57 protein-coding genes (2 of these 57 only partly in view) are annotated in these 56050 nt (G+C 61.6%); 31 read left to right on the forward strand and 26 right to left on the reverse strand.

The window, feature by feature from the left end; all coding sequences use genetic code 11:
- From G7025_RS00200 to G7025_RS00215, 4 genes are all read left to right on the forward strand, one after another.
- On the forward strand, positions 1–962 hold the 3' portion of the coding sequence (locus G7025_RS00200; RefSeq protein WP_181075676.1) for an N-acetylglutaminylglutamine amidotransferase. The gene continues 811 nt to the left of window position 1, outside the view; only the last 962 of its 1773 coding nucleotides appear in the window; its start codon lies off the left edge, out of view; its stop codon occupies positions 960–962.
- Positions 963–965: 3 nt separating this feature from the next.
- Entirely contained in the window at positions 966–2699 is a 1734-nt protein-coding gene (gene ngg, locus G7025_RS00205) for an N-acetylglutaminylglutamine synthetase (RefSeq protein ID WP_181075678.1), read from the forward strand.
- A gap of 113 nt (positions 2700–2812) precedes the next feature.
- Complete coding sequence (locus G7025_RS00210; protein WP_181075680.1) at positions 2813–3997, forward strand: osmoprotectant NAGGN system M42 family peptidase; 1185 nt, start codon at positions 2813–2815, stop codon at positions 3995–3997.
- 59 nt (positions 3998–4056) lie between these two features.
- The gene (locus G7025_RS00215) at positions 4057–4284 is read left to right on the forward strand and encodes a YheU family protein (protein WP_003192759.1); all 228 of its coding nucleotides are present in this window, start codon (positions 4057–4059) and stop codon (positions 4282–4284) included.
- 9 nt (positions 4285–4293) lie between these two features.
- Here G7025_RS00215 and csrA read toward each other — a convergent pair whose 3' ends face one another.
- The gene (gene csrA / locus G7025_RS00220; RefSeq protein WP_181075682.1) at positions 4294–4497 is read right to left on the reverse strand and encodes a carbon storage regulator CsrA; all 204 of its coding nucleotides are present in this window, start codon (positions 4495–4497) and stop codon (positions 4294–4296) included.
- Between the two features lie 222 nt (positions 4498–4719).
- Positions 4720–5535: an SDR family oxidoreductase gene (locus tag G7025_RS00225; RefSeq protein ID WP_181075684.1), complete on the reverse strand. Its 816-nt coding sequence runs from the start codon at positions 5533–5535 to the stop codon at positions 4720–4722.
- Between the two features lie 330 nt (positions 5536–5865).
- Between G7025_RS00225 and G7025_RS00230 the strand changes: the two genes are divergently transcribed.
- Positions 5866–6018: a DUF3309 family protein gene (locus G7025_RS00230; RefSeq protein WP_003192767.1), complete on the forward strand. Its 153-nt coding sequence runs from the start codon at positions 5866–5868 to the stop codon at positions 6016–6018.
- A 56-nt stretch (positions 6019–6074) separates the two neighbouring features.
- Here G7025_RS00230 and G7025_RS00235 read toward each other — a convergent pair whose 3' ends face one another.
- The 5 genes from G7025_RS00235 to G7025_RS00255 form a co-directional block, all read right to left on the reverse strand.
- On the reverse strand, positions 6075–8162 hold the full coding sequence (locus tag G7025_RS00235) for an LTA synthase family protein (protein ID WP_181075686.1): 2088 nt from the start codon (positions 8160–8162) through the stop codon (positions 6075–6077).
- A 291-nt stretch (positions 8163–8453) separates the two neighbouring features.
- The gene (locus G7025_RS00240) at positions 8454–8645 is read right to left on the reverse strand and encodes a PLDc N-terminal domain-containing protein (RefSeq protein ID WP_003172956.1); all 192 of its coding nucleotides are present in this window, start codon (positions 8643–8645) and stop codon (positions 8454–8456) included.
- Between the two features lie 67 nt (positions 8646–8712).
- The gene (locus tag G7025_RS00245; RefSeq protein ID WP_181075688.1) at positions 8713–9243 is read right to left on the reverse strand and encodes a hypothetical protein; all 531 of its coding nucleotides are present in this window, start codon (positions 9241–9243) and stop codon (positions 8713–8715) included.
- Positions 9244–9284: 41 nt separating this feature from the next.
- Positions 9285–9797 carry an ankyrin repeat domain-containing protein gene (locus G7025_RS00250; RefSeq protein ID WP_181075689.1) on the reverse strand — a complete coding sequence of 171 codons (513 nt, stop codon included), beginning with the start codon at positions 9795–9797 and terminating at the stop codon, positions 9285–9287.
- Between the two features lie 107 nt (positions 9798–9904).
- The gene (locus tag G7025_RS00255) at positions 9905–11728 is read right to left on the reverse strand and encodes a long-chain-acyl-CoA synthetase (RefSeq protein WP_181075691.1); all 1824 of its coding nucleotides are present in this window, start codon (positions 11726–11728) and stop codon (positions 9905–9907) included.
- A gap of 394 nt (positions 11729–12122) precedes the next feature.
- On the opposite strand from G7025_RS00255, the gene G7025_RS00260 reads away from it, so the two are divergent.
- Positions 12123–12401, forward strand: a complete 279-nt coding sequence (locus G7025_RS00260) for a DUF3509 domain-containing protein (RefSeq protein WP_003172952.1) — start codon at positions 12123–12125, stop codon at positions 12399–12401.
- A gap of 60 nt (positions 12402–12461) precedes the next feature.
- Here the strand turns inward: G7025_RS00260 and G7025_RS00265 are convergent, their stop codons facing one another.
- From G7025_RS00265 to aroC, 4 genes are all read right to left on the reverse strand, one after another.
- Positions 12462–12731 (reverse strand): response regulator transcription factor, encoded by a 270-nt coding sequence (locus G7025_RS00265; RefSeq protein WP_181075693.1) that lies wholly within the window; start codon positions 12729–12731, stop codon positions 12462–12464.
- Between the two features lie 209 nt (positions 12732–12940).
- Positions 12941–13447, reverse strand: a complete 507-nt coding sequence (locus tag G7025_RS00270; RefSeq protein ID WP_181075695.1) for an acireductone dioxygenase — start codon at positions 13445–13447, stop codon at positions 12941–12943.
- Entirely contained in the window at positions 13444–14610 is a 1167-nt protein-coding gene (locus G7025_RS00275) for an MFS transporter (protein ID WP_181076163.1), read from the reverse strand. Before G7025_RS00275 ends, G7025_RS00270 begins: the two co-directional genes overlap by 4 nt.
- Before the next feature lie 4 nt (positions 14611–14614).
- Positions 14615–15706, reverse strand: a complete 1092-nt coding sequence (gene aroC / locus G7025_RS00280) for a chorismate synthase (RefSeq protein WP_181075697.1) — start codon at positions 15704–15706, stop codon at positions 14615–14617.
- Positions 15707–15848: 142 nt separating this feature from the next.
- On the opposite strand from aroC, the gene G7025_RS00285 reads away from it, so the two are divergent.
- Both G7025_RS00285 and G7025_RS00290 read left to right on the forward strand, forming a co-directional pair.
- Positions 15849–16811 (forward strand): alpha/beta hydrolase, encoded by a 963-nt coding sequence (locus G7025_RS00285; protein ID WP_181075699.1) that lies wholly within the window; start codon positions 15849–15851, stop codon positions 16809–16811.
- Positions 16812–16910: 99 nt separating this feature from the next.
- Entirely contained in the window at positions 16911–17717 is an 807-nt protein-coding gene (locus G7025_RS00290) for a hypothetical protein (RefSeq protein ID WP_181075701.1), read from the forward strand.
- 68 nt (positions 17718–17785) lie between these two features.
- On the opposite strand, the gene prmB is transcribed toward G7025_RS00290, so the two are convergent.
- The gene (prmB, locus tag G7025_RS00295) at positions 17786–18694 is read right to left on the reverse strand and encodes a 50S ribosomal protein L3 N(5)-glutamine methyltransferase (protein WP_181075703.1); all 909 of its coding nucleotides are present in this window, start codon (positions 18692–18694) and stop codon (positions 17786–17788) included.
- Between the two features lie 241 nt (positions 18695–18935).
- Between prmB and G7025_RS00300 the strand changes: the two genes are divergently transcribed.
- The 3 genes from G7025_RS00300 (at position 18936) to G7025_RS00310 (ending at position 20617) form a co-directional block, all read left to right on the forward strand.
- Complete coding sequence (locus G7025_RS00300; protein ID WP_181075704.1) at positions 18936–19526, forward strand: cysteine hydrolase family protein; 591 nt, start codon at positions 18936–18938, stop codon at positions 19524–19526.
- Positions 19527–19664: 138 nt separating this feature from the next.
- The gene (locus G7025_RS00305) at positions 19665–19985 is read left to right on the forward strand and encodes a hypothetical protein (RefSeq protein WP_034099345.1); all 321 of its coding nucleotides are present in this window, start codon (positions 19665–19667) and stop codon (positions 19983–19985) included.
- Between the two features lie 74 nt (positions 19986–20059).
- Positions 20060–20617: a Smr/MutS family protein gene (locus G7025_RS00310; protein WP_181075706.1), complete on the forward strand. Its 558-nt coding sequence runs from the start codon at positions 20060–20062 to the stop codon at positions 20615–20617.
- Positions 20618–20674: 57 nt separating this feature from the next.
- On the opposite strand, the gene G7025_RS00315 is transcribed toward G7025_RS00310, so the two are convergent.
- Together G7025_RS00315 and G7025_RS00320 are read right to left on the reverse strand one after the other, a co-directional pair.
- The gene (locus G7025_RS00315) at positions 20675–20860 is read right to left on the reverse strand and encodes a hypothetical protein (RefSeq protein ID WP_181075708.1); all 186 of its coding nucleotides are present in this window, start codon (positions 20858–20860) and stop codon (positions 20675–20677) included.
- On the reverse strand, positions 20857–21588 hold the full coding sequence (locus tag G7025_RS00320; protein ID WP_181075710.1) for a zeta toxin family protein: 732 nt from the start codon (positions 21586–21588) through the stop codon (positions 20857–20859). The genes G7025_RS00315 and G7025_RS00320 overlap by 4 nt, the downstream gene beginning before the upstream one ends.
- Before the next feature lie 179 nt (positions 21589–21767).
- On the opposite strand from G7025_RS00320, the gene folE reads away from it, so the two are divergent.
- Both folE and G7025_RS00330 read left to right on the forward strand, forming a co-directional pair.
- On the forward strand, positions 21768–22313 hold the full coding sequence (gene folE / locus G7025_RS00325) for a GTP cyclohydrolase I FolE (RefSeq protein WP_003175229.1): 546 nt from the start codon (positions 21768–21770) through the stop codon (positions 22311–22313).
- 101 nt (positions 22314–22414) lie between these two features.
- On the forward strand, positions 22415–22786 hold the full coding sequence (locus tag G7025_RS00330; RefSeq protein ID WP_181075712.1) for a glutathione S-transferase N-terminal domain-containing protein: 372 nt from the start codon (positions 22415–22417) through the stop codon (positions 22784–22786).
- Between the two features lie 22 nt (positions 22787–22808).
- On the opposite strand, the gene G7025_RS00335 is transcribed toward G7025_RS00330, so the two are convergent.
- Genes G7025_RS00335 through G7025_RS00345 form a run of 3 tightly spaced genes read right to left on the reverse strand, consistent with a single transcriptional unit; the run spans position 22809 to position 25745 of the window.
- A complete protein-coding gene (locus G7025_RS00335; protein ID WP_181075714.1) occupies positions 22809–23129 on the reverse strand; it encodes an AtuA-related protein in 321 nt (106 codons plus the stop codon).
- On the reverse strand, positions 23126–24451 hold the full coding sequence (locus tag G7025_RS00340) for an acyclic terpene utilization AtuA family protein (RefSeq protein WP_181075716.1): 1326 nt from the start codon (positions 24449–24451) through the stop codon (positions 23126–23128). Before G7025_RS00340 ends, G7025_RS00335 begins: the two co-directional genes overlap by 4 nt.
- Position 24452: 1 nt before the next feature.
- A complete protein-coding gene (locus tag G7025_RS00345; RefSeq protein ID WP_181075718.1) occupies positions 24453–25745 on the reverse strand; it encodes a CitMHS family transporter in 1293 nt (430 codons plus the stop codon).
- A gap of 114 nt (positions 25746–25859) precedes the next feature.
- Here G7025_RS00345 and G7025_RS00350 point away from each other — a divergent pair, with 114 nt between their 5' ends.
- Entirely contained in the window at positions 25860–26756 is an 897-nt protein-coding gene (locus G7025_RS00350; RefSeq protein WP_181075720.1) for a LysR family transcriptional regulator, read from the forward strand.
- A 9-nt stretch (positions 26757–26765) separates the two neighbouring features.
- Here the strand turns inward: G7025_RS00350 and G7025_RS00355 are convergent, their stop codons facing one another.
- Complete coding sequence (locus tag G7025_RS00355) at positions 26766–27368, reverse strand: glutathione S-transferase family protein (protein WP_181075722.1); 603 nt, start codon at positions 27366–27368, stop codon at positions 26766–26768.
- 10 nt (positions 27369–27378) lie between these two features.
- Entirely contained in the window at positions 27379–28545 is a 1167-nt protein-coding gene (locus G7025_RS00360) for an aminotransferase-like domain-containing protein (RefSeq protein ID WP_181075724.1), read from the reverse strand.
- An 81-nt stretch (positions 28546–28626) separates the two neighbouring features.
- On the opposite strand from G7025_RS00360, the gene G7025_RS00365 reads away from it, so the two are divergent.
- The 3 genes from G7025_RS00365 (at position 28627) to G7025_RS00375 (ending at position 31289) form a co-directional block, all read left to right on the forward strand.
- Complete coding sequence (locus G7025_RS00365) at positions 28627–29061, forward strand: MarR family winged helix-turn-helix transcriptional regulator (protein WP_181075726.1); 435 nt, start codon at positions 28627–28629, stop codon at positions 29059–29061.
- Between the two features lie 263 nt (positions 29062–29324).
- Positions 29325–30587: an NCS2 family permease gene (locus G7025_RS00370; protein WP_375139319.1), complete on the forward strand. Its 1263-nt coding sequence runs from the start codon at positions 29325–29327 to the stop codon at positions 30585–30587.
- Between the two features lie 60 nt (positions 30588–30647).
- On the forward strand, positions 30648–31289 hold the full coding sequence (locus G7025_RS00375) for a LysE family translocator (RefSeq protein ID WP_181075730.1): 642 nt from the start codon (positions 30648–30650) through the stop codon (positions 31287–31289).
- Here the strand turns inward: G7025_RS00375 and G7025_RS00380 are convergent.
- Positions 31270–36540, reverse strand: a complete 5271-nt coding sequence (locus tag G7025_RS00380) for a dermonecrotic toxin domain-containing protein (RefSeq protein WP_219855119.1) — start codon at positions 36538–36540, stop codon at positions 31270–31272. The genes G7025_RS00375 and G7025_RS00380 overlap by 20 nt on opposite strands.
- Positions 36541–36693: 153 nt before the next feature.
- Positions 36694–37047 (reverse strand): hydroxyisourate hydrolase, encoded by a 354-nt coding sequence (gene uraH / locus G7025_RS00385; protein WP_181075732.1) that lies wholly within the window; start codon positions 37045–37047, stop codon positions 36694–36696.
- 379 nt (positions 37048–37426) lie between these two features.
- Here uraH and puuE point away from each other — a divergent pair, with 379 nt between their 5' ends.
- The 7 genes from puuE to G7025_RS00420 all read left to right on the forward strand — a co-directional run bounded on the left by puuE (position 37427) and on the right by G7025_RS00420 (position 44343).
- On the forward strand, positions 37427–38353 hold the full coding sequence (puuE, locus tag G7025_RS00390; RefSeq protein ID WP_181075734.1) for an allantoinase PuuE: 927 nt from the start codon (positions 37427–37429) through the stop codon (positions 38351–38353).
- Positions 38350–38865 (forward strand): 2-oxo-4-hydroxy-4-carboxy-5-ureidoimidazoline decarboxylase, encoded by a 516-nt coding sequence (gene uraD, locus G7025_RS00395; RefSeq protein ID WP_181075736.1) that lies wholly within the window; start codon positions 38350–38352, stop codon positions 38863–38865. The genes puuE and uraD overlap by 4 nt, the downstream gene beginning before the upstream one ends.
- Positions 38866–38905: 40 nt before the next feature.
- Positions 38906–39901: an allantoicase gene (gene alc / locus G7025_RS00400; RefSeq protein WP_181075738.1), complete on the forward strand. Its 996-nt coding sequence runs from the start codon at positions 38906–38908 to the stop codon at positions 39899–39901.
- 120 nt (positions 39902–40021) lie between these two features.
- The gene (locus G7025_RS00405) at positions 40022–40525 is read left to right on the forward strand and encodes an ureidoglycolate lyase (protein WP_181075740.1); all 504 of its coding nucleotides are present in this window, start codon (positions 40022–40024) and stop codon (positions 40523–40525) included.
- A gap of 51 nt (positions 40526–40576) precedes the next feature.
- Positions 40577–41863, forward strand: coding sequence for a urate hydroxylase PuuD (locus G7025_RS00410; RefSeq protein WP_181075742.1), 1287 nt, complete (start codon positions 40577–40579; stop codon positions 41861–41863).
- A 118-nt stretch (positions 41864–41981) separates the two neighbouring features.
- The gene (locus tag G7025_RS00415; RefSeq protein ID WP_181075744.1) at positions 41982–43328 is read left to right on the forward strand and encodes a nucleobase:cation symporter-2 family protein; all 1347 of its coding nucleotides are present in this window, start codon (positions 41982–41984) and stop codon (positions 43326–43328) included.
- A gap of 229 nt (positions 43329–43557) precedes the next feature.
- On the forward strand, positions 43558–44343 hold the full coding sequence (locus G7025_RS00420) for an outer membrane protein OmpK (protein WP_181075746.1): 786 nt from the start codon (positions 43558–43560) through the stop codon (positions 44341–44343).
- Positions 44344–44390: 47 nt separating this feature from the next.
- Here G7025_RS00420 and G7025_RS00425 read toward each other — a convergent pair whose 3' ends face one another.
- Entirely contained in the window at positions 44391–45539 is a 1149-nt protein-coding gene (locus tag G7025_RS00425) for a patatin-like phospholipase family protein (protein ID WP_181075748.1), read from the reverse strand.
- A gap of 30 nt (positions 45540–45569) precedes the next feature.
- Positions 45570–46505 carry a lipid A biosynthesis lauroyl acyltransferase gene (locus G7025_RS00430; RefSeq protein WP_181075750.1) on the reverse strand — a complete coding sequence of 312 codons (936 nt, stop codon included), beginning with the start codon at positions 46503–46505 and terminating at the stop codon, positions 45570–45572.
- A 120-nt stretch (positions 46506–46625) separates the two neighbouring features.
- Between G7025_RS00430 and minC the strand changes: the two genes are divergently transcribed.
- The 7 genes from minC (at position 46626) to G7025_RS00465 (ending at position 53378) form a co-directional block, all read left to right on the forward strand.
- A complete protein-coding gene (gene minC, locus G7025_RS00435; protein ID WP_181076166.1) occupies positions 46626–47363 on the forward strand; it encodes a septum site-determining protein MinC in 738 nt (245 codons plus the stop codon).
- A gap of 200 nt (positions 47364–47563) precedes the next feature.
- Entirely contained in the window at positions 47564–48376 is an 813-nt protein-coding gene (gene minD, locus G7025_RS00440; protein WP_034099397.1) for a septum site-determining protein MinD, read from the forward strand.
- Positions 48377–48379: 3 nt separating this feature from the next.
- Positions 48380–48634, forward strand: a complete 255-nt coding sequence (minE, locus tag G7025_RS00445; RefSeq protein WP_003175252.1) for a cell division topological specificity factor MinE — start codon at positions 48380–48382, stop codon at positions 48632–48634.
- Between the two features lie 96 nt (positions 48635–48730).
- On the forward strand, positions 48731–49366 hold the full coding sequence (locus G7025_RS00450) for an RluA family pseudouridine synthase (RefSeq protein WP_181075752.1): 636 nt from the start codon (positions 48731–48733) through the stop codon (positions 49364–49366).
- A 170-nt stretch (positions 49367–49536) separates the two neighbouring features.
- Positions 49537–50826, forward strand: a complete 1290-nt coding sequence (locus G7025_RS00455; RefSeq protein WP_181075753.1) for a M18 family aminopeptidase — start codon at positions 49537–49539, stop codon at positions 50824–50826.
- A 137-nt stretch (positions 50827–50963) separates the two neighbouring features.
- Positions 50964–51140: a hypothetical protein gene (locus G7025_RS00460; protein WP_181075755.1), complete on the forward strand. Its 177-nt coding sequence runs from the start codon at positions 50964–50966 to the stop codon at positions 51138–51140.
- A gap of 72 nt (positions 51141–51212) precedes the next feature.
- A complete protein-coding gene (locus G7025_RS00465; RefSeq protein ID WP_181075757.1) occupies positions 51213–53378 on the forward strand; it encodes a mechanosensitive ion channel family protein in 2166 nt (721 codons plus the stop codon).
- A 36-nt stretch (positions 53379–53414) separates the two neighbouring features.
- Here G7025_RS00465 and G7025_RS00470 read toward each other — a convergent pair whose 3' ends face one another.
- The 3 genes from G7025_RS00470 to G7025_RS00480 form a co-directional block, all read right to left on the reverse strand.
- Positions 53415–53639: an MbtH family protein gene (locus G7025_RS00470; protein WP_181075759.1), complete on the reverse strand. Its 225-nt coding sequence runs from the start codon at positions 53637–53639 to the stop codon at positions 53415–53417.
- 82 nt (positions 53640–53721) lie between these two features.
- Entirely contained in the window at positions 53722–55116 is a 1395-nt protein-coding gene (locus tag G7025_RS00475; RefSeq protein ID WP_181075761.1) for an aspartate aminotransferase family protein, read from the reverse strand.
- 231 nt (positions 55117–55347) lie between these two features.
- On the reverse strand, positions 55348–56050 hold the 3' portion of the coding sequence (locus tag G7025_RS00480; protein WP_181075763.1) for an N-acetylmuramoyl-L-alanine amidase. It continues 65 nt past the right edge of the window; 703 of the gene's 768 nt are visible here — the last part of the coding sequence; the start codon falls outside the window, past its right edge; the stop codon is at positions 55348–55350.

Raw genomic sequence — 56050 nt, forward strand, 5'->3', positions numbered from 1 at the left:
TCGATTCGAGCATGCTCGTGGGCCTGTTGCGGGAAGTCGGCGTGCAGGACCTGTCGACCTTCTCCATCGGTTTTGAAGATGCCGGCGGCGAGCGTGGTGACGAGTTCCAGTATTCGGACTTGATCGCCAGGCACTACGGCACGCGCCATCACCAGTTGCGCATTGCTGAAAGCGAAATCATCGAGCAACTGCCGGCGGCCTTCCGGGCCATGAGCGAGCCGATGGTCAGCCACGACTGCATCGCCTTCTACCTGCTGTCGCGGGAAGTGGCCAAGCATTGCAAGGTGGTACAGAGCGGCCAGGGCGCCGACGAATTGTTCGCCGGTTACCACTGGTACCCGCAAGTGGACGGCGCGAGCGACCCGTACGCGGCCTATCGCGAGGCGTTTTTCGACCGCAGCTACGACGACTACGCGGCCACCGTCGCGCCCAAGTGGTTGACCGCCAACGACGCCGCCGGTGACTTCGTACGCGAGCATTTTGCGATGCCGGGCGCCGATGCCGCCGTGGACAAGGCTCTGCGCCTGGACAGCACGGTGATGCTGGTGGACGACCCGGTCAAGCGCGTCGACAACATGACCATGGCCTGGGGCCTGGAAGCGCGCACGCCCTTCCTCGACTATCGCCTGGTGGAACTCTCGGCCCGTGTGCCAGGTAAGTTCAAACTGCCCGATGGCGGCAAGCAGGTGCTTAAAGAGGCCGCACGCCGAGTGATCCCCAGCGAGGTCATCGACCGCAAGAAAGGCTACTTCCCGGTGCCGGGTCTCAAGCATTTGCAGGGCGATACCCTTAACTGGGTGCGTGAATTGCTGCTGGATCCGAGCCAGGATCGCGGCCTGTTCAACCCAACGATGCTCGATCGTCTGCTGACCGACCCCCAAGGCCAGCTGACCCCGCTGCGCGGCTCCAAGCTGTGGCAACTGGCAGCGCTGAACCTGTGGCTCAGCGAACAAGGAATCTGATTGATGAAACCTCACGCCGCGGCTTACAGCCAACGTTTGTTGAAGGGCCAGGCGCCGACCTATGAGCGCCTGCAGGCCCGCCTGGCCGAGGATGGCAGCCCCCTGGCCGCCGAGCCGATTGCGGTGCATTGCGGCTGGGGTCGCCTGTTGATCGGTCACACCTTTCCCGACCCGACCAGCCTGGCTAAAGAGTTGCTCAAAGAGCAGCCGGGGGAGCGCGATATCGCACTGTACGTGGCCGCGCCCCAGCAGATTCTGGGGATCGACCCGCAGCAATTGTTCCTCGACCCGTCCGACACCCTGCGTTTGTGGTTCAGCGACTATCGCCCGGCCACGCGAGTATTTCGCGGGTTCCGCATTCGCCGTGTGCAAAGCGAGGCGGATTGGCACGCGGTTAACCTGCTGTATCAAGGCCGGGGCATGTTGCCGGTGGACGCCGAGCGCCTCACTCCACGTCATCAGGGCGGCCCGGTGTACTGGCTGGCCGAGGATGAAGACAGCGGCGCGGTAATCGGCAGCGTCATGGGCCTGAACCATCAAAAAGCCTTTCACGACCCGGAAAACGGCTGCAGCCTATGGTGCCTGGCGGTCGACCCGCAGTGCACCCGCCCCGGTGTGGGCGAAGTGCTGGTGCGCCATTTGGTCGAACACTTTATGAGCCGTGGCCTGAGCTACCTCGACCTGTCGGTGCTGCACGATAACCGCCAGGCCAAGAACCTCTATGCCAAGCTGGGTTTTCGCGCGCTGACGACCTTTGCGATCAAGCACAAGAACGGCATCAACCAACCGCTGTTTCTCGGTCCCGGCCCTGAGGCGGGGTTCAACCCGTATGCGCGGATCATCGTCGAAGAAGCCCATCGGCGCGGCATCGATGTGCAAGTCGATGACGCCGATGCCGGGCTGTTCACCCTCAGTCATGGCGGGCGCCGGGTGCGCTGCCGCGAATCGTTGAGCGACCTGACCAGCGCCATCAGCATGACCCTGTGCCAGGACAAGAGCCTGACCCACAAGGCCTTCGAGGCGGCCGGGTTGAACGTGCCGTCGCAGCAGTTGGCGGGCAGCCCCGACGACAACCTGGAGTTCCTCGATCGACACCAGCGCATCGTGGTCAAGCCGCTCGATGGCGAACAGGGCCAGGGGGTGGCGGTGGATCTGCGCACCATTGAAGAGGTCCAGCAGGCCATCGAAGCGGCGCGCCAGTTCGACAGCCGCGTGCTGTTGGAGAGCTTCCACGAGGGCCTGGACCTGCGCATCCTGGTGATCGGTTTCGACGTGGTCGCCGCCGCGATCCGGCGTCCCGCCGAAGTCACCGGCGATGGTCAGCATTCCATCCGTGCGCTGATCGAAGCCCAGAGCCGACGTCGCCAGGCCGCCACCGACGGCGAGAGCAAGATCCCACTCGACGCCGAGACCGAACGCACCCTCGCCGCCGCCGGTTATGACTACAGCAGCATCCTGCCACGCGGCAAAACCCTGGCGGTGCGGCGTACCGCCAACCTGCACACCGGCGGTTGCCTGGAGGACGTCACCGCAATCCTGCACCCCACGCTGGTGGACGCCGCCGTGCGCGCCGCCCGTGCCCTGGACATCCCCATGGTGGGCCTGGACCTGATGGTGCCCGCCGCCGATCAACCCGAGTACGTGTTTATCGAAGCCAACGAACGGGCCGGCCTGGCCAACCACGAGCCGCAGCCGACGGCCGAGCGATTTGTGGACCTTCTATTTCCACACAGTTAGAAGCCTCGAGTTACAAGCTGCAAGCTTCAAGAGTAGAGCATTGCCGGCAAGCCTCAGATACCGCTTTTAACTTGAAGCTTGCAGCTCAACGCTTGCAACTAAAGGAAACCTTTATGACCCGAACCATCCCAGAACCGGATCTCAACTACCTGCAAAAAGTCCTGCTGGAAATGCTCGCCATTCCCAGCCCTACCGGCTTCACCGACACCATCGTGCGCTATGTGGCCGAGCGCCTGGAAGAACTGGGCATTCCGTTTGAAATGACCCGGCGCGGCACTATTCGCGCCACGCTCAAGGGTCAGAAAAACAGCCCGGACCGCGCGGTGTCGGCGCACTTGGACACCATCGGCGCCGCCGTGCGCGCGATCAAGGACAACGGCCGCCTGACGCTGGCGCCGGTCGGTTGCTGGTCGAGCCGCTTTGCCGAAGGCAGCCGGGTCAGCCTGTTCACCGACAACGGTGTGATCCGTGGCAGCGTGTTGCCACTGATGGCCTCCGGGCATGCGTTCAACACCGCCGTGGATGAAATGCCGGTGAGCTGGGACCATGTCGAGCTGCGCCTGGACGCCTACTGCGCGACCCGCGCCGACTGCGATTCCCTGGGGATCAGCGTGGGTGATTACGTGGCGTTCGACCCATTGCCCGAGTTCACCGAAAGCGGGCATATCAGTGCCCGCCACCTGGACGACAAAGCCGGCGTCGCCGCCCTGCTCGCGGCGCTCAAGGCAATTGTCGACAGTGGCGAACCGTTGCTGATCGACTGTCATCCGCTGTTTACCATCACCGAAGAAACCGGCAGTGGTGCGGCGGCAGCGCTGCCTTGGGATGTGAGTGAATTTGTCGGCATCGACATCGCCCCGGTTGCGCCCGGCCAGCATTCCAGCGAGCATGCGGTGAGTGTGGCAATGCAGGATTCCGGCGGGCCGTACGACTATCACCTGTCCCGGCACCTGCTGCGCCTGGCGGCGGATAACGAACTGCCGGTGCGCCGTGATCTGTTCCGCTACTACTTCAGCGACGCCCATTCGGCGGTGACCGCCGGCCACGATATCCGCACCGCCCTGCTGGCATTCGGCTGCGATGCAACCCACGGCTATGAACGCACGCACATCGACAGCCTGGCCGCGCTGAGCCGCTTGCTGGGCGCGTATATTCTCAGCCCGCCGGTGTTCGCCAGCGACGCGCAACCGGCCCAAGGCTCACTGGACCGCTTCAGTCATCAGATCGAGCACGAAACGCAGATGGAGAGCGACACGCGAGTGCCATCAGTGGACAGCCTGATCGGTCAAAAGTCCTGACGCTGGCAACCGGAGTCCCGGCGCAGTAGGATCGCCGGGATCCAACATCCGAGGCTTGTATGCTGATTCCCTACGATGCACTTGAAGTCGACACCCTGACCCGCCTCATCGAAGACTTCGTCACCCGCGACGGCACCGACAACGGCGACGACACGCCGCTGGAAACCCGCGTGCTGCGCGTGCGCCAGGCGCTGACCAAGGGCCAGGCCCTGATTGTGTTCGACCCTGAAAGCGAGCAATGCCAACTGATGCTCAAGCACGACGTGCCCAAGCATCTGTTCGACTGAGCGGATCTTTCAGGGGTTGGGCACTACCACCGGATGAGTGGCGGGCCCCTGGCGCTTGAGGATTTTCTGGTACACCTCGGCGCGATGAACATTCACCCCGGCCGGGGCCTGGATGCCGAACTTCACGTGGTTCCCGTTCAATTCGACGATGTGCAAGGCGATGTCATCGCCGATGGAAATGCTTTCGCCTACGGCGCGGCTTAAGACCAGCATGGCGGTTGTCCTTTTAGAGTGACAGGACCCCGACCATGCGCGCCGGATGTAAAAGCATCAATGCCCTGCCCCTAAAACAGGCAGGCCCTACATCGACCGGTAATTTAACTGACAGACTGGGTGAAAGATGCGAAGGGGTTTTCCACTCTCTCACCTATGGTTTTCTACATAAATTCATCAACCTCGGGGGCAAGCCTGAGAAATTGAGGTTCTTGTGATGTTTCAGCCTTTGGTCGCCTGCGCCTTGGCGCGCATTTTGTCGGCCATGCTGGCCATTTCGTCATAAAGCAGTTGCGGGTTCTTTTGCTTCAATGCCCAGGCCATCCGCCCCTGTTCATGGGGCAGAATCATGAACTCGCCCTCGGCGACACGCTGGTAGATGTAATCGGCGATATCCGCCGCCGAGATCGGCGAACTCTCGAGCAACTTGCCTACCTGCGCTTTCATGGCCGGCGTGGGGCCTCGGAACGAGTCCAACAGGTTGGTCTGGAAAAACGATGGGCAGACCACGTGTACCCCGACTTCCTGTTGCCTGAGCTCCACCAGCAGGCTCTCCGACAGCGCCACCACGCCGGCCTTGGCCACGTTGTAGTTGCTCATGGCCGGGCCCTGCATCAGCGCCGCCATGGACGCGATGTTGATGATGCGACCCTTGCTCTTTTCCAGCAGCGGCAGGAACGCTTTGCAGCCCTTGACCACGCCCATCAGGTTAATTGCGATCTGCCAGTCCCAGTCTTCCAGCGACAGCTCCGCAAAGAACCCGCCGGAAGCCACCCCGGCGTTGTTGACGATCACATCGATCCCCCCCAACTTGACCTCGCAGGCCTGGGCAAACGCGGTGAGCTGGCTGTAGTCGCGGACATCGCAGCGCTGTACAAAGCCTTCGCCGCCGACTTCGCGTACCTGTTTGAGGGTTTCCTGCAGGCCGGGCTCACTCACATCCGACAAGGCCAACTGCCAGCCCTCGCGCGCCCAGCGCAGCGCGATTTCGCGACCCAGGCCGGAGCCGGCACCAGTGATCATCATGCGATTTTGCATAAGAAGTAGCCTTGTGGTTCACAGAAGAAGTGATCGGCAGTGTAGCGAAGGTTGTTGGGCGGCCCACTCACCATCAGAGTGATGAATGCCCCGGGCAAACCGGCGGCCAGGTCGGATGCCTGCGCTCGGCCTAAGTTCAATCTTTTTTCAACTAAGGCTTAGTCCGAGGCAGTATTTAAAGGAAATAAGCTAGTTATCGAAATGGATTAAAAAAACAGGGAATTTTCTGTACGGCACTACAGTCGGAGTTGTTAAGGCGCCGGTAATTAACATTACGGTCCTACCGTTAAATAACCTGTCCTTGCATAAGGCCTATAAGGAAATAAAACCATGAGCCTCATTTTAATCATCATTCTGATTCTGCTGCTGGTCGGCGGTCTGCCGGTGTTCCCGCACTCGCGTAACTGGGGCTATGGCCCGTCGGGTATTCTGGGCGTGGTACTGGTCGTGCTGCTGGTGCTGTTGTTGCTCGGCAAGATATAAAAGCGCAGTCAAAAAAAAGAGGCCTTCAAGAAGGCCTCTTTTTTATTGCCGGTCAATCAGTCCGGCTTGCCGTCTACCACGCCGGCGGTATTGTCCAGCAGGCTCTTGGTGGCCGTTTGCAGGAACGACTCAAGTTTCTGCTTGAGCGCCGCCTCGTCCGAGGACTCGGGAATTAATTTACCGGTCGGGTTGGCGCCCAATTCGTACTGCCACAACTTTGGTGGCATTTCCTTGGGCAGTACCAGGATGCGGTCCGCCGTCACCAACGCCACGGTCTGATCGCTGCCCGAAGGCTTGATCACGCCGAAGCCCTTGTCGCCCTCCGGCAGGTTCAGCAGGTCGCGCCCCCAGCACTGATGCAGGGTTTCGCCACCGAGGCGTCCCATGATGGTCGGCACGATGTCGATCTGCGTACCCACCGTGTGATCGCGCTCGCCGAACTTTTCCTGCATGCCCGGCGCGATCATCAGCATGGGCACGTTGAAGCGGCCCAGGTCCATCTCGGTGATCTGCTGTTCGTTGCCGAAACCGTGATCGCCGACGATCACGAACAGGGTTTCCTTGAAGTACGGCTCTTTACGCGCCTTTTCAAAGAACTGGCCCAGGGCCCAGTCGGAGTAACGCATGGCGGTCAAGTGTTCGTTGAGACTGCCACGGTCGGTGACTTTCTCTACCGGCAATGGCGTGGGCAACGCGTACGGCGTGTGGTTGGACAGGGTTTGCAGCAGCGCGTAGAACGGCTTTCCGCCTTCACGAGCCTTCAGCTCTTGCAGGCCACGGTTGAACATGTCCTGGTCGGACACGCCCCAGGTCGGATCGGAGAACACCGGGTCGACGAAGTCGTTACGGCCGATGAAGTTGGTCATGCCCTGGTTGCTGAAGAAACCCGACTGGTTGTCCCAGGCGAAGTCGCCGTTGTAGACATACACGTCGTCGAACTTGCGCGCGCTGAGCAGCTGCGGCAGACCCGACAGTTTGTGGCTGCCTTCGGGGGTCTGCATCAGGTATTCGAAGCCCGGCAGGTTCGGGAAGCAGGCCATGGTGGCGAACATACCCTGGTGGGTGTGGGTACCGTTGGAGAAAAAGCGGTCGAACAGCAGGCCTTCCTTGGACAATTTGTCGAAGTATGGCGTGATGTCGCCCGGACGGCCCAGCGCACCCACCGAGTGGCCGGCGAAGCTTTCCATCAGGATCACGACAACGTTTTTGATCGGCAGGGTCTTCTCGGCCGGCGGCAGGTAGTCACGGCGTACGGCGGCAGTGTCGGTGTCTACCAGTTTTTCCGCCGGCAGTACCAGCATGTCGCGCACGGTCTGGGTCGCCAGCGGCTGTTCCAACGTGGCTTTCCAGATGTTGGAGCGGTCCTCGGAGAAGCGCGCCTTGGCCGCTGCAATCAGTGACAGTGTGCCGTTGAGGCCCAACTGGTTGGCGAAGTTGGACTCGGTGGTGTACACGTCGCCCCAGCGCAGCGGCGGGCCCTGGCGCAGGGTGCCACGGGCGGCGACCACGGCCACCAGCAGGCACACCACAAATACGGCGATGCGCGAATACCACGGCGCTACCTGGCGCGTACCGATGCTGCCGCCGCTGAACGGGCCGCGCGGGCGCGTGGCGCGGTCGGCGCCTTTGAATGCCATGCTCAGGATCAATGTACCCACGGCCCACGCCAGCAGGTAACGCACCACCGGGAAACCGTACCAGAGCATGCTCATCACGGTTTTGGGGTCTTCTTTCACATACTGGAACACCAGGCCGTTGAGACGCTGGTGGAACTCGCGATAGAAGTCCATTTCCATCAGGCCCAGGAACAGGGCAATGCTGGACGCGACGGTCAACCAGAAACGGAAGAACCCCCGCGCAGCCATCGCGCGCACGCTGAACAGCGCCAGCAACAGCGGGATGCTCAGGTACACCACCAGGCGCAGGTCCAGGCGCAGGCCGTTGCCGAACGCTTCGAGGAACGTCGAGGCCGGCGTGTCGAGGATCATCTCGCGGTTGTACACCAGCAGCGCCAGGCGCAGCAGGGAGAACATCACCATCATGATCAGTGCGCACAGCAGCGTGTAGGCCAGATGGGATTTGACGGTCGGTTGCAGCAGGCGAGTCGAGGCTCGCTGCTGGCTCAGGGCGTCCGGGTTTGCCATGTCGTTTCAGGACCCATTGGAAGTTGAAGTGACGAAGTATTGCAGTGGCGCGAATGGTGCCCGATCAATGCCATCAAGGCTATTAATTACTGAACGAGCACCGCTGCGCTGCCTTTAAAAGCGCCTGAGGCAGGGGCCTTGGCCGGGAGATGGAGCCGGGGGATTGTCTTGAATGGGATGTGAAAATTTTGTGCAGCGAATATTTGGACACACAAATCTGTGCAATGCGCTGAAACCAGGCTGGGAGGGAGCAGGCCCCCTCCCACGCTTACCGTGCCGCTGAACGAGCTGTCAGATCCGCACGTTACCGCGCGGCCCGGCGATCGCCCAGATGATCAGGCCCAGCACCGGCAGCAGCAGGATCAGCAGGATCCACAACACCTTGGCCCCAGTGCTGGCGCCGCTTTTGAAGACGTTGATAATCGCCCAGATATCCAGCGCGAGGATGATCAGGCCGATCAGGCCGTTGAAAGTGGAACCCATGGTGTCGCTCCTAAGTGAGGGCATGCCCTTGTAGGATAGTCAGCCCCTGCCAGGGTTCCGTTTTATTTCAAACATGTACGGCGATTTTTAGGGCTTCCAGGGACGGCTCGGCCTTGATCCCGATCTCTTCGCACAACGCCAGCACGCGCGGCAAGGCATTGCCGTGGACCAGCACCACCTGGATGTCGTCGTCCAGCAACTGGCTGAAGTTCACCAGCACATAACCGCCGTCTTCCCGGCTCAAGGCGCTCATTTGCACCTGGATACGATTGAGTGCGGTCAGCGCCTCGGTCTTGGCCAGTTGCTTGGGCTTGAGGTTGAACGCCACGCCGGGGCCGAACGAAGCGACGATCTGGGCAAACAGGTCGCCATAAGTGTCGGCCTGGAACAACACCGTGTCGGGCAGGCTGCCGACTACGACCCACTCTCCCAGCGGAATCGGGAAAGTGTCGTCGTAGTTGATATCCGGGTTGGTCACCAGAAACGCTGCCGGATCGGCGTAGGCCTGGGCTGCTTCCTCGGCGATGCGCGCCACCTCATCCTCGCCCATGACGCCGGCGCTGATGTGACTGATAAGTTCGACGAGGGCGGTTTTCATGGGGCATTCCTGCAGCGGTGTGATTTTCGAGGGCGCAAAGCCTACACCAGATTCTGCAAGCGCGCCGCCGTATCCATCGCACCCATGGTTTGCGCCGCCGCCAGCGCCGTAGCGCCCTGGGCGTCGGTGGCGTTGGGGTTGGCGCCCTGGGCGAGCAGGTAGTCGAGCATTTCAACGCGATTGAACATCGCCGCCATCATCAACGCGGTGCGACCGTCCGAAGATGCGGCCTCCACCGGTGTGCCGCCTTCGATCAGGGCCTTGACCACGGGCAGGTTGCCTTTGAACGCCGCGCCGGCGATCGGTAATTGATTCTTGTCGTTGGCGATCAGCGGGTTGGCCTTGAATTCCAGCAATACTTTGACCGCTTCGGCATGGCCGTGGTACGCGGCGAGCATCAGCAAGGTGTCGCCATTGTGGTTGCGCAAGTTGGCCGGCAAACCCTTGGCCAGCAGCGCGGCGAGCATGGCGGCGTCGCCTTTGCGGGCCACATCGAAGACCTGTTCGGCAAATTCGGCGGCTTCGTCTTCGGTCATTTGTCGAGGGGTGGACATGCGGGGCTCCTTAGCGGGTGCGAATTCAAGTACTCATAGGGCGCCCAGTGTCGCGACGGAGTTCCCCACTGTCATGGCTTTTTTGTCAAAAGCCCCCATAGCCACAATCAATAGCGGAAATGGCCGCCCTGGATTTGCGCCAGTAACTCGCCGGTGACGGGTACGTACCCCTGCGACCCCGGCAGCCAGGCATACACCGGGTCGTTGCCCGCCCTGGCCGGGTCAAAGGCTTCCTCCTTAAGCCGTACTTTCTGGTACTTGAAGGTGCCGGTGGTTTCCATCTGCACCTTGATCCGCAGGAATAGCGGCACTGCGTAGGGGGGCAACTGACTGTGGGCAAATTGCAGCAGTTCACGCATGTCCAGTGCGGCCAGAGACTCGCTTGGGGTGATCGCGACCATGCCGGCGCGCCCGTTGGTGTTGTTGATTTCAACGCCATAGGCCACCACTTCGGCGATCTGCGGATGCTGCAGCAGCACATTCTCGACCTCGGTGGTGGAGACGTTTTCACCCTTCCAACGATAAGTGTCCCCCAGGCGATCGACGAACTGCGCATGGCCGAACCCGATGCTGCGCAACAGATCGCCGGTATTGAAGTAGCGATCACCCGGTTCGAAGACGTCGGTGAGGATGACCCTGAGATTCTTTTCCGGGTCGGTGTAACCGTCGAAGGGCGACTTGTCATCGATCCTGGCCAGCAACAGCCCCTGCCCGCCCGTCTGCACCTTGCGCATGAAACCATCGCCGCCACGAATGGGTTCGCCGCTGTCATGGGCGTAGTCCACCAGTGCCCAATGCTGCAGGCAAAAGCCGATGGTGTTGTCGAAATTCAGCACGTTGGTAAAACCGATATTGCCGTCACTGGCAGCGTATAACTCGCAGACATGCGCCACGCCATATCGCGCCTTGAACTGGGCCCATACACCGGGGCGCAGGCCATTGCCGACCATTTTGGTGACACGGTGGGCTCGATCGCTTTCGCTCGGCGGCTGGTCGAGCAGGTAACGGCACAACTCCCCCACATAGCCCAGGGTGGTCGCGTTGAACGCGCGCACATCGTCCCAGAACTGGCTGGCGCTGAACTTGCGGCGGATAGCGAACCCCGACGCGCCGACAATCGCCGAGCCCCAGCACACACACAGGCCGGTGGCGTGGTACAGCGGCAAGGTGCAATAGAGAACGTCGTCAGGGCCCATGTCCAGGGCGATACGGCCGAAACTCACGGCGGTCCTGGTCCAGCGCCCGTGTTTCATGATGCCGGCCTTGGGCAGGCCAGTCGTGCCGGAGGTATAGATATAGAAACAGGGGTCGTTGAAGAACACCTGGGCAGTGCTGGCCGGGTTGCCCTCCGGGCAGTCGGCACTGGCCGCGATCAGTTCGATATAGCCCTCGGGCTCTGGTGCGGGCTGGTCAGGAATGAACCAGGTGCGCGCGGCCTGGATCGATACCTGATCGCGCACAGCGTCATAGGCCCCCATCAATTCCCCGCCGACCACAATCGCCACCGGGCTGACCAGGTTGAGGCTGTGCACCAACGTTGCCTGGGTTTGCGCGGTATTGACCATCGCGCAGACGCCACCCAGCTTGGCTACCGCCAGCACACACAGCAGCAACTCGGGGCGGTTTTCAATAAACAGCGCAACGACGTCCCCCTTGCCCACGCCTTGGGCCTGCAGGTAATGGGCGATACGGTTGGCCTGCCGATTGACGTCGGCGTAACTGAGCACGCGGTCGCCATACAGCACCGCGTGGCCGTGCGGGTTGCGCAAGGTGGCTTGCTCGAAGTGCCAACCCAGCCCGCACGGTTGGCCGGGGTCGGTGACATTCGCCGCGCGCAGGCCGCGCACCACGCGCGGCAGCGCGCGGACAATGGCGGGCACCTTACGCAGCATCTTGCCCCAGGTGATCATGTCGCCGTGCGGAGGGTTCATGGTGGAACGTCCTTTTTCTTATTCTTCGAATGATGCACAGGCAGCAGCTTCACCGTAGGACGCTGCCAGATACCTAGCGGGAAAATACGTGAGCCCCTCTTCAGCTGTACACGCGGGATTTGAAAAGTTTTGTATCCCGACAGGCGTGCTCGGCAAAAGGGAATTTAGCGGCGCCTGCGCAGTCTTTAAACATAACCAGATGCCGATTGCACCGCATCGAGTAACGCAAAATGCAGGATGCATGATGGCCATTCATGCAAATTGCACGAAATCGAAAATTCTGATTTTTTGCAAACCGATGATTTATAAAGAGTTTTTTAATTTCTGCTAGCTGGCACAATCGCTGCACCTATCACTCCATGCTTGCCCACTTGAGCCAATGGAGCTGATAAACATGAGCCTGATCCAAGATAAATTCGCTTCGGTATTCTCCAACTACGACGTCACCACTCAGCCTCGTCCGGACGGCGGCATCCTGTTGACCCTGCGCAACAGTGAAGGCAAGCAGGTCAAGCGTTCGATCTCTTACCAGCAGTTGCACACCGCCGACCAACTGACCTGGGTGATCAGCGCGATCCGCCGTGACCTGGCCGAGCAAGCCAGCGAGCTGCCGCAGATTTCCATGCTGCAAAGCCAGAATCGCTTCGCCCTGCCGACTTACCATTCCGCGTAAGTCAGCAGCGCAAAAAAAGGGCCGCGACGCCGTTGAGCGTCGCGGCCCTTTTTTGTGGGTTCAACATAGGCCCCGGCGGGCGGCTTCGTTCATCGCTTGCACACGGTTGTTGACCTGCAATTTGCCGTAGATATTGCGCAGGTGAAATTTCACTGTGGCCTCGGACGTGGCGCGAATCTGGCTGATTTCCCAGACAGTCTTGCCTTCCGAGGCCCATCGCAAGATCTCCAACTCTGAACAGGTCAGCGGTTTGCCGGACAGGTTAAGGCGCCTTCTGACAGCATTAGGCACGGAATACGACGCTTCAAACGGCTCCTCTGGGCGATTCATCGGTTCTCTCCTTTTATTGGCTAATGCCTTATCACCCTTCGGATTCCTCCTATTGACAGGCGATACAAACACTGAGGCCGCAGAAGAGTTACACAACCAGGAGCGCCCATGGGCAGGGCTCAGGATAAACAGCAGCGCCCTACAACTGACTCAGCTACTTCCCACACAAACTTACAACGTTTCGGGGTTGAAGATTCTGACGCAAGGGCCTAATCGTCCAAACCGGGAAAACGGCCGGCGATGGCGTCTGCGGTCAATACCGGCACGCAATCCTCGGCGCTGTTGAACATGCGCAGCGCCACGGCATGGGGATGCTCACCGAAGTCCAGCCAGTGCGCTGTGTCGGCCGGCACGATCAGTAGATCGTTTTTCTCGCAGCGCACGATGTAAACGTCCTCGCCCATGTGCAGGCCGAAGAGTCCTTGGCCGGCGATGAAAAAATAGCCGTGGGTGTCTCGGCAACGCTGTTCGGCGCGTGCCGGGAAAGGGTGTGTGATGTTGAGTACCTCGACGTTGCTGTAGCCCAGGTCATTGATCGGTGCGCGATAGGCCTCGATCATCACGGCGTCGCTGGCGCCCTTCTCGATCGGGCCGGGTTGCCAGCGCTCGAACCGTACACCGTGCTCGGCCAGGGTGCTGGCGATATCTTCGACATGGGTCAGGACCTTGTTCGGCGTATCCGGTGCAGCGACGTGGTAGACGGCGACATAGCTCATTGAGGGGTTCCTTGGTTCTGCTCGTGCAATCGAAAGCCGATGATAACGGCCGCGGCCAGGGCGGCGACGCTGGCAAGACTAAAGGTGAAGGTCGGGCCCAACAGGTTCCAGCTGTAACCGGCATACAGCGCGCCCAAGGCACCGCCGGTGCCGGACAACGCAGCGTACAGCGCCTGGCCCTGGCCCTGTTGTCTGGCGCCGAAGCTGCGCTGCACGAAGGCAATCGCGGCGGCATGGAAACTGCCGAAGGTCGCGGCGTGCATCACCTGCGCCAGCAGCAACACCCAGAAGAATTCGGCAAAGCTGCCCAACAGTAACCAGCGCAGCGCCGCCAGCACAAAGCTGGCCAGCAGCACCCGGCGCAGCGAAAAACGCGTGAGGATACGGCTCATGCCGAGGAACATCAGCACTTCGGCCACCACCCCCAGCGCCCATAGCAACCCGATCACCCCACGACTGTAGCCCAGGTGCTCGAGGTGCAAGGTCAGAAATGTGTAATACGGGCCGTGGCTCATCTGCATCAGCGCCACGCACAGGTAAAACGCCAGCACGCCGGGGCTGCGCAGTTGCTTGAGGAAACCATCCCCGGCCAGGCGATTGCCGTGGCTGGCCGGTTGCGCATTTGGCACCCACAGGCTGGCGCCGATAATCCCGGCCATGATCACCACGACCACCACCGGGTAAATGTCCAGGCTCAGCCAATCGAACAGGCGGCCCATGATGACCACGGTGAGGATAAAACCGATGGAGCCCCACAGGCGGATCTGGCTGTAGCGTGAAGTCTGTGTTTGCAGGTGAGCCAGGGTAATGACTTCAAACTGCGGCAACACCGCGTGCCAGAAGAACGCATGCAGCGCCATCACCAGCGCCAGCCAGGCGTAGCTGTGGCTGACGAAAATCAGCGAAAAACTCAGCAACGTACACACCGCGCCAAACCGCACGATGGCCAGGCGACGACCGGTGTGGTCCCCCAGCCAGCCCCACAGGTTCGGGGCCACGCAGCGCATCAGCATGGGGATGGCCACCAGCTCGCCGATACGCGCGCTGGAGAACCCCAGGTGATCGAAGTACAGCGCCAGGAACGGTGCCGTCGCCCCCAGCAGGGCGAAGTAGAACAGATAGAAACTGGAGAGGCGCCAATACGGAAGGGCTGTCACAACCAGCCCGTCACAGCTGGCCCAGCACCGGTGTACTCACACGCACATCGGCGTTTTGCCCGCGATTGCGCAGCAGATGGTCCATCAGCACGATGGCCATCATTGCTTCGGCGATCGGCGTGGCGCGGATGCCGACGCAGGGATCGTGACGACCCTTGGTGATCACGTCCACCGGGTTGCCGTGCACGTCGATCGAGCGGCCCGGGGTGGTGATGCTCGACGTGGCTTTGAGTGCCAGGTGCGCAACGATGGGCTGGCCGGAAGAAATACCACCGAGGATGCCGCCCGCGTTGTTGCTGAGGAAACCTTGCGGCGTCAGCTCATCGCGATGCTCGGTGCCGCGCTGGGCAACACAGGCGAAACCGGCGCCGATCTCCACGCCCTTGACCGCATTGATGCTCATCAGCGCGTGGGCCAGTTCGGCGTCGAGACGGTCGAAAATCGGCTCGCCGAGGCCCGGCTTGACGCCTTCGGCGACCACGGTGATCTTGGCGCCGACCGAATCCTGGTCACGGCGCAGCTGGTCCATGTAGGCCTCCAGCTCCGGCACCTTGTCCGGGTCGGGGCAGAAAAACGCGTTGTCTTGCACGCTGTCCCAGGTCTTGAACGGGATTTCAATCGGGCCAAGCTGGCTCATGTAGCCACGGATCAGGATGCCCTGGGTTGCCAGGTATTTCTTGGCAATAGCCCCGGCGGCCACGCGCATGGCAGTTTCCCGCGCCGAACTGCGGCCGCCGCCACGGTAGTCGCGCTCACCGTATTTGTGGTGGTAGGTGTAGTCGGCGTGGGCCGGGCGGAACAGGTCCTTGATCGCCGAATAGTCCTTGGACTTCTGATCGGTATTGCGAATCAGCAGGCCGATGGCGCAGCCGGTGGTGCGGCCTTCGAACACGCCGGAGAGGATCTCGACTTCGTCGGGCTCCTGGCGCTGGGTGGTGTGGCGGCTGGTGCCGGGCTTGCGGCGGTCGAGGTCACGCTGCAGGTCGTCCAGGCTCAACTCAAGGCCGGGCGGGCAGCCGTCGACAATGGCGACCAACGCCGGGCCATGGCTTTCGCCCGCGGTGGTGACAGTGAACAGCTTGCCGAAGGTATTGCCGGACATGCAGGGCGCTCCGTGAAATCAGTTGTAATCACTCAGGGGTGATAACCAAGCGCGCCAGTATACGCGGGCCCACCGACTAGTTCATCCTCGAAACCTTACCGGTCGGCATGGGTCCAACCGGCACCTCCCTGATGATGGCGCGATGATGCTGCGAGTTTTGCTGTTCACCCTCACCCTCTTGACCACCCTGGCTCACGCCGCCTCCCCCGTTGTACTGCAACGGCCTATCAGCCTCGATACGGGCAATGGCGAGTTGTTCGGCTCGCTGCTGCTGCCGCAGTCGGACCGCCCGGTGCCGGTGGTGTTGATCATTGCCGGTTCCGGGCCTACCGATCGCAACGGCAACAGCGCCGACGGCGCACGCAACGACAGCCTCAAGCGCCTGGCCTGGGTGCTGGCCCGGCACAACATTGCCAGCGTGCGCTACGACAAGCGCGGCGTGGCCGCCAGCCTGGCCGCCACCCCGGACGAACGCAACCTGACTCTGGATGCCTATGTCGCCGACGCTGTAGCCTGGGGCAAGCTGCTCAAGGCCGACAAGCGCATGGGCCCGTTGATCGTGCTGGGTCACAGCGAGGGCGCACTGGTGGCGGCGCTCGCGGCGCCGCAGCTGCAACCGGCTGGCGTGATTTCCTTATCGGGCAGTGCGCGCCCGGTCGACCAGGTGATCCGCCAGCAACTGGCCGATCACCTGCCCCCTGCGCTGCTGCTGCGCAGCAATGAGATCCTCGACCACCTCAAGGCCGGCCAGGTGGACGCCGATGTCCCTGCTCCGCTGGAAGGTATTTTCCGACCGAGCGTGCAGCCGTATCTGATCAGCCTGTTCCGCGCCGACCCGTCGGCCGCGTTCGCCAAGCTGAGCATGCCGGCACTGATTATCCAGGGCACCCACGACATCCAGGTGGGCGTGAGCGACGCACAGCAACTCAAGCAGGCCAAACCTGACGCGCAATTGGTGGTGATCGACGGCATGAATCATGTGATGCGCATCGTGCCCAAGGAGGTGAAACAGCAGCTGGCATCCTACAACGACCCGCAACTGCCGCTTGCCGCAGAGCTGGGCAACCGCATAGTGCGCTTTATCGACGGACTTCAAACCCGATAAGCGACAAATTGCCTCCAGTCCTGGCAAATCCGGCCGATAAGCCCAGGGTCGACAGTAAAAAGACTGTCGGCTCGCTGGGCCTGGACAGGATCGCACCGCATGACAACCACTGAAGTACTACCCGAACCGACCGCCGACGCCTCGGCCGCGCCACCCGAGGTTGCCGACGCGGCGCCTTTGCCGTGGGCGGATGTTCAAGCCGAACATTTCAAGATGCTGCGCCTGGCGCCCCTGGCCACCGACCGCGCCACCGGTGCACGGCCGCTGCGGTTCGTGCAGTTCGGCTATGCCGAGCGCAACGACAAGCACCGCAGTTTGCTGCGCATGGTTATCCAACTGCCCGGCCAGCGCGTGCGCCGTGAGCAGAACCATCTGGATGTGTGGGTCGACCACGATACACATCGCGTGCATTTCGGCCCCGGCAACAGCCTGGAAATCGAACCGCCCAACCGTGGCATCGGTCGATTCCTGGTGGCCCAGGCTGCGGCGTGGGCGAAAAAGCACGGGGGCCATTACCGCGTCGACGGCGTCGACCTGGCCAACAAGGACGCCCTCAACGAATCCACACGCCTGCGCCGCGATCACTTCTTGCGCGTCCAGGGCTTCGACGTGGCCTACGCCGACGTGCAGCACCTCAAAGGCAATGTGCAACCCGGCAAGGTCAGCGCCGTGCTGGACAGCTGGAACACCGAGAAGGTGCAGTTCGTGGAAATCCTTGAAGCCGCGCAGATGCTGCAACAGGCGGAGCAGAACCTGCTGGAACAGGAAGTGAAGCTGCGCAAGGAAGAAGAAAAGGTCACCAAGTTCAAACGCGAAGACAGCGGCTTGCGCTTTACCATCACCTGCCTGGTGGCGTTTACGGTGTTTCAAGCGGGGTTGTTGATCTGGATTGCCACGCACCGGTAGCCGTTTGAAAGGCGATCCCTGTGGGAGGAGGCAAGCCTGCCTCCCACATTTTACCTGTGCCCCTGCCGTTAAACCTTGGCGGCGAACACCGCTTGATGGGCGCGGCACTGTTCGGCAGTCAACATGAACACCCCGTGCCCGCCGCGCTGGAACTCCAGCCACGCAAAGTCCACTTGCGGGTACAGCGCTTGGACATGCACCTGGCTGTTGCCCACTTCGACGATCAGCAAACCTTTTTCGGTCAGGTGGTCCGCCGCTTCGGCGAGCATCCGCCGTACCAGGTTCAAGCCGTCATCCCCGCAGGCCAGGCCCAACTCCGGCTCGTGCTGGTATTCGTCCGGCATGTCGGCAAAATCCTCGGCGTCCACATACGGCGGGTTGGAGACAATCAAGTCAAAGCGCTGCGCCGGCAGGCCGTCGAAACCGTCGCCCTGCACGGTGTACACACGCTGATCGAGGCCATGACGCTCGATGTTCTGGTTGGCCACTTCCAGGGCTTCAAAGGACAGATCCCCCAGCACTACTTCGGCATCCGGGAACTCGTACGCACAGGCGATGCCGATGCAACCGGAACCGGTGCACAGGTCGAGGATGCGCGCCGGGGGCTGGGCCAGCCAGGGTTCGAAGCGGTTTTCGATCAGTTCGCCAATCGGTGAGCGCGGGATCAGCACCCGCTTGTCGACGATAAACGACATGCCGCAGAACCACGCCTCGCCCAGCAGGTAAGCCGTGGGCACGCGCTCATGGATGCGGCGATGCAGCAGGCGCTGGACGTGAGAGATTTCCTCTTCTTCGAGGTTGCAGTCCAGGTAGCTGTCGGCCATTTCCCATGGCAGATGCAGGGCGCCGAGCACCAACTGACGGGCTTCATCCCAGGCATTGTCGGTGCCATGGCCAAAAAACAGGTCTTCCCCATGGAAACGGCTGACAGCCCAACGGATATGGTCGCGCAAGGTGCGCAGGCGGGAAGTGATCACGGGGGCAGACTCCTGGAAAAAACGACTGGCGATTCTAACAGCCTTCGCCTGTACCGACGATGTACGAAAAACCTGGTGCCATACGTCGGATTTCATCCAAATTGCCAGTATTGCCCCAGACGAGTTCGCCTCTTGACATGGCTGCACGCCAGCAACGGCGTACCTTACGATGGTAGCGATTCACAGAAGCGCTCAGCCAGTGGACAATGTCGCAAATGCCCCCCTCACAGGAGCCCCCAGAATGTCCGTTCCAAAGACGATGTTTCAACTCAGCGGTCGTGGTTACGCAGCTGCCAACCTCAGCCATGCGACCCTTGTGATCATCGACGCCCAGAAGGAGTACCTCAGCGGCCCACTCGCCCTCTCGGGCATGGACGCGGCCGTGGCTAATATCAAGCAACTGGTCGCGGCGGCGCGCGAAGCCGGGCGCCCGATCGTGCATGTGCGTCACCTGGGCACCGTGGGCGGCCTGTTCGACCCACAAGGCGAGCGGGGTGAATTCATCCCGGGCCTGGAACCTGCCGCTGACGAAACCATCATCGGCAAACTGCTGCCCAGCGCTTTCCATGGCACCGAACTGCTCGACCGACTGCAAAACCTGGGTTCCCTGGACCTGATCGTCTGCGGTTTCATGAGCCATTCCAGCGTCAGCACCACGGTGCGCGCGGCCAAGAACCTGGGGTTTCGCTGCACCCTGGTGGAAGATGCCTGCGCCACCCGCGACCTGCCCTACAAAGGCGGCGTGCTGGGCGCCGAGCAGGTGCAGCAAACCGAAATGGCGATCATGGCCGACAACTTCGCCACCCTCGCCCTGACCAAAGATCTGATCTGATCTGATCGCTGCCGGGATGAGCGGGTTTATTCCCCCGCTCATCCGCCACGCCCTTTCATTTGGCGCATTTACCCCTCCCGCCGGAACAACCTGGGTATCTTCCGGTCGAAGGGCCGATACCCTGGAGGAAAGGTCGGGATGAAGATATCCGATGGTTTTGACGCTCGTCGCTTACGCCCCAAGGGCCCGAGCAATTGGCGTCTGCGCCTGGTGGCCGGCATTGCCGCGTTGCTGGCGATTGTAGGTGTGCTGTTGGCGGGCGCTGGTGGCGCCGGTCTGTTTGGCCATTCGCCGGCCCTGGGCGAATTGAATGCCAGCCCGGGCGGTTCGGCCCTGCTGCTGGGCATTGGCCTGCTGGTGCTGTGGCTGGGCGTGTGGTTGTGGCGCCGCAGCCGACGCCGCATGCGGCAGCCGCTGTCATTGAACATTGCCTCGCACTTGATGAAGAAGCACGACTAGTGGCGCTTGGATAGCGTTTCCTGCGCCCGGCCGCCGCGATTTAGGTAAACTGCCCGCCCTTCGCGGAGGCTGACATGCAAGACGACGATTTTTCCCTGTTCAAAAACGAGCTGCGCGGCGTCAAGCCGATCAAACACGATCGTGCCGACACCGGTAAACCCAAGGCCGACCGCGCGCAGATCGCCACACTGCGCCAGGCCGCGACCGTGCGCACCGACGCCACCACGGTGGATGGCCTGTCGGACCAGTTCGTGATCGACGTCGGCCCCGAAGACGAGTTGATGTGGGCCCGCGACGGCGTGCAGGAAAGCCAGATGCGCAAGCTCAAGGCCGGCCAGATCCCGTTCGAAGGCAGCCTGGACCTGCACGGAATGACCGTGGAAAAAGCCCGGGAAACCCTGTGGGCCTTTCTCGCCGAAGCGACCAAGTTCGAAATCCGCTGCGTGCGCGTCACCCACGGCAAGGCCGTGCGGCTGGACGGCAAGCGGCCGATGATCAAGAGCCACGTCAACACCTGGCTGCGCCAGCATGCCCAGGTACTCGGCTTTACCTCGTGCCAGGCCCGCCACGGCGGCGCGGGGGCGGTGTATGTGATGCTCAAGCGGACCATGATGGAAGGGCGCGACGAGTAGGCAATTCAACAAAAAGCCCAGCGGATTGGCTGGGCTTTAAAGGAGCCTCTCAGAGGTTCAACTGTCGAAAAGCTCTCTTGCTTTCTTCTCCCTCGCCTGCGAGATCATTGCTTTTTGCAGGGTTATCGCAGTATTGGCGACACAACGGTATACCGCACGCCTCTCCTCCACCGAACCACTTCGAAAAAAATCCGACATCGTGGTGGAAGACGTCCCTATGACTTCTGTGGCTTCACCTTTCATAAGGCTACTCCGGTCAAAATTTGCTCAAGTTGGTCTGGATGGTAGGGCTGCCTGACCAGTTCGTCAATTTCCTCGGCCGATAGATCGATGCCAATTTCCGCCTGACTTCCATCGGTATCCTTAATAAGAACATCGACTTGCAGATGCCCCCGAAACTCTCGCTTCAATCCGCATACCGTCGTCTTTGAGGCATAAAATTGGCGGATAAATTCCTTACACGGAATGTTCCGACCTTCTACCGCCTCGCGGGCCAGCACAAACTCCCAGGCAAGTTCAGGTTTTTGATAAACGTAAATGATTTGTGCAGACCTGTTTTCCTTGTCCAGCGCGCGCTGAATGTTTTTACGAGCCACTGCGAAATTCGCCAACGTCCCGTCCAACAAAAAGGATTGGTTCTGCTGATAAACCAAGTCTATGGTCCGTTCGACCATCAAAGTTACGCCACGTTGAAACAGGCTGGAGTTCGCCCCGTTGTACTCAGGAAAATAAACCCGAAAATCATCGGGGTCTATTCGCAATGCGCTAGTCCCGCCATCCTCCATCAGACGAATAAAAGATTTAGAGACTTCTGTCTTCCCCGCCCCCGGAGAGCCGGCCATAAATACCGACACTGGGCAGCGTTCACCCGGGTATTTAGTCAAGCAAGCCAACTCACGCGCGATACGCGTGCGATTTGCCTTGGCAAAGATCAGCGCACGCTCGGAAACACTACGGTCCTGCAAGGTCATCAGATCCTCCCTCTGAACGGAGGTCGACTCTAGCACCGACTTCGCCCAGGAATACAACTGTCCGCCTACCTAGGCTACTATGTGCGCCACGTTACCTGCTGCCGCTGCATACGGGGCAGCGCTCCATCTTGGTACAGGCATACACCGTACCGTCCTGAAACCCATACGGAAACAGTCCTGTGACATTGGAACAAAACTACACCGCGATCCTCGGCCAACTCGGCGAGGACGTTTCCCGCGAGGGCCTGCTCGATACGCCCAAGCGTGCCGCCAAGGCGATGCAGTACCTTTGCCGCGGCTATGAACAGACGCTCGAAGAGGTCACCAACGGTGCCCTGTTCAGTTCCGACAACAGCGAAATGGTGCTGGTCAAGGACATCGAGTTGTACTCGCTGTGCGAACACCACCTGCTGCCGTTCATCGGCAAGGCCCATGTGGCCTACATCCCGAGCGGCAAGGTGCTGGGCCTGTCCAAGGTGGCGCGGATTGTCGATATGTACGCGCGCCGCCTGCAGATCCAGGAAAACCTCAGCCGCCAGATCGCCGATGCCGTGTTGCAGGTGACCGGCGCGCTGGGCGTGGCGGTGGTGATCGAAGCCAAGCACATGTGCATGATGATGCGCGGTGTGGAGAAGCAGAATTCGTCGATGATCACCTCGGTGATGCTCGGTGAATTCCGAGAAAACGCGGCCACTCGTAGCGAATTCCTCAGTCTGATCAAGTAACGGGCTGCGTAAAAAAAACCGGCGCTCATCGCCGGTTTTTTTTCGCCTGCACAAATCAGGTAAGCTGCGGCCCCTTCTGTGTTCGGCAAGAGGTTTCAGCCATGTTCGTAAAAGCACTTCGAGTGGGCCTCGGCCACGTCATCATCGCGGGCGATTTGCTGACCCGTCCTCGCAAAAAGCAGCGCCCCGCCGAGCAGCAGGCACAGGTCAACGAAGCGGCCAAGGGCCTGACCCTGTACCAGTTCCACGCCTGCCCGTTCTGCGTGAAGACCCGCCGCACCCTGCATCGCCTGAATGTGCCGGTGGCGTTGAAGGACGCGAAGAACAATGAGCAGGACCGTCAGACCCTGCTGGAGCAAGGCGGCAAGATCAAGGTGCCGTGCCTGCGTATCGAAGAAAACGGCCAGACCACCTGGATGTACGACTCCAAGGTGATCATCGATTACCTGGACAAGCGGTTTGCGGCGATCTGACACGCCTGCACCGCCCCCACCGTCAGTTCGGTATTGGCACATCCAGGTCCAGCAGCGCCGAGCCGAGGCACTTGCCATGGGCATCCAGTGCCAGTGAGCGGGTCACGCCGCCGCGCAGTATCCCCGGCAGCACGAAGTTCAGCGCGTGCACGTTGGGCAGTTCATGGCGCCGCACCGGCGCCGCGCCCGGCGTGAGCAGCCCGGCAAAAAACGCGGCGACCCGCTCGGCGGTGAGCTGCTCGCACAGCAACGGGTAATCCTCGGCGCGGTAGGCAATGATCGAGATGTTCGACGTATCGCCCTTATCGCCGGTACGGGAATGGGCCAGAGTGTGCAGTTTCATGCCTGGATCCTCGGGTTGACCGCGTCGCGCGGCAGCAGCAGCGACGCTACCGCCACCACCTGGCGCACGCTTTTGCTGGCACCGCCGCCGCCGGACGGGCCGTTGGTGTACAGGGTTTCCACTTCGTTACCGACGCGCACGGCGTCGCTGCGTTCTGCACAGCGAGCGGCGACGCGCAGGCGCACTTCCCAGGGCTCCACGCTATTGCGCGGACCGTGCAGCGAATCCATGCCGATCAATTCGGCGCGTACGTCCTGCATCTTCACTCCCATCAATTCAAGACGCTTGAGCACCACATCCCGCGCCAACTGCGCCCGTGCGACAGCGCCGGGGCCGCCGTAGGACATCTGCCCTTCCCCGATCCAGCCATCCAGATAGCCCACGCTGACCTTCAACTGCGACGGCCGCCCACGGCCATCGGCGCCCAGAGCGCGCACACGGTCCACGCCCTCCTCGACAAAACTCACCTGGGAAAAGTCCGCAGTCACATCGGGGGTGAGATAGGCCGCCGGGTCATGCACCTCATAGATCAACTGCTCGGTGCAGGTGGCAGCGCTGACTCGTCCACCGGAACCTGCGACCTTGGTGATCACCGCGCCGCCCTCGGCATCGATTTCGGCCAACGGAAAACCCAGCCGCGCCAGATCCTCCACGTCCTTGAACCCCGGATCGGCAAAATAGCCGCCGCTGACCTGCCCCGCGCACTCGAGCAAATGCCCGACCAGCGTGCCACGCCCCAGACGCGGCCAATCGTGCGCGGCCCAGCCGAATTCAAACATCTGCGGCGCAAGGAACAGCGATGGGTCGGCCACGCGACCGGTGATGACAACGTCGGCCTCGGCGCGCAGGGCCCCAAGGATGCCGTCGACGCCCAAGTAGGCGTTCGCCGAGATCACTCGCGCGCCGAGTGAGGCAAGGGTCTGGCCGTTGTCCAGCACCTGCTCGGGACGCAGCAGCGGCAATACGTCGTCGCCGACCACCGCCAGTACTTTGAGATCCAGGCCCAGCTCATGGGCGATGCGCCGCACCTCATCAGCCGCCGACAGCGGGTTGGCCGCGCCCATATTGGTAATCACCCGCAGACGCCGACGCCCCGACTGCGCGCCCACAAACGGCAGCACCCGACGCATGCGCTCGCCCAGCAGCGGGTCGTAGCCGCCCTGGGGGTCGCTGATGCGGGCTTGCTGGGCCAGGGCGATGGTGCGTTCGGCCAGGCATTCGAAGACCAGATAATCCAGGTCGCCGTGCTCGGCCAATTCGACGGCCGGTTCGATGCGGTCGCCGGAATAGCCGGCGCCGGAACCGATGCGCAAAGTGTTCATGTCAGATCACTCCCAAAAGCAACGCGGTCAGGGTCATCAACACTGACGCGGCAAACAGAAACGGAATGGTGAAGCGCTGGTGATCGGCCAGTTCGATTTTGCACAGGCCCACCAACAGGAACGTCGCCGGGGTCAACGGGCTGACCGGGAAACCGGTGGTGTGCACGCCCAACAGCGAGGCCTGGGCCACTTGCAGGGGGTCGACGCCGAGGGCCTTGCCGACTTCGGCAATCACCGGCATCACACCGAAATAGTAGGAATCGGGATCGAAGAGCATGCTCAGCGGCATGGATATAAAGCCCACCACCGCCGGGATCAGCTTGCCGTGGCCCGCAGGAATCTGCGCCACCGCTACTTCGGCGATGGCCTTGAGCATGCCGGTGCCCTGCATGATGCCGGTGAACACTCCGGCGGCGAGCAGGATACTGGCCATGGTCAACGCGGTTTTTGCATGGGCATCGATGCGCGCACGCTGGGCGTCCACGTTCGGGTAATTGATGCACAGCGCCACGACGGTGCCGAGCATGAACATCACCACCGGGTCGACCCAACCGGCAATCATCACCACCATCACCAGCACCGTCAGGATCAGGTTGAGCCAGAACAGGCGTGGGCGCCGCAGCTTGAGGTCATCCTCGCTGAGCACGCGTTGCGGCACGGCGTCCACCGTGGACCCCGCGCCCAGGCCCAGGCGTTTTTCTTCGCGGCGGCCCAGCCACCAGGCGCAGGCGAACACAAATATCAACCCCACGATCTGCACCGGAATCAGCGGCTGGAACAGATCCGCCACCGGCACATGCAGCGCGGCCGAGGAGCGCAGCACCGGGCCGGTCCACGGCAAAAAGTTGACCCCGGCGGCCATGGCGCATACACAGGCAAGGATACGTTTGTCGATGCCCAGCCGCGTGTAGAGCGGCAACATCGCCGGCACCGTCACCAGGAACGTCACCGCGCCGGAACCGTCCAGGTGCACCAGCAACGCGAGAGTCGCGGTGCCGACGACAATCCGTGTCGGGCGCGTGCCCACCGTGCGCAGGATGCGGTCAATGATGGGATCGAGCATGCCCGCGTCGGTCATGATCCCGAAAAACAGGATCGCGAAGACAAACATGCCGACCACGGGGGCGACGTTCTTGATACCGGTGATGATGAAGGCGCTGGTTTGCAGGCCGAACCCACCGAGCAGCGCGGCGATGATCGGCAAGGCGATCAGCGCCACCAGCGGCGAGAGGCGTTTGCTCATGACGGCAGCGAGCAGGCACAGGATGGTGATGACACCCAGGGTAGCGAGCATGGGGACTCCAGAGCGGCCTTTGGTGGCCGGTTATTGTTTTCCCCGGAGTATTGGAAGCGCGGTAGTCTTTGTAAATTGGAATATTCAGCCCGGCACGTTCGGAAAAACAAAACGATGAAAAATTCTATCCAGCATATCCAGGCCTTTCTCGCCGTCGCCCGCACCGGCAGCTTTACCAAGGCCGCCAGCGAAATGAACCTGTCGCCCTCGGCGCTCACTGTGCAAGTGCAGCAACTGGAAGAGTGGCTGGGCATTACGCTGCTCGACCGCAGCCCGCGCCACGTCAGCCTCACCACTGCCGGCCAGGAAGCGCGCGGCCCCATGGAAAAACTGCTGCTGGACCTGGATAACATCGTCACCGGCTCGCGCGACCTCGCTGCGTTGCGCCGGGGCGTGGTCACCATTGCCGCCCTGCCCTCGGTGTGTGCCGGTAGCCTGCCCCCGGCGCTGCGTCTGTTCCGCGAGCGCTTTGCCGGGATCGATGTGCGCCTGCACGACGTGGTGGCCCATCGCATTCATGCCCAGGTGCGCGCCGGCGACGTGGACTTTGGCATCGGCGTGCGGGCGCGCTTAAGCCATGGCCTGGATTTCGTGCCGGTGCTCAATGACCGCCTGTGTGCGTTTGTGCCGCTGGATCATCCCTTCGCGGCTTTGCCACGCTTGTCCCTGGGGCAACTGGCGGACCAGCCGATCATTCTGACCGGCCGCGACAGCAGTGTGCGCGAGCAGGTGGACGCGCTGTTCGACCAGACGCGGCTGAGCATGACGGCCGGCATGGAGGCTAACTACATGTCGACGGTGCTGGCCTTGGTGCGTCAGGGATTGGGGATCAGTGTGTTGCCGGAATCGGCGGCGGATAGTTTGGAGGGGTTACAGCGGATCGCCATCGATCATCCCGGGGTAAGCCGGGAGATCGGCCTGATCAGTCGCAGCGGCACAACGCTGAGCCCGGCGGCGCAGCGCTGTTTCGACCTGCTGAGCGATGAGTTATCTGACACGTCATCGAACTGAATGGAGTGATCAGTCCAGCATCGCCACATGCTTGGGATGACTGGCTACCCGCGCCAGCCAAGCCTGCACCGCTGGGTACGGCGCCAGGTCGAAGCCACCTTCGTGCGCCACATGGGTGTAGGCATACAACGCGATATCGGCAATCGAGTACTGATCACCCACCAGATACGGCGTGGCTTGCAGTTGACGCTCCATCACCCGCAGTGCCTTGTAGCCGCCTTTATGGGTGGTTTTGTATTCCTCCAGACGGTCTTGCGGCATGTTCAGGTAGTACTGGATAAACCGCGCCACGGCGATGTAGGGCTCGTGGCTGTACTGCTCGAAGAACTGCCATTGCAGCACTTGCGTACGCAAACGCGGCTCGGTCGGCAGAAACGCGCTGCCGTCGGCGAGGAAGTTGAGGATTGCGTTGGATTCCCACAGGCAGGTGCCGTCTTCCAGCTCCAGCACCGGGATTTTGCCGTTGGGGTTCTTGGCCAGGAATTCGGCGGTCTGGGTGTCGCCGTTGAGGATGTCGACATTCACCCATTCATACGGGATGCCCAGCAGGTTGAGCATCAATTTGACCTTGTAGCAGTTGCCCGAGCGGTAATCGCCATAAACCTTGTACATGGGGTTCCCCTTATGCCGCTTGCGCGTGCTGTGCTTGACGGATCACGGCGGCCAGACGCATCAGACCTTCGTCCAGGCGGGACGGGTCGATATGGCTGAAATTGAGCCGCAGTGAGCCCAGGTGCTGGTCCGGCTCGGAAAAGAAGGGTTCGCCGGGCATGAAGGCGACGTTCTCAGCGAGCGCGGGCGCCAATAAGGTGCGGGTATCGAGCGGCTGTTTCAAGGTCAGCCAGAAGAATAATCCGCCCTGGGGCACCTGCCAGTCGGCGAGTTCGCTGAAATGCCGTTCCAGTGCGGCCTGAAACCCATCGCGGCGCTCGCGGTAAAAACGGCGCAGTTCAGCCAGGTGCTGCTGATAATTTGGCGTGCCGATCCACTGCATCGCCTGCCACTGGCCCACGCGATTGGTGTGCAGATCGGCCGATTGCTTGAGCTTGAGCAGATGCGGGAACAGGTCGGGGCTGGCAATCAGGTAACCGACGCGCAGGCCCGGCAGCAGGGTTTTGGACACGGTGCCGGTGTAGATCCAACTGGCCTTGTGCAGGCGGCTGACGATGGGCCGCGCGCTGGCGCCGTCGAAGGTCAGTTCGCGGTAGGGTTCGTCTTCAATCAGGGTCACGCCGAATTCGTCGAGCAACGCGGCGACGGCGTCGCGCTTGGCCTCGCTATAGCGCACCGCCGACGGGTTCTGGAAGGTGGGGATCAAGTAGATGAACGCCGCGCGATGACGCTCAAGCTTGGTGCGCAACGCGGCCAGGTCGGGGCCGTCGTCCTCCAGGGGCACAGTGAGGCAATCGGCGCCGAACAGCTGGAAGATCTGCAACGCGGCCAGGTAGGTCGGGCCTTCGAGCAGGATGGGCGTGCCTTGATCGATATACAGCTTGGCCGCCAGGTCCAGGGTCTGCTGGGACCCGCTGACCACCAGCACCTGGCTGGCCTGGCACGGCACGCCCAGGGCGCGCGCCTCGGCCGCCAGCAATTCCCGCAACTGCGGCTCGCCTTCGCTCATGCCGTATTGGCCGATGTTTAATGGCATATCATCCCAGTTCAACGCCGGCAGCATGCTTTCGGCCGGCAGCCCGCCGGCGAACGACATCACTTCCGGGCGCTGCGCCGCGGCGAGGATTTCACGGATCAAAGAGCTTTTAAGGCGCGTAACACGTTCGGAGAAGGCCATAAGGTCACCGCTGGCGAAAACTGTGGGAAATACGTCAAACTGGTTGACCGAAATTACGACAGCTCACCTGGATACGTCAACATGCTTGACCTTAAAAACCAAAACAGCCAGCAACAAGCCATGGAAGCGTTTTTCTTCGGCTACCAGGCGTTCACCGCCAAGGCCGATGAAATGCTCGAACGTCGCGGCCTGAGCCGGGTACATCAGCGCATTGTGTTTTTTATCGCCCGCTACCCGGCCCTGAGCGTGACGCAGTTGCTGGCATTGCTGGGGGTGAGCAAGCAGGCGCTGAACATGCCGTTGCGCCAATTGCAGGAAATGCACTTGGTGAGCAGCGTGGCGTCGCGGACCGATAAGCGCAAACGCCTGCTGGAGCTCAGCGAAGACGGCCGGCGGTTCGAACAGTCTTTGCGCCGCGAGCAGGTGAAGTTGCTGCAGCGCGCTTTCAGTGAAGCCGGCGAAGAGGCGGTGAAAGGCTGGCTGGCGGTGAATATGGCGCTGAGCGCGAATAACTAGAGGTTTGCCTTTCATCCCTTTCGCACACAAAATGGAAAACATTATTTGCTTTCTTTGTATACAAAAGCATAATTCGCTTCGTGCGAGTTCCTGACCTATCAGTCAACAAAACCCGCCGGTAACCTCACAGCGCTTCGCGCTGGCCATAACAATAAAATGCTTGAGGAGTACTCGCTGTGGATAGCCGCAAATCCGAAGCCCCTACGCTGGACCTGTCGCCCTCCTCCCAGGGCGGTTGGCTGGAACGCCTGTTCAAACTGCGCATGCATGGCACCACAGTGAAGACCGAGCTGATCGCCGGCCTGACTACTTTTATCACCATGGCCTACATCATCTTCGTTAACCCCAACATCATGGCCGACGCCGGCATCGATCATGGCGCGGCATTCGTCGCCACTTGCATCGCCGCCGCCCTCGGTTGCCTGCTGATGGGCCTGTATGCCAACTGGCCGGTGGGGCTGGCGCCGGGCATGGGCCTGAATGCGTTTTTCACCTACACGGTGGTCGGCACCATGGGCTATCACTGGGAGACCGCCCTGGGTGCGGTGTTTATCTCCGGGGTGCTGTTTATGCTGCTGACGCTCTCGCGCATCCGCGAATGGCTGCTCAACAGCATTCCGGTCAGCCTGCGCCATGCCATGGGCGCCGGTGTCGGCCTGTTTCTCGGGGTGATCGGCCTGAAAACCGCCGGCATCATCGTCGACAGCCCAGCCACCTTGATCAAGCTGGGGTCACTGCACGAGCCGGCGCCGTTGCTGGCGGCGGTGTGTTTTTTGCTGATTGCGATCCTCAGCTACCACCGTGTGTTCGGCGCGATCCTGATCAGCATTATTGCCGTGACGCTGGCCGGTTGGGGCCTGGGCCTGGTGCATTACAACGGCATCCTCTCCAGCCCGCCGAGCCTGGCCCCGACCTGGATGGCAATGGACGTCAAAGGCGTGTTCAACGTCAGCATGATCAGCGTGGTATTCGCCTTTCTGTTCGTGCACATGTTCGACACCGCCGGCACGCTGATGGGCGTCGCGCAACGGGCCGGGCTGGTGAATGCCGACGGCAGGATCGATAACCTGTCACGCGCACTCAAGGCCGACAGCGCCTCCAGCGTGTTTGGCGCCATGGTCGGCGTACCGCCGGTAACCAGTTATGTGGAAAGTGCCGCCGGCGTGGCGGCCGGTGGACGCACCGGGCTGACCGCCGTGACCGTGGGCGCGCTGTTCGTAGCGGCGATGTTTTTTGCGCCGCTGGCGGGCATGATACCGGCCTACGCCACCGCCGGTGCGCTGATCTATGTGGCGATGCTGATGATGGCGAGCATGGCTCATATCAACTGGGACGAAGCCACCGACAGCATTCCGGCGATCGTCACGGCGATCATGATGCCGCTGACGTTTTCGGTCGCCGACGGCATCGCCCTGGGCTTTATCACCTATGTGGCGCTCAAGGCCGGCACCGGCAAGTACCGCGAGATTTCCGTCAGCCTGTGGGTGCTGTGCGCGATCTTCGTCGCCAAATTTATATTTTTATGAAACAGCGGCAAGGGACAAGAGGATGATTTGTCGTTTGCCGCCGCCCCCTGGAGCAATGAAATGACCCTTGAAACCTGGCTGCTGTTCAGCGGCGCTGCCTTGATCGTGATCCTGATTCCCGGCCCGTTGTCGCTGTTGATGATCAGCAACAGCCTCAACTATGGCGTGCGCCGTTCGTACCCGGCATTCCTGGGCGGGGTATTTGCCTCGATCTGCCTGCTCAGCGCTTCGGCCCTGGGGCTTGGCGCATTGTTGCTGGCCTCGGAGCAGCTGTTCAGCGCCCTGAAAATCGTAGGTGCGCTGTATCTGTTCTACCTTGCCTGGCAAAGCTGGCAGCAGTCGCGCCAGCCGGCCCAAGGTGCCGACGTGCCGCGGACGGCAGCTGTGCCGCGCTTTCGCACGCTGTTTGGCCGCGCATTCGTATTAGGCGCCAGCAACCCCAAAGACATCCTGTTTTTTGCCGCGTTCCTGCCGCAATTCCTGAGCAGCCAGCAGGCGTTTGTGCCGCAGCTGTTGGTCATGATCGCCACCTGGACCGTGCTCGACCTGCTGTGCAAGCTGGCCTACGGCCTCGGTGCCCATGGTGCGGCGGGCTATCTGCGCAGCGGCCATGGCCAGAGCTGGTTCAATCGCATCAGTGCGGCGCTGTTCGGTGCCGCCGGCGTGGCGGCGCTGATCAAGGCTAGGACGGGTTTACTTTGACAAAATAGACGGTCGGTGCAAGCGTACCGAGGGTAGGCCATTGAACGCCCGCCACGATACGAACCAGGCGGTTTTCTCTCATGGCGCTCTCGACGCCCGCCAATAGAAGCGAATTCGGATTTTTTTTGATCGCGACATTCACCCAACTGTCCGTAAGCCTCGTATTCAAAGGAATACCCGATCGCTCCAGCCAATGCGGGGAGATGTAGTACACCCTGTTTGAACTGGACAGAGGATGAGTCGCGATCAATTCATCAACAGTCCTTCGCCCGCGCAGGACTTGCAGGCGCTGCACGTTGAAACCTTGCTGTTGCAATACGCGCTCGATGCGCGCGCTCTGCGCAGCGCTTCGCTGAGCGGCACGCCCACGGCCGAGACCGCGACCGCGAGCGCGATCCCGCAGCGCAGGGGCCAATCCGGATACGTTGAAGTCAACGCGAGTGAAGCCAGGTGCCTTGCCTTCATAGCCGATGTTTATTGTGTCCTGCCTTTCGGTAGGCCGAAGCAGCCTCAGCAGATCATCCGTCTGGCCAAGCCCATTAGCGGTCGGGGTCAACCAATTATCCAGCGTCGCGCGGATATTGAGCAGGTGAGTGGCGGTGGCCGGGCGAGACGAATCTGCCAGTTCAATCAGCCTCTGCGCGGTGAAGACTCGGCTTTGAGAGGTCATCTCAGGGAAAGCGATGCCGACATAATTAGCCAAGGGCCTGTCGAACTGTACGCTGTGCAGCCTCCACTCACCGGTTGCGCTGCGTGATACCGGAATGGGCTGCTCTGCAAGCGCAGTGGTTGTCCACCGATCAATATCTACATGCGCGCGTGAAACCAGCGGCTCATTCCTAGTGATAAACGCAATGCCATCCAACGGTGCATTGGCTCCCTGGTGGAGCAACCGGTAGTACCCCGCCCCTGCCGTCGTCGGACTGTCGTACGTTCTGCCCACATAGATGACATCGAAGGGAAAATTCGGGGGTTCCATATGCACATGAAACGTCCCCATGGACGACGTAGCAGACAACTGCGTCGTGGAGAGCTGCACTTTCCAATCACACCAATAGGTCGTCGGCGCCGGTGATTGACGGATGCGGTTTTCGGTCGCCGCGCGCACCACTGGCGGCCGCCAGTCCGGCGCCGGTGACACGGGGGCGCGCCATGGGCTCAGCGCCCCCGCGCTGCTGCCCGGCGCAGGTTGAGGAGCGTCCGCGTCGAGCAACCACTCCCTGGAGTGGCGGATGTTCAGAATCAGTTCGTCTTGCCCTGGCGCGTGTTGATTCTTCAGGCGATACATCGGTTCGTCGCTGCGTCGGTACACCGGGTAATGGTGCACGCCATCCGCCACGAAGGATTCGCCATTTTTCACATAGATACCGTGTTCGCCCGGCGCTTTTAACGCCACCGCTTCGTCAGGCAACCCTTTGGTTTTGAAGCGCGCCAGGGCGTCAAGTTGCGTCACGGGTGACGGCACCACACGGGCGCCTCCACTTGTCGTCACCGGCAAGCGACGCATCCGCGCCAACGCTGTCCTCGATCTGGGCCGTATCGCGCGCGCAGCAGAGCCGCCCACCTTTTTCGGGCCGGGTACAAAATTCAGTAGCAAATCAATCGCCAACACGGTGCTCATAAAGCCCACATCCAGTGCATCTCGTGCGTCACCAAAACGATGAAAACGTCGCGCCGCCAGCAGCAACTCGTAGAAATCGTTGAACATTCCAAAGAGCGGAGAGAAAAAAGCCTTCACCGCCCGGTCGCGGGTATCGCTCTGCTCACCAAGACGGCGAGTGCGGTAGGCTTGCAACGCTTTGCCGGACTGGCTGGCGGCCTGGGTAGTGCGTTGCAGCTCAAGCACACTGGCGCGGTACAGCAATGCCTGGGCGTCGCTGTGGGACGTGGCAACGAGGGCCAGCCAGTCAAGCGGGTCACTGGCAATCTGCTCGAGGGCTTGCTTTTCGATCTCATCCAAAAACGGCACTGGCTCCAGATGTCGAGTGCCAAATGAGCGAATGAACTCGATACCTTGCCAAATGCCTTTGGCCATGACGAACGCCGGTATCAGGTCAAGATAATCAAGGGTCGGGCCAGACTGGTCAGCGCCATCGGGATGGTGGACGACTGCCTCGAATGCCCAGCCGGGTGCGACCTGCCGCGCCAGTGCCTTGACGTTGGCCGGCGACGCACCGAGACGGTTCAGCTCGTCATGGGCATGCTGCAGGCTGCCGTATTCGGTAAGAACCAAATCGTGCGCAGCCTCGGGCCAATACACCACGCAGAGCCCGGTGCGCTTGTCCTGTACCACGACTATTCCCGCAATGTAGCGATCATGCAGCATCGTGTGCCCAATCAAATGCACCACGTACAGCTGCAGCTCATGCTGGTTTTTCAGCAAGTCTTGCGGCGTGCGTGCCGCCATAGCCGTGCTGAAGACGCTTTGTGCCGCAGCAGTGAGCCCCCGCTGGATCGCCGACAAAAGATGATGTTCATAGCCTGTGCGCAATGCGCGATTCAATAACGCCGGAACACGTCCCGCGCCGGGTGCCTGGCTGCCTGCGACACGCGGATAAAAGACCCGAAGAATCGATGCGTCGTATTGCCCGCCGATATCCAGCGAGGACACCATGCGGATCAAATAATCGGCATTCAGCGATTGTTTCCATTCCGGTTGCAGAAAGCGTGCGCGATTGAGTCGCCAGCGTGTCCAGGGCGCCAGCGGGTCGAGGTTATGCATCGCCAGTTGTAACAGACTGAAGGAGGTACGCGTGACAGTCGGGGTCAATTGGATATTGCGGTCGCCTGCGGTACAGCCGCTTGTCCAGCCACAAAAGCTGCCCTGAACGTCATCAGGCAGTTCAATAAAGGGTTGGTCGATATCAAGCTCTGGGGAGATGCCGTCCTCGCGCAATCGGGCAGTCAAAACGCGCCGGGCGAAGGTGTACAAGTCAGGCAGCTCGTGTTCAAGCCCGGTTCTAAAAGCAAAGGTGCCGCTCAGATAAAGTTTTAGCGAGCGCCTGAAACGTTTACGCTGACCACGCGTTGCGCGCGTCAGCCAGGCCGGCATGGTTTTGGCTTCGGACGCGGCCTTGCGCACCAGCTCAATGGCGGCCTGGGCCTGGCTCAGGGCGACGTTGGCAGGAATCTTCAACTGTTGTTCCAGCTCGACGGTCAACAGCGCGCGACTCAACTCGGCATCCTTGACCTCACTGAAAAGACGCACGAGCTCTTCGTGGCTTGTTTGCAGGCGGTCGTAGCTACCAAGCAGTTTCTTGAGCGCGGCCAGCGCAGGCTTGCCCTTGATGTTCAGGTAGCGTACAGCCAATGTTCGATTGGTCGCATGGGCACGCAGATCGCGACGCTTGTCACGCTCGATATAACCCCACAGCGGGGAGTCGTCCCGACTGCCCAGGCTTGCCTTGAGGCTTCGGGTCAGTGCCTCCACCCCGGAAAAAGCCACCACCCCACCGTCCATGCCAAACGCGTACAGCACCACCGGATGCTGGCGGGTCGGAACCCTCATCGCGGGCGCCGTGGTCACCACCCAGACGTTATGCAACGCATAGAAGGCGTCCGGCTCACTGCCCACCGCGATCCAATACACCTGGGCATCGCTGTCGGTGCGTTTGTAGGCCCAGGGCTGCTCCACCACATCAATGACCAGGTCGCGATGCGCCGTGCTTAGAAGCTTGAGCTGGTGCTGCAGGTGAACTTCGCAACGCAGGGCCTCGGTTTGCGCGTTCATGAACAACGTCACACGCCGCGCAGTCCACGCACCGCCTGGGCGCTCAGCCCAAAAACCCAGCTCGAGCAAGCGGGCCCGCGCGCCCTTCATCAACGTGTCCAACGCCTGCGTATGGGCCTTAAGCTGTTCCACCAGCGTCGTGAGCGCCTGATAGGTCGGCGTGTCGGCGCCTGGGTCGGAGGGGTCAAGCAACGCAAGCACCCGTTGTTCGTAGCGCTTTGCCCGTTCCTGTACGGTGCGCAAGGCCAGCCCGGACGTGGTACTGGCGAAGATAATTTCCGCGCGCCGTCGTCGATGATCCCAATCAAGCAATTGATCGCCAAGGGCACCGAGTCGAGCGCTGCCGACCATTTGCTTCCTGAACCCCTCCGCGTATGCGAGCAGACGCACGGCGTCCAGCGGCGGTGGCCGGGGCCGATCACTGGAAAACACGTGCGCGTGGTTGACACTGACCGCACAGGCCAATTCGTTGCTCGATTGCCCTGTGAGCAAGGCCTGCGCGCCCAGTTCTAACGCATTGCTCATCACCTCAAGGCCGCGCATGACCGTGGAGGCTGCCGACAAGTCAGCAGGCCTGCATAACCCGTTACGACGGTTTAACGGCAGGCACTGCCACAGGTCGTGGAGCCGAGACGATTCCAGCTCCAGCAAGCCGCACTGAAGGCTTGCGAAAGAGCGATACTCGTAGAAATTGCGCGCCGCACCCGGCAGGTGAATAACATGGGGCGCATCCACCGGGTCGCCTTCACGATAGAGGTGCAGTGCGCCCGGGATCGCTACCGCCGAGGTACCTGGCCACATCAACTGAGCCACGCGCACACTGGCCCAGTCACCGCCCGCGCGCTGGCGCGCCTCGGCGGTCGGCGCATCGATCAGCGCCTTTACCATGGCAATACCTGCACTTGACAGTTCATCAAGTTGGCGCGCCATAAACGCCTGATCGGCGAACAGCTGCGTGTATAAATCGACCCAACGCTCCCGCCGTGTGCGCCAGGAACCCTGGGCCGGCGTGTCCCAATAATCGCTCACCGCGTGGGCCAGGCGCTCGAAAAGCCGCATTGCGATAACTCGTCGCAGCACTTGCAGCGGTGTATACGGCAACCGACGTTGCGGCTCTCCTTCGATGCTCAGGACGGTAAATTGATTGACATTGATCGACACCGAAGGCAGCACCAGCAGCAACAAAGCCCGCTCCGTCAAACTGTCCACTTTGTGGACCACCCCAGGCGCCTTGGTCTCAGTAAACAACAGGCGGTCGGGGTCAACCTCGAACGCTTTGCGCAGCTCTGCGCGGATCACCGTCAACACCTTGGGCGAACGCCCTATCAGACGAGAGAGGGCTTGGGTCGACTCTCGGCAACGGCGCTCGGCAAGACCGATCTGATTGATCAGGCGGCTGGGATGGGCGCAGGTGTTGACTCGTCGGGTCAACTGGTCGCGAATGAACTGCGACGCTGCTTCGACCGCGGCGTCGGAATCAGCGCCGTCGGGTGGTGACAGGCTGAAGGGCGGTGAGGACATAGCGTTTTCGTCTCTATGATGAAAAGGCCAAGCCTATGCACCGCAGCGCCTCAAGGGGCGCTAGATAGTTGAATGTGTGACGAAAGAAAAAAAGCCCGCAGTGTGGGCGGGCGAAACCAACGAAGAGCTTTGGGGGTGATGCGCGGTGACGACTCAGCTACCGCGATAGGTCGAGTAGCTGTAAGGCGAAATCAGTAAGGGCACATGGTAGTGATCCTGTTCGGCGCTGATGCCGAAACGCAGCACCACTACGTCCAGAAAGGCCGGCTGCGGCAGTTGCACGCCGCGGGCGCGGTAGTAGTCGCCCGCGCTGAACTGCACTTGGTAGACGCCGCTGCGATAGTCGTCGCCTTGCAGCAGCGGCGCGTCACAACGGCCGTCGCTGTTGGTCACCGCAGTGGCCACCAGTTCCAGTTGCGTGCCTTCGACGCGGTACAGTTCGACCTTGATGGCGCTGCCGGGGCAGCCGTGGGCCGCGTCGAGTACGTGTGTGGTCAGTCGTCCCATGGGTCGGGGCTCCGTTCAGTCAGGTCAATGAGGCCGCACTTTTTCAGGGCGAGAAAAACGTGGCGATGGCTGATTAAGACACTTTCAACGAAAATTGTACACAATAAAAATGACAAATTTCAGCCTGCGCCGCTTGGCCCAGTGCTGGTGTTTGAATTCTTGGTAATCCTCGCTTTTGAACGACCTTTTAGACATTTACTGACCGACCGGGCAAGTTTCTTGCAGTGCTAAGCTGTGCAAGCGGTCTGGAAAAAATGCGGAAATACAGGCTTACAAAGTGGCTATCAAGTTGTATACAATCAGCCCATCGCTGTGACGCCACCCAGTCTTTCCGCTGGCCGCCACACACTCGCTACCACGCACAAGAAGGAAGACTGCAGTGAGCGCTGACTACCCACGCGACCTGATCGGTTACGGCAGTAACCCTCCTCATCCCCACTGGCCGGGCAAGGCGCGCATTGCCTTGTCGTTCGTACTCAACTACGAAGAGGGCGGTGAACGCAACATTTTGCACGGCGATAAAGAGTCGGAGGCGTTCCTTTCGGAAATGGTCTCGGCCCAGCCGCTGCAAGGCGAGCGCAACATGAGCATGGAGTCGCTGTATGAATACGGCAGCCGTGCGGGGGTGTGGCGCATCCTTAAGTTGTTCAAACAATTCGATATCCCGCTGACCATCTTCGCCGTGGCCATGGCCGCCCAGCGTCACCCGGACGTGATCCGCGCCATGGTCGCCGCCGGTCACGAGATCTGCAGCCACGGTTACCGCTGGATCGACTACCAGTACATGGACGAAGCGCAGGAACGCGAGCATATGCTCGAAGCCATCCGCATCCTTACCGAACTGACCGGTGAACGGCCACTGGGCTGGTACACCGGGCGCACCGGCCCCAACACCCGGCGGCTGGTGATGGAGGAAGGCGGCTTTCTCTATGACTGCGACACCTACGACGACGACCTGCCTTACTGGGAACCGAACACCCCCACCGGCAAGCCGCACCTGGTGATCCCCTACACGCTGGACACCAACGACATGCGCTTCACCCAGGTGCAGGGGTTCAACAAGGGCGATGACTTTTTCGAGTACCTCAAGGATGCGTTCGACGTGCTTTATGCCGAAGGCGCCGAAGCCCCGAAAATGCTCTCCATCGGCCTGCATTGCCGTCTGATCGGTCGCCCGGCGCGCCTGGCCTCGCTCAAACGCTTTATCGAATACGCCAAAAGCCACGAACAGGTGTGGTTCACCCGCCGCGTCGACATCGCCCGTCACTGGCAAGCCACTCACCCTTACAAGGGAGCGGCGAAATGACTGCGTTCCGAACCCTGCAACCCTCGACCTTAAGCCGTGATGCTTTCGTGCAGGCCTTTGCCGATATCTACGAACACTCGCCATGGGTGGCCGAAAAGGCCTTCGACCTGGGCCAGGACGCGTCGATCGATCAGATCGAAACTCTGCACCAGCGCATGAGCGATATCCTGTTGAGTGCTGATCACGCCTCGCAACTGGCGCTGATCAATGCTCACCCCGACCTGGCCGGAAAAGCTGCCGTCCAGGGCCAACTGACCCAAGCCAGCACCGATGAACAAGCGGGCGCGGGTATTCACCAATGCACGGCCGAAGAGTTCTCGCGCTTCACCGAGCTGAATGAGGCCTACAAAGCCAAGTTCAAGTTTCCCTTCATCATGGCGGTAAAAGGCAGCAACCGGCATCAGATCCTCGCCGCGTTCGAAACGCGCATCCACAATTCGGCAGACACCGAGTTCAAGTGCGCCCTGGACGAGATCAACAAGATCGCGTTGTTCCGTTTACTGACCCTCTAAACACCATCCCCAGCCACTCTATCTAAGGCAGACAAGAAGAATGAAAGCGCAACCCGTACCTTTCGAAAAGTTCGTCAACCTGGCCGACGCCCGCTTGGGCACCAAGATCATCTCCGTGACCGATGACTGGTTCGCCGACGCCAACCGCTTGTTCCAGCCGACCCCGGCCGTGTGGAAGGAGGGCGTGTTCGATGACAACGGCAAGTGGATGGACGGCTGGGAGTCGCGCCGCAAGCGCTTCGAAGGTTACGACAGCGCAGTGATCCGCCTGGGCGTGCCGGGTTCGATCAAGGGCGTGGACATCGACACTTCATTCTTCACCGGCAACTACCCGCCGTCGGCCTCCCTGGAAGCCTGCTTCCTGGCCTCCGGCGAGCCTGACGCAAATACCCAGTGGACCGAAGTACTGTCGGCCGTCGAGCTGCAGGGCAACAGCCACCACTACCACGAGATCAACAACGACCAGGCGTTCAGCCACTTGCGTTTCAACATCTACCCGGATGGCGGCGTGGCGCGTCTGCGTGTGTACGGCGTGCCGTTCCGCGACTGGTCGGTGGTGGGCGACAACGAACAAGTCGACCTGGCGGCGGCGCTCAACGGCGGTCGCGCCCTGGCGTGCTCCGACGAACACTTCGGCCGCATGAGCAACATCCTCAACCCAGGCCGTGGCATCAACATGGGCGATGGCTGGGAAACCGCGCGTCGCCGCACGCCAGGCAATGACTGGGTGATTGTCGCCCTGGGTCATCCGGGCGAGATCGAAAAAATCATCGTCGACACCCTGCACTTCAAGGGCAACTACCCGGACACCTGCTCGATCCAGGGTGCTTTCGTGAAAGGCGGCACCGACAGCCAGATCGAAACCCAGTCGCTGTTCTGGCGCGAACTGCTGCCGGCGCAGAAGCTGGAAATGCACGCCGAACATACCTTTGCCGAGCAGATCAAGGCGCTGGGGCCGATTACCCACATCCGCCTGAACGTGTTCCCGGATGGGGGTGTAAGCCGCCTGCGCGTGCTGGGCAAGGTCGCTAAATAAGCGGTGAACCCAATCGCGGGCAAGCCCGCTCCCACATTTGGAATGCATTCCCCTGTGGGAACGGGCTTGCCCGCGATAGCAATAGACCAGACAACACAGAACTCGGATAAGAAGACAGCCATGCGCACACTGATGATCGAACCCCTGACCAAAGAAGCCTTCGCCCCTTTCGGAGACGTTATCGAAACCGACGGCAGCGATCACTTCATGATCAACAACGGGTCGACCATGCGCTTTCACAAATTGGCCACGGTCGAAACCGCGAAGCCGGAAGACCACGCCATCATCAGCATCTTCCGCGCCGACGCGCAGGACATGCCGCTGACCGTGTGCATGCTGGAGAGACACCCGCTGGGCAGCCAGGCTTTCATTCCGCTGCTCGGCAACCCCTTTCTGATCGTGGTCGCGCCACTTGGCGATGTACCTGTATCAGGCTTGGTCCGCGCCTTCGTCACCAACGGCAGGCAGGGCATTAATTACCATCGCGGCGTCTGGCACCACCCGGTGCTGACGATCGAAAAGCGGGATGACTTCCTGGTGGTTGATCGCAGTGGCACAGGCAATAACTGCGATGAGCATTTTTTCCAAGAGGATGAGCGGTTGATCCTCGCCCCCCACCAATAAGAGAAGGCCGGATCACCCGACAACAAGGGTGACAGGCGAGAGGTAAAGACTGTGGAAGCACATCTGTTGGAATGGCTGAACCTGAGCGTGCGCTGGGTTCACATGATCACTGGCGTCGCCTGGATCGGCGCTTCGTTCTACTTCGTCTGGCTGGAAAACAACCTCAACCGCGTCAACCCCAAGGACGGCCTGGCCGGCGACTTGTGGGCGATCCACGGTGGCGGCATCTACCACCTGGAAAAATACAAACTGGCCCCGCCGACCATGCCGGACAACCTGCACTGGTTCAAATGGGAAGCCTATTTCACCTGGATGTCGGGCGTCGCGCTGCTGTGTGTGGTGTTCTACTCCAACCCGACCTTGTACCTGCTGGCACCGGGTAGCAGCCTCAGTGGTCCGCAAGGCGTGTTGCTGGGCATCGGCTCGCTGTTCGTCGGCTGGTTTATCTACTCCTTCCTCTGCGACTCGGCCCTGGGCAAGCGCCCTGCCCTGCTCGGCTTCATCCTGTTCGTGCTGTTGATTGGCGCCGCGTATGGCTTCAGCCAAGTGTTCAGTGGACGCGGCGCTTACCTGCACGTAGGCGCGGTGATCGGCACCATCATGGTGGGCAACGTGTTCCGCATCATCATGCCGGCACAACGCGCGCTGGTGGCGGCCATCGCCGAGAACCGCACACCCGATCCGGCCTTGCCGGCCAAGGGCCTGCTGCGCTCGCGCCATAACAACTACTTCACCTTGCCGGTGCTGTTCATCATGATCAGCAACCACTTCCCGAGCACCTACGGCAGCCACTACAACTGGCTGATCCTGGCCGGTATCGCGGTGGCGGCGGTGTTGGTGCGGCATTACTTCAACACCCGGCACAACAGTCAGAAATACGCATGGACCCTGCCGGTGGGCGCGTTAGCGATGATTTGCCTGGCGTATGTGACCGGTCCCAAGCCGGTCGCGGAAGTGGCCAAGGCACCGGCGGCCATCGAGTACCAGCCACTGCCGGAAACCGCCCTGGGCGGTGGTGCCAAGCCCGCCGCGCCTGCTGCGGCACCGGCGCCTGCGCCTGCGCCAGCCCAGGCCACGGTGGATTTCGACAAGGTGCATGGGGTGATCCAGGAGCGCTGCGCCGTATGCCATTCGGCCAAGCCCACCAGCCCGCTGTTCAGCACCGCGCCGGCCGGCGTGATGTTCGATACACCGGCGCAGATCCAGCAGCAGGCGGCGCGCATCCAGGCCCAGGCCGTGGCGAGCCAGATCATGCCGCTGGGCAACATTACCCAGATGACCCAGCAGGAGCGCGATCTGATCGGCACCTGGATCAACCAGGGGGCGCATACCAACTAACAGCCTGGTGCAACTCCAAAATGTGCGAGGGGGGCTTGCCCCCTCCCACAGGTGACTTGCAGTGGTTTAGAGATTGCGTTCCACACAATACAAAAATAAAAAAGATTCGAGGTGTTGCATGTCCCCGTTAGAACCGCAGACTCCTGCCGCGCCCGCCATGGTGCGGCTGCCCCTCTTGCAACTGATTCTGGTCGGCCTGCAACACGTCTTGTTGATGTACGGCGGCGCCGTCGCCGTGCCTCTGATCATTGGCCAGGCCGCCGGCCTGAGCCGTGAAGAAATCGCCTTTCTGATCAACGCCGACCTGCTGGTGGCCGGCGTCGCCACCATGGTGCAGTCGTTCGGCATCGGCCCTCTGGGCATTCGCATGCCGGTGATGATGGGCGCCAGTTTCGCCGCCGTCGGCAGCATGGTCGCCATGGCCGGCATGCCCGGTATCGGCTTGCAGGGGATCTTCGGCGCCACCATCGCCGCCGGGTTCTTCGGCATGCTGATCGCGCCGTTCATGTCCAAGGTCGTGCGCTTTTTCCCACCGCTGGTGACCGGCACCGTGATCACCGCCATCGGCCTGTCGCTGTTCCCGGTGGCCGTGAACTGGGCCGGTGGCGGCAGCGCGGCGGCCACCTTCGGCTCCCCCATCTACCTGACGATTGCCGCGTTGGTGCTGGCCACCATCCTGCTGATCAACCGCTTTATGCGAGGCTTCTGGGTCAATATCTCGGTGCTGATCGGCATGGGCCTGGGTTACGCCCTGTGCGGCGTCCTCGGTATGGTCGACCTCAGCGGCCTGGCGCTGGCACCGTGGGTGCAGGTGGTGACGCCGCTGCATTTCGGCATGCCCACTTTCGAGTTGGCGCCGATTCTGTCGATGTGCCTGGTGGTGGTGATCATCTTCGTTGAGTCCACCGGGATGTTCCTGGCGCTGGGCAAGATCACCGACCGCGAGGTCACGCCAAAGATGCTGCGTCGTGGCCTGCTGTGCGACGCCGGCGCGTCGTTCGTGGCCGGGTTCTTCAACACCTTCACCCATTCCTCGTTCGCCCAGAACATCGGCCTGGTGCAGATGACCGGCGTGCGCTGCCGCTCGGTGACGATCATGGCCGGGGCGTTTCTGATCGTGCTCAGCCTGTTGCCCAAAGCCGCTTACCTGGTGGCGTCGATTCCGCCGGCGGTGCTGGGCGGCGCGGCGATTGCCATGTTCGGCATGGTGGCGGCCACCGGCATCAAGATTCTGCAGGAAGCCGACATCGCCGACCGCCGCAACCAGTTGCTGGTGGCGGTGAGCATCGGCATGGGCCTGATTCCCGTGGTGCGCCCGGAGTTCTTCGCCCAACTGCCGCTGTGGATGAGCCCGATCACTCACAGCGGCATCGCCATGGCCACCCTCAGCGCGTTGTCGTTGAATGTGCTGTTCAACATCCTCGGGGGCGCCGAGCGAGCGGTGGTCGAGCACGCGCACACCTGAATGCCCCATCATCGCGCTGTACGCCCTGTAACAGCGCGCTTGAGGCCAGGCAGGGTTATCAGTATTCTCCGCGCCCGCTCGAATCGATTGCTCTTCAACGCGTTGGCGCGGCTCTTGCTAAACCCATAAAAGCTGACCGATCAGACGATATTCACAGCGAACCAAAGGCGCCGCATCAGAGCGCCTGCACTAAAAGAAAAACATAAAACTTTAACTCGGGAGCAACCGAATGAAACCTATGTTCAAAGGCCTGGTACTGGCGGGATCCCTGCTGGCCGGCGGCCAGGCCGTGGCCGGTGACTTGTTGCAGTGGCAGAACAACAGCCTGACGTATTTGTGGGGCAAGAACTTCACCGTCAACCCGCAGATCCAGCAGACAGTCACGTTCGAACATGCCGACGCGTGGAAGTACGGCGACAACTTCTTCTTCCTCGACCGCATCTTTTATAACGGCAAGGAAGACGGCAACGTCGGCCCGAACACCTACTACGGTGAGTTCAGCCCGCGCTTGTCGTTCGGCAAGATTTTCGACCAGGACTTGTCCTTCGGCCCGATAAAAGACGTATTGCTGGCGATGACGTACGAGTTCGGCGAAGGCGACAACGAGTCGTACCTGGTCGGCCCCGGCTTCGATTTGAACATCCCCGGTTTCGATTACTTCCAGTTGAACTTCTACCAGCGCCAGACCGAAGGCAATCGGCCAGGTGACGGCGTGTGGCAGATCACCCCGGTATGGTCGTACACGATCCCGGTGGGCAACTCGAACATCCTGATCGACGGCTTCATGGACTGGGTGGTGGACAACGACAAGAACGCCCGCGGCACCTACCACGCCAACCTGCACTTCAACCCTCAGGTCAAATACGACCTGGGCAAAGCCATGAACTGGGGCGAGAAACAGCTGTACGTCGGTTTCGAATACGACTACTGGAAGAACAAGTACGGCATCGAAGATTCCGGCGCGTTCAAGACGACTCAGGACACGGCGAGCTTCCTGGTCAAGTATCACTTCTGATCGAACACCGCAGGTGCGCGTGTGAGAGGGGCTCGCCCCTCCCACAGTCAGACAGGCTGCAAACCCAGGAACCGGGTGATCTCTTCACGCTTGGCCAGCGCATCTTTCCTGCCCAACTCGATCAATTCGCTGCAATACCCCGCCTCGAACAACAAGTAGCTCAGCACCCCTGCCCCGCTGGTCTTGGTCGCACCCGGCCCGCGCAGGAACACACGCAACGCCGCCGGCATTTCCTGGCGATGCCGCGCGGCGATTTCGTCGATGGGCTGGCTGGGGGCGATCACCAGCACCTCCACCGGCGCCAGACCGCGCGCCGCGCTGTCGGCCGGTTGCAGATGGCTGAACTGATTGAGGCGTTCCAGCAATTCGATATCGCTTTCCAGGCTGTCGATGAAGGTGCTGTTGAGCATGTGCCCGCCAATCTGCGCCAAGGTCGGTTGCTGCCCGGTGTAGACGCGCTGCACGACCGGCTCGTTGCCACGCGGGTTGCCGCTGACGCCAACCACCAGCACGCGACTGGCACCCAGGTGCAGTGCCGGGCTGATGGGCGCCGACTGGCGCACCGCACCGTCCCCGAAATATTCCTGGTCGAGCTTCACCGGGGCAAACAGCAGCGGGATCGCCGAACTGGCGAGCAGGTGCTCAACCGTCAGTTGGGTCGGCACGCCGATGCGTCGATGGCGCAGCCAGGCGTCAATGGTGCCGCCGCCCTGGTAGAAGGTCACGGCTTGCCCCGACTCATAGCCAAAGGCTGTGACCGCCACCGCATGCAGGTGCTTTTGCCGAATGGCTTCGTCGATCCCCGGCAGGTGCAGCTTGTCCTGCAACAGGTCACGCAATGGCGAGCTGTTGAGCAGCGCCACCGGCACCTGGCGGCCCAGACCCAGCAGGCTGTGAATCAGGAAGCGCCCGGCCTGGCGCGCCACGCCGGGCCAATCGCTGCGCAGCACAAGGTGGCTGCGAAAGCCCTGCCAGAACGCGGTCAGGCGCTCGATGGACGCGCGAAAATCCATGGCGCCACTGGCCAGGCTCACGGCATTGATCGCCCCGGCCGACGTGCCGACGATCACCGGAAACGGGTTGGGCGCCCCCGGCGGCAACAGCTCGGCAATCCCCGCCAGTACCCCCACCTGATACGCCGCTCGCGCCCCACCGCCGGAAAGAATCAAGCCTGTAACCGGTTCAGCTGGGCGCATCGCGTCACTCCATGTGGGGAAAGGTCGGTCTTATCGACGGCGTTTTTCGTACAGTTTCGGTTCACCCGCCGGCCGGCTCTTGAAGCGGCGGTGGGTCCATAGGTATTGCTCGGGGCATTCACGCACGCAGGCTTCGATCCACTGGTTGATGCGCAGGCAGTCGACCTCATCGCTGTCACCGGGGAAGTCAGCCAGCGGCGGGTGGATCACCAGGCGATAGCCACTGCCATCGGCCAGGCGCTCCTGGGTGAACGGCACCACAAGCGCCTTACCCAGGCGGGCGAACTTGCTGGTGGCAGTGACGGTGGCGGCCTGAATGCCGAACAGCGGCACAAAAATGCTTTGCTTGGCGCCGTAGTCCTGGTCCGGTGCATACCAGATGGCGCGGCCGGCGCGCAGCAGCTTGAGCATGCCGCGCACGTCTTCGCGTTCCACCGCCAGGGAGTCGAGGTTATGCCGCTCGCGGCCACGGCGCTGGACATAGTCGAACAACGCGTTGCCATGCTCGCGGTACATGCCGTCGATGGTGTGCTTCTGGCCGAGCAGCGCCGCGCCGATTTCCAGGGTGGTGAAATGCAGGGCCATCAGGATCACGCCCTTGCCGTCCAACTGCGCCTGTTTGAGGTGTTGCAGGCCCTCGACATGGGCCAGCCGCGCCAGGCGCTGGCGCGACCACCACCAGCTCATGGCCATTTCAAAGAAGGCGATGCCGGTGGATGCGAAGTTCTCCTTGAGCAGCCGCTTGCGCTCCTCGGCGGATTTTTCCGGGAAGCACAGCTCCAGGTTGCGCGCGGCAATGCGGCGGCGCTCGCCGGCCACACGGTACATGCCCGCGCCCAGCAGCCGACCAATGGCCAGCAGCGCGCGGTACGGCAATTGGGTCACCAGCCAGAGCAGGCCGAGTCCCAGCCATAACAGCCAAAATCGCGGGTGAAAAAATACAGCTCGAAAACGCGGGCGATCCATTACAGATTCCGGTAAAGACAAGGGCCGCGCATTCTACAACGGTTCGACTCGGCTTGCGGCGGGTGAGTGTTCTCGTTATAAGTCTCGACACTTTTCGTGACAAGCCGCTTTATGCCGACCATGAGCCAAACCGAACCGCTAGACCAAGATCCCGTGTTCCAGTTGAAAGGCAGCATGCTCGCCATCACCGTGCTGGAACTGGCGCGCAACGACCTCGAGGCCCTGGACCGCCAGCTCGCCGCCAAGGTCGCCCTGGCCCCCAACTTCTTCAACAACGCCCCGCTGGTGCTGGCCCTGGACAAACTGCCCGCCGGTCAAGGCGCCATCGACCTGCCCGGCCTGATGCGCGTGTGCCGCTCCCATGGCCTGCGCACCCTGGCCATCCGGGCCAGCCGGATCGAAGACATTGCCGCGGCAATCGCCATTGAACTGCCAGTACTGCCACCGTCGGGTGCACGCGAGCGACCGCTCGATCCGACCGAAGGCGAGCTGAAGAAAAAACCGGAAAAACCACCCGAGCCGACGATCAAGCCTACAAAGATCATCACCACGCCCGTACGCGGCGGGCAGCAGATTTACGCCCAGGGCGGCGACCTGGTGATCGTCTCCTCCGTCAGCCCCGGCGCGGAACTTCTCGCCGATGGCAATATCCATGTATACGGCCCGATGCGCGGACGCGCCCTCGCCGGGATCAAGGGTGACACCAAGGCCCGTATTTTCTGTCAGCAGTTGACCGCTGAACTGGTGTCCATCGCCGGCCAGTACAAGGTTTCCGAAGATTTGCGCCGCGATCCGCTGTGGGGCGCCGGGGTGCAGATAAGCCTGTCGGGCGATGTGTTGAACATCGTCCGCCTTTAACGGATACTGCCGCATTTTCCAAGCATCTCTAGACTCTGATAGCACAGCGAAACCGGCAAGACTTGCGTAGGAATAACTGAAAGCTGGCGTTCCCCATGGGAGCCACAGCTTTTTTCCTACAAGGGCTGTCCGCCTGCAGCGAGTTTCAAGAGATGTTTTTCAGGGGCTGAAAAGTCCTTTTTCCTTAGGGGTGAAACACCTTGGCCAAGATTCTCGTGGTTACATCCGGCAAGGGTGGTGTGGGTAAGACCACCACCAGCGCCGCTATCGGTACCGGTCTCGCGTTGCGCGGCCACAAGACAGTCATCGTCGACTTCGACGTGGGTTTGCGTAACCTCGACCTGATCATGGGCTGCGAACGCCGCGTGGTGTACGACTTCGTCAACGTGGTCAACGGCGAAGCCAACCTGCAACAGGCTCTGATCAAGGACAAGCGTCTTGAGAACCTGTACGTGCTGGCCGCCAGCCAGACCCGCGACAAAGACGCGCTGACCAAGGAAGGCGTAGGCAAAGTTCTTGCCGAGCTGAAGGAAACCTTCGAATACGTGGTCTGCGATTCCCCTGCGGGTATCGAGACCGGCGCGCACCTGGCGATGTATTTCGCCGACGAAGCCATCGTCGTGACCAACCCGGAAGTCTCCTCGGTACGTGACTCGGACCGCATGCTCGGCCTGCTGGCCAGCAAATCCAAGCGCGCCGAAGAAGGCCAGGACCCGATCAAGGAGCACTTGCTGCTCACCCGCTACAACCCTGAGCGCGTCAGCAACGGCGAAATGCTCGGCGTTGAAGACGTGAAGGAAATCCTTGCCGTGACCCTGCTGGGCGTCATTCCAGAATCCCAAGCGGTGCTCAAGGCCTCCAACCAGGGTGTTCCGGTGATCCTCGATGACCAGAGCGACGCCGGCCAGGCGTACAGCGATGCGGTCGACCGCCTGCTGGGCAAGTCCGTGGAACATCGCTTCCTCGATGTCAAGAAGAAGGGATTCTTCGAGCGTATCTTTGGAGGCAATTGAACAATGAAATTTCTCGACTTCTTTCGCGCCAACAAAAAGCCAAGCACCGCGTCGGTCGCGAAAGAGCGTCTACAGATCATCGTGGCGCACGAACGCGGCCAACGCAGCACCCCGGATTACCTGCCAGCCTTGCAGAAGGAACTGGTCGAGGTGATCCGCAAGTACGTCAATATCGGCAACGATGACGTGCATGTCGCCCTGGAAAACGACGGCAGCTGCTCGATTCTGGAACTCAACATCACCCTGCCCGATCGTTGATCGAACGGGCGGTCGCCACGGCGGCTCGGTCATTCGGCTCCCTTCGCGGGAGCCGGGTGGCCCAGCCGCCGTTGGCGTTTGTTACGAGGCTGTTTAATGCCGTTGTCCAACATTCATATCCTTTACCAGGACGCCGCTGTCCTGGTGGTGAACAAGCCGACCCTGCTGCTCTCGGTGCCTGGGCGCGCCGACGACAACAAGGATTGCCTGATCACGCGCCTGCAGGAAAACGGCTACCCTGAAGCTCGCATCGTCCACCGGCTGGACTGGGAAACCTCGGGCATTATCCTGCTGGCCCGCGACGCCGATACTCATCGCGAGCTGTCGCGCCAGTTTCACGACCGTGAAACCGAAAAGGCCTACACTGCCCTGGCCTGGGGCCAACCGACGCTGGACAGCGGCAGCATCGACCTGCCCCTGCGCTACGACCCACCCACCAAGCCCCGCCATGTGGTGGACCACGAATTCGGCAAACATGCGCTGACCTTCTGGAAGGTGCTGGAGCGCTGCGGCGACTGGTGCCGCGTTGAGCTGACACCCATCACCGGACGCTCGCACCAATTGCGTGTGCATATGCTATCCATCGGCCACCCTCTGTTGGGGGATGGCCTGTACGCCCACGAACAAGCCCTGGCTGCGTGGCCGCGCCTGTGCCTGCACGCGAGCATGCTCAGCTTTACCCATCCGCAAAGCGGCGAGCGCCTGCGCTTCGAGTGCCCTGCACCCTTTTAAGTGGTCAACACAGGCAAATGTGGGAGGGGGCTTGCCCCCGATGACGGCGTATCAGTGACAGATGTACTGACTGACACACTGCAATCGGGGGCAAGCCTTCTCCCACATTTGTTATGTGCACTTGCCGCCATCGAACGGTAAACTCCGCGCATTGCTGTCTGGAGCTATTTATGCGCGAAGCGTTGAATCAAGGCCTGATCGACTTTCTCAAGGCCTCCCCTACTCCTTTTCATGCCACCGCCGCCCTGGCCCAGCGCCTGGAAGCGGCCGGTTACCAGCGTCTCGACGAGCGCGAAACCTGGACCACCGAAGCCAACGGACGCTACTACCTCACCCGTAACGACTCCTCGATCATCGCCTTCAAACTCGGCCGCCATTCACCACTGCAGGGCGGCATTCGCCTGGTCGGCGCCCATACCGACAGCCCGTGCCTGCGAGTCAAGCCGCAGCCGGAATTGCAACGCCAGGGCTTCTGGCAGTTGGGCGTGGAAGTCTACGGCGGTGCCCTGCTGGCACCGTGGTTCGACCGCGACCTGTCGCTGGCCGGGCGCGTGACCTTCCGCCGCGATGGCAAGGTCGAAAGCCAATTGATCGACTTCAAACTGCCGATCGCGATCATCCCCAACCTGGCCATCCACCTCAATCGCGAAGCCAACCAGGGCTGGGCGATCAATGCCCAGACCGAGCTGCCGCCGATCCTGGCGCAGTTCGCCGGTGACGAGCGCGTAGACTTCCGCGCCGTGCTCACCGACCAACTGGCCCGCGAACACGGGCTCAATGCCGACGTCGTACTCGATTATGAGTTGAGCTTCTACGACACCCAGAGCGCCGCGGTGATCGGGCTCAACGGCGACTTCATCGCCGGCGCGCGCCTGGACAACCTGCTGTCGTGCTACGCCGGTCTGCAGGCCCTGCTGACCAGCGACAGCGAGGAAACCTGCGTGCTGGTGTGCAACGACCACGAAGAAGTCGGCTCCTGCTCGGCCTGTGGCGCCGATGGCCCGATGCTGGAGCAGACCCTGCGTCGCCTGTTGCCCGAAGGTGATGAATTCGTGCGCACCATCCAGAAATCCCTGCTGGTGTCGGCCGACAACGCCCACGGCGTGCACCCTAACTACGCCGACAAGCACGACGCCAACCACGGCCCCAAGCTCAACGCCGGCCCGGTGATTAAGGTAAACAGCAACCAGCGCTACGCCACCAACAGCGAAACCGCCGGTTTCTTCCGCCACCTGTGCATGGCCCAGGAAGTGCCGGTGCAGAGCTTCGTGGTGCGCAGCGACATGGGCTGCGGCTCGACCATCGGCCCGATCACCGCCAGCCACCTGGGCGTGCGCACCGTGGACATCGGCCTGCCGACGTTTGCCATGCATTCGATCCGTGAACTGTGCGGCAGCCATGACCTGGCGCATTTGGTGAAGGTGTTGGGCGCGTTCTACGCCAGCCACGACCTGCCCTGAAACCAGGACTGCCTGTAGGTGGGAGGGGACACCCCCCCTCCCACATTGGTTTTGCATCCACCTGACCTGCATCACCTGCACTTTGCGCAATCCGACCTAGACTGGTCGATATTCCCCTCAGACAAGGCCGTCGCTCCATGATCCCCATGTCCTCGTTCCACGCCATGCTGATTCCCATCCTGATCGGCATGATCCTGCTGGCGGTAGGCTTCAACTTTCGCGACAAGCCTCTGGGCGTGTTCGGCATGTGGATCGGCATGCTGCTGATTCTGGGCACCGTGGTGTACAAAATCCTGGCCAAGCTGGCCGAATGACAATTGCACTCGCATCTGGCATAGCGCCCTCGTACACTCGGTCAATTCGTCGTCTCCAAGGTTGACCGCCTCGTGCTTTCCCGTCTGTTTGCCCTGCCCTGTTGCCTGCTGCTCGCCCTGCTCATTCTGCTGCCGACCTCGCCCGCCCACGCGGCGGGCCTGCCCGGGTTACTCGCAGGCTCCAGCAAGCCCCAACCGCAGGCCGAGGTGCCCTTGGGGCAATCGCTGGACGAGGTGATCAAGACCCTGGAGAACGACCAGCAGCGCACCCAGTTGCTCAGCGACCTGAAAAAGCTGCGCGCCGCGACGCAAAAGGCCCAGCCGGTCGCCGAGCAAGGCGTGCTCGGCTTGATCGGCAGTACGCTGTCAGGCCTGGAACAGCAATTCTCCGGCAGCGACAGCCCACTGGGGCGCTGGTCCGATGAAGTCGACCAGGCCAAGGACGAACTTGAAGCCCTGATGCTGCCAGCCAGCGAATGGCTGCCGATCATTTTCGGCTTTGCCTTGATCCTGGCGGTGTGGAGCCTGCTGGCCGCCGCGCTGATCTGGCTCAGCCACCGCGTGCGCGAACGTTTCGGCCTGCCCGAAGAATTGCCGCAACATCCACGCACATGGGACATGCTGCGCTTCGCCCTGCGCAAACTCGGGCCGTGGCTGATCGCCCTGGTCATCACCGTGTACCTGAGCTACGCCCTGCCTTCGTCCCTGGGCAAATCCCTGGCGATGGTGCTGGCCTATGCGCTGGTGGTGGGCACCTGTTTTTCGGCGATCTGCGTGATTGCGTTCTCCCTGCTCGACGGTCCGCACCGCCATCGTGCGCTGTACATCCTGCGCCACCAGGCCTTTCGCCCGCTGTGGCTGATCGGCAGTTTCGCCGCTTTCGGCGAAGCCCTGAGCGACCCGCGCATGATGCAATCCCTGGGACCGCACCTGGCCCACACCGCCGCGACCGTGGCCAATGTGATGGCGGCCCTCTCCACCGGTGTGTTCATCCTGCGCTTTCGCCGGCCGATTGCGCACCTGATCCGCAACCAGCCGCTGTCGCGCCGCCTCACTCGCCGCGCCCTCAGCGACACCCTCTCGATTATCGGTACCTTCTGGTACCTGCCGGCGTTGTTGCTGGTGGGCATTTCGCTGTTCGCCACCTTCCTGTCCGCCGGCGACACCAGCACCGCCCTGCGCCAGTCGCTGCTGTGCACGGTGCTGTTGGTGTTGTGCATGGTGATCAACGGCCTGGTGCGTCGCCATGCGCTCAAGCCGCAGCGCGGGCACAAGCGTCATGCACTGTATTCCGAGCGCCTGAAGAGTTTCTTCTACACCCTCGCCCATCTGCTGGTGTGGCTGGCGTTTATCGAGTTGGGCCTGCGGGTGTGGGGCCTTTCCTTGATTCGGTTTACCGAAGGCGACGGCCATGAAATCAGCGTCAAGCTGTTCGGCCTGGGCGGTACGCTATTGTTTGCCTGGCTGATCTGGATCCTCAGCGACACCGCGATCCACCACGCCCTGACGCGCTCGCGCAAAGGCCTGGCCAATGCCCGCGCCCAGACCATGATGCCGTTGATCCGCAACGTGCTGTTCGTGACCATTTTCATCATCGCCGCCATCGTCGCACTGGCGAACATGGGCATGAACGTCACGCCGCTGCTGGCCGGTGCCGGTGTGATCGGCCTGGCCATCGGCTTCGGTGCACAATCGCTGGTGGCGGACTTGATCACCGGTCTGTTCATCATCATCGAAGACTCCCTGGCCATCGACGACTACGTCGACGTCGGCGGCCACCTGGGCACGGTCGAAGGCCTGACCATTCGCACCGTGCGCCTGCGCGACATCGACGGCATCGTGCACACCATCCCGTTCAGCGAAATCAAAAGCATCAAGAACTACTCGCGGGAGTTCGGCTACGCGATCTTCCGCGTGGCGATCCCGTACAACATGGACATCGACGACGCGATCAAACTGATCCGCGAGGTCGGCCAGAAAATCCGCAACGACCCTATGCAGCGCCGCAATATCTGGTCGCCGCTGGAGATCCAGGGCGTGGAGAGCTTTGAGTCCGGCAGCGCCATTCTGCGCGCGCGGTTCAAGACGGCGCCGATCAAACAGTGGGAAGTGTCGCGGGCGTTCAACCTGGCGCTCAAGCGCCAGCTGGACGAAGCGGGCCTGGACCTGGCCACGCCGCGCTTGAGTGTGCAGGTAGTGACGGCGGCATCCGGGCAGGAAAAAGACAAAACCGTCTGACTCCCGATCCCATTGCAGGATCGGGAGCGGCGCAGATCAACCGGCCAGTGCCGCGCCGTCCATCTTCTGGCGCAGGCTCAGGGGACGCATGTCGGTCCAGACTTCTTCGATGTAGGCCAGGCATTCTTTCTTGAAGCCGCTCTTGCCCACGGTGCGCCAGCCTTCGGGCACGGCCTTGTAGTCGGGCCAGATGGAATATTGTTCTTCATGGTTGACCACTACCTGAAACAGGATGTCGTCGCGGTCAAATACTGAGGTCATTGCGGTTCTCCGTCGTTCATGGGCTGGCTGTGCAGCGTGCACAGCGTCGATGTCTGTAGAAACGTAGCGCGCCTACAAAAAATTAGAGGCTGGCGACGGCTGCCGCGAGGGCGCGACCGAAAATCTCGGCCACCTGGTCGATTTCGCCGGCGGTGATCACCAGCGGGGGCAGAAAGCGCACCACGCTGGCGTGGCGACCGCCCAGCTCCAGGATCAGCCCGCGCTTGAGGCATTCGCGTTGCACCAACGGCGCCAACTGGCGATGCACCGGAGGGTGGCCCTGGTGATCGAGCGCGCCGTGCGGGTCCACCAGCTCGACGCCGAGCATCAGCCCGCGCCCACGGATGTCCCCCAGGTGCGGGAACTCACGCTGCAGCAGGCGCAGGTGTTCGCCCAGGCGCTCGCCCATCGCTGCCGCGTGGCCGGGCAGGTCATGGGCCTTGAGGTAGCGCATCACCGCCGAGCCTGCCGCCATGGCCATCTGATTGCCGCGAAAGGTCCCGGCATGAGCACCCGGCAACCAGGTGTCGAGCCAGTCGCGATACACCACCACTGCCAGCGGCAGGCTGCCGCCGATGGCCTTGGACAGCACCACCACGTCCGGAATGATGCCGGCGTGTTCAAAGGCAAACATCTTGCCGGTGCGACCGAAGCCGCTCTGGATCTCGTCGACGATCAACGCGACGCCCGCCTGTTCGGTGATACGCCGCAGACCGCGCAGCCAGTCGAGGTCGGCCGGAATCACGCCGCCCTCGCCCTGCACGACTTCCACAATCACCGCAGCCGGCAACAACACGCCGGCTTCGGGATCGTTGAGCAGGTTCTCGAGGTAATGCAGATTGACCCGCACCCCCTCCGCGCCGCCCAGGCCGAACGGGCAACGGTAGTCGTAAGGGTATGGCAGAAACTGCACGCCATGAGCAAGCAAGGCGCCCAGGGGTTTCTTAGGGCCCAGGCTGCCCATCAGGCTTAACGCGCCCTGGCTCATGCCGTGGTAACCGCCCTGGAACGACAACACGGTGCTGCGTCCGGTGGCGGTGCGCACCAGTTTCAGCGCGGCTTCCACCGCATCGGTACCGGTGGGGCCGCAGAACTGGATCTTGGCCTGGCGCGCCAGTTCGGCCGGCAACAGGCCGAACAGGTCCTGCACGAATTGATCCTTCACCGGCGTAGTCAGGTCGAGGGTGTGCAGCGGCAGCTCATCGATCAGCACCTGCCGGATTGCCTCGATCACCACCGGGTGGTTATGCCCCAGCGCCAGCGTCCCCGCACCGGCCAGGCAATCGATAAAGCGGCGACCTTCCACGTCTTCCACATAAATACCCTTGGCGCGTTTGAGCGCCAGGGGGATGCGCCGTGGGTAACTGCGCGCGTTGGACTCCTGCTGACGTTGACGCGCCAGCAGCGGGGTTTCGTCGAACTGATAGAGCGTTTCATGCACCTGGGTATCTTCGATACGGCTGGTAGCGACTGACATCTCTGGATCCCTCAATACGCTGGATGATGGTGACCAAACTGCCGATCCGTTGGCGTCTGGCCCAAGGGCATGCGCACGGATTTCCTGTTCTGGAAACGCACCAGCGAGAAGAGGATTTAGGCGGCAGTGATGAATGCCCCTGATGACCCTAGGCATCTACCCATCTTCGGTGAAAACATAACCTGAAAAAATGAGGTTCTTGTAGCGAGCAGGCTTGCCCTGCGCCGGGCTTCAGAGCCCGCGGTATTTTTCATTCAAGGCATACAGAATCGCGCAGGTTTCGGCGTCCAGCACGCCGCGGTAATCCCCTGGCCGGAAATGCATTTGCAACGCACGGGTTCTCAGTTCGAACGCCTGGCGATTCTGCGCCGGTTTGTACCCATAGCGCTGGAAGGCCCGCTCCACTTCGACTTCCGGTGGCAGACCGACACAGAAGCGTCGTTGGTACATGGCCCGCGTCGGCTCATCGAACCAGGCGCCGATACCTGCCCTGTGCAGTCGCTCCCAGGGCAGCCGAGGCCCCGGATCGCTCTTGCGCCAGTAGGCCACGTCGGAGTGGCCGAGGATATCGGTCGGCGTAATCCGCGGATAGCGACCCAGGACATCGTGCAGCAGCGCGATCAGTACTTCGATCTGTTCCTCGGCGTAGGCGGGAAAGCTGAATACGCCCGCGTCGTCCCGCGCCAGGTTGACGAGCTCGATACCGATCGAGCGGCTATTAAGGTTGTCCCCTGCGTCCCAATGGCTCGCGCCGGCATGCCAGGCGCGCTGGGTCTCGTCCACCAGGCGAAACACGCGCAATTCTTCATAGCCGACGGCGCGATAGCCGGGATCATCGGGGTCGGGCAGCAGGTAATGCGCACTCACCCCATCCTGCGTCAACGTGCGCAGGGAGGATGCAAACGGCGCCGCGGTGTAATGCACGATGACCTGG

The sequence above is a fragment of the Pseudomonas lurida genome (assembly GCF_013522705.1).
Lineage (GTDB): Bacteria > Pseudomonadota > Gammaproteobacteria > Pseudomonadales > Pseudomonadaceae > Aquipseudomonas > Aquipseudomonas quebecensis.

What these genes read in the sequence shown, in the direction of transcription:
- uraD (WP_181075736.1), top strand. Translation starts at nt 38,350, where the DNA reads ATGACTGCGTTCCGAACCCTGCAACCCTCGACCTTAAGCCGTGATGCT.
- G7025_RS00235 (WP_181075686.1), bottom strand. Translation starts at nt 8,162, where the DNA reads ATGGCAAACCCGGACGCCCTGAGCCAGCAGCGAGCCTCGACTCGCCTG.
- G7025_RS00300 (WP_181075704.1), top strand. Translation starts at nt 18,936, where the DNA reads ATGTCCGTTCCAAAGACGATGTTTCAACTCAGCGGTCGTGGTTACGCA.
- G7025_RS00330 (WP_181075712.1), top strand. Translation starts at nt 22,415, where the DNA reads ATGTTCGTAAAAGCACTTCGAGTGGGCCTCGGCCACGTCATCATCGCG.
- G7025_RS00425 (WP_181075748.1), bottom strand. Translation starts at nt 45,539, where the DNA reads ATGCGCCCAGCTGAACCGGTTACAGGCTTGATTCTTTCCGGCGGTGGG.
- G7025_RS00240 (WP_003172956.1), bottom strand. Translation starts at nt 8,645, where the DNA reads ATGGGTTCCACTTTCAACGGCCTGATCGGCCTGATCATCCTCGCGCTG.
- G7025_RS00345 (WP_181075718.1), bottom strand. Translation starts at nt 25,745, where the DNA reads ATGCTCGCTACCCTGGGTGTCATCACCATCCTGTGCCTGCTCGCTGCC.
- G7025_RS00210 (WP_181075680.1), top strand. Translation starts at nt 2,813, where the DNA reads ATGACCCGAACCATCCCAGAACCGGATCTCAACTACCTGCAAAAAGTC.
- G7025_RS00415 (WP_181075744.1), top strand. Translation starts at nt 41,982, where the DNA reads ATGTCCCCGTTAGAACCGCAGACTCCTGCCGCGCCCGCCATGGTGCGG.
- G7025_RS00315 (WP_181075708.1), bottom strand. Translation starts at nt 20,860, where the DNA reads ATGAAAGGTGAAGCCACAGAAGTCATAGGGACGTCTTCCACCACGATG.
- minE (WP_003175252.1), top strand. Translation starts at nt 48,380, where the DNA reads ATGAAATTTCTCGACTTCTTTCGCGCCAACAAAAAGCCAAGCACCGCG.
- G7025_RS00370 (WP_375139319.1), top strand. Translation starts at nt 29,325, where the DNA reads ATGCATGGCACCACAGTGAAGACCGAGCTGATCGCCGGCCTGACTACT.
- G7025_RS00360 (WP_181075724.1), bottom strand. Translation starts at nt 28,545, where the DNA reads ATGGCCTTCTCCGAACGTGTTACGCGCCTTAAAAGCTCTTTGATCCGT.
- minC (WP_181076166.1), top strand. Translation starts at nt 46,626, where the DNA reads ATGAGCCAAACCGAACCGCTAGACCAAGATCCCGTGTTCCAGTTGAAA.
- G7025_RS00470 (WP_181075759.1), bottom strand. Translation starts at nt 53,639, where the DNA reads ATGACCTCAGTATTTGACCGCGACGACATCCTGTTTCAGGTAGTGGTC.
- G7025_RS00310 (WP_181075706.1), top strand. Translation starts at nt 20,060, where the DNA reads ATGCAAGACGACGATTTTTCCCTGTTCAAAAACGAGCTGCGCGGCGTC.
- G7025_RS00405 (WP_181075740.1), top strand. Translation starts at nt 40,022, where the DNA reads ATGCGCACACTGATGATCGAACCCCTGACCAAAGAAGCCTTCGCCCCT.
- G7025_RS00215 (WP_003192759.1), top strand. Translation starts at nt 4,057, where the DNA reads ATGCTGATTCCCTACGATGCACTTGAAGTCGACACCCTGACCCGCCTC.
- ngg (WP_181075678.1), top strand. Translation starts at nt 966, where the DNA reads ATGAAACCTCACGCCGCGGCTTACAGCCAACGTTTGTTGAAGGGCCAG.
- G7025_RS00285 (WP_181075699.1), top strand. Translation starts at nt 15,849, where the DNA reads ATGATGCTGCGAGTTTTGCTGTTCACCCTCACCCTCTTGACCACCCTG.
- G7025_RS00420 (WP_181075746.1), top strand. Translation starts at nt 43,558, where the DNA reads ATGAAACCTATGTTCAAAGGCCTGGTACTGGCGGGATCCCTGCTGGCC.
- G7025_RS00230 (WP_003192767.1), top strand. Translation starts at nt 5,866, where the DNA reads ATGAGCCTCATTTTAATCATCATTCTGATTCTGCTGCTGGTCGGCGGT.
- G7025_RS00340 (WP_181075716.1), bottom strand. Translation starts at nt 24,451, where the DNA reads ATGAACACTTTGCGCATCGGTTCCGGCGCCGGCTATTCCGGCGACCGC.
- G7025_RS00290 (WP_181075701.1), top strand. Translation starts at nt 16,911, where the DNA reads ATGACAACCACTGAAGTACTACCCGAACCGACCGCCGACGCCTCGGCC.
- aroC (WP_181075697.1), bottom strand. Translation starts at nt 15,706, where the DNA reads ATGTCCGGCAATACCTTCGGCAAGCTGTTCACTGTCACCACCGCGGGC.
- G7025_RS00460 (WP_181075755.1), top strand. Translation starts at nt 50,964, where the DNA reads ATGATCCCCATGTCCTCGTTCCACGCCATGCTGATTCCCATCCTGATC.
- G7025_RS00380 (WP_219855119.1), bottom strand. Translation starts at nt 36,540, where the DNA reads ATGTCCTCACCGCCCTTCAGCCTGTCACCACCCGACGGCGCTGATTCC.
- G7025_RS00260 (WP_003172952.1), top strand. Translation starts at nt 12,123, where the DNA reads ATGAGCCTGATCCAAGATAAATTCGCTTCGGTATTCTCCAACTACGAC.
- G7025_RS00245 (WP_181075688.1), bottom strand. Translation starts at nt 9,243, where the DNA reads ATGAAAACCGCCCTCGTCGAACTTATCAGTCACATCAGCGCCGGCGTC.
- csrA (WP_181075682.1), bottom strand. Translation starts at nt 4,497, where the DNA reads ATGCTGGTCTTAAGCCGCGCCGTAGGCGAAAGCATTTCCATCGGCGAT.
- uraH (WP_181075732.1), bottom strand. Translation starts at nt 37,047, where the DNA reads ATGGGACGACTGACCACACACGTACTCGACGCGGCCCACGGCTGCCCC.
- G7025_RS00365 (WP_181075726.1), top strand. Translation starts at nt 28,627, where the DNA reads ATGCTTGACCTTAAAAACCAAAACAGCCAGCAACAAGCCATGGAAGCG.
- G7025_RS00305 (WP_034099345.1), top strand. Translation starts at nt 19,665, where the DNA reads ATGAAGATATCCGATGGTTTTGACGCTCGTCGCTTACGCCCCAAGGGC.
- G7025_RS00475 (WP_181075761.1), bottom strand. Translation starts at nt 55,116, where the DNA reads ATGTCAGTCGCTACCAGCCGTATCGAAGATACCCAGGTGCATGAAACG.
- G7025_RS00350 (WP_181075720.1), top strand. Translation starts at nt 25,860, where the DNA reads ATGAAAAATTCTATCCAGCATATCCAGGCCTTTCTCGCCGTCGCCCGC.
- G7025_RS00255 (WP_181075691.1), bottom strand. Translation starts at nt 11,728, where the DNA reads ATGAACCCTCCGCACGGCGACATGATCACCTGGGGCAAGATGCTGCGT.
- G7025_RS00335 (WP_181075714.1), bottom strand. Translation starts at nt 23,129, where the DNA reads ATGAAACTGCACACTCTGGCCCATTCCCGTACCGGCGATAAGGGCGAT.
- G7025_RS00455 (WP_181075753.1), top strand. Translation starts at nt 49,537, where the DNA reads ATGCGCGAAGCGTTGAATCAAGGCCTGATCGACTTTCTCAAGGCCTCC.
- G7025_RS00375 (WP_181075730.1), top strand. Translation starts at nt 30,648, where the DNA reads ATGACCCTTGAAACCTGGCTGCTGTTCAGCGGCGCTGCCTTGATCGTG.
- G7025_RS00265 (WP_181075693.1), bottom strand. Translation starts at nt 12,731, where the DNA reads ATGAATCGCCCAGAGGAGCCGTTTGAAGCGTCGTATTCCGTGCCTAAT.
- G7025_RS00450 (WP_181075752.1), top strand. Translation starts at nt 48,731, where the DNA reads ATGCCGTTGTCCAACATTCATATCCTTTACCAGGACGCCGCTGTCCTG.
- G7025_RS00320 (WP_181075710.1), bottom strand. Translation starts at nt 21,588, where the DNA reads ATGACCTTGCAGGACCGTAGTGTTTCCGAGCGTGCGCTGATCTTTGCC.
- G7025_RS00355 (WP_181075722.1), bottom strand. Translation starts at nt 27,368, where the DNA reads ATGTACAAGGTTTATGGCGATTACCGCTCGGGCAACTGCTACAAGGTC.
- G7025_RS00430 (WP_181075750.1), bottom strand. Translation starts at nt 46,505, where the DNA reads ATGGATCGCCCGCGTTTTCGAGCTGTATTTTTTCACCCGCGATTTTGG.
- G7025_RS00225 (WP_181075684.1), bottom strand. Translation starts at nt 5,535, where the DNA reads ATGCAAAATCGCATGATGATCACTGGTGCCGGCTCCGGCCTGGGTCGC.
- alc (WP_181075738.1), top strand. Translation starts at nt 38,906, where the DNA reads ATGAAAGCGCAACCCGTACCTTTCGAAAAGTTCGTCAACCTGGCCGAC.
- G7025_RS00270 (WP_181075695.1), bottom strand. Translation starts at nt 13,447, where the DNA reads ATGAGCTATGTCGCCGTCTACCACGTCGCTGCACCGGATACGCCGAAC.
- G7025_RS00250 (WP_181075689.1), bottom strand. Translation starts at nt 9,797, where the DNA reads ATGTCCACCCCTCGACAAATGACCGAAGACGAAGCCGCCGAATTTGCC.